Origin of the sequence: Xenorhabdus vietnamensis, from assembly GCF_002127535.1 — a bacterium.
Classification (GTDB): Bacteria; Pseudomonadota; Gammaproteobacteria; order Enterobacterales; family Enterobacteriaceae; genus Xenorhabdus; species Xenorhabdus vietnamensis.
On sequence record NZ_MUBJ01000001.1, the window covers coordinates 1 to 57,671 of the forward strand.

At 41.0% G+C, this 57,671-nt stretch carries 54 protein-coding genes, 3 tRNA genes and 1 pseudogene (1 of these 58 running past the window's edge); 33 read left to right on the forward strand and 25 right to left on the reverse strand.

Annotation, left to right across the window (positions count from 1 at the left end; all coding sequences use genetic code 11):
• Positions 1-217: 217 nt before the first annotated feature.
• A complete protein-coding gene (locus Xvie_RS00005; protein WP_086107367.1) occupies positions 218-592 on the forward strand; it encodes an ssDNA-binding domain-containing protein in 375 nt (124 codons plus the stop codon).
• Here Xvie_RS00005 and Xvie_RS22415 read toward each other — a convergent pair.
• A pseudogene (locus Xvie_RS22415) lies at positions 503-745 on the reverse strand (IS630 family transposase); the annotation flags it as partial. The gene Xvie_RS00005 and the pseudogene Xvie_RS22415 sit on opposite strands and share 90 nt — an antisense overlap.
• A gap of 235 nt (positions 746-980) precedes the next feature.
• Here Xvie_RS22415 and Xvie_RS20630 point away from each other — a divergent pair.
• The 9 genes from Xvie_RS20630 to Xvie_RS00045 all read left to right on the forward strand — a co-directional run bounded on the left by Xvie_RS20630 (position 981) and on the right by Xvie_RS00045 (position 6,709).
• Positions 981-1,172, forward strand: coding sequence for a hypothetical protein (locus Xvie_RS20630; RefSeq protein ID WP_139838780.1), 192 nt, complete (start codon positions 981-983; stop codon positions 1,170-1,172).
• Positions 1,141-1,608 carry an antirestriction protein gene (locus Xvie_RS00015; protein ID WP_086107368.1) on the forward strand — a complete coding sequence of 156 codons (468 nt, stop codon included), beginning with the start codon at positions 1,141-1,143 and terminating at the stop codon, positions 1,606-1,608. The genes Xvie_RS20630 and Xvie_RS00015 overlap by 32 nt, the downstream gene beginning before the upstream one ends.
• 93 nt (positions 1,609-1,701) lie before the next feature.
• A complete protein-coding gene (locus Xvie_RS22420; protein WP_244175389.1) occupies positions 1,702-1,869 on the forward strand; it encodes a hypothetical protein in 168 nt (55 codons plus the stop codon).
• The gene (locus Xvie_RS00020; RefSeq protein ID WP_244175391.1) at positions 1,862-2,272 is read left to right on the forward strand and encodes a hypothetical protein; all 411 of its coding nucleotides are present in this window, start codon (positions 1,862-1,864) and stop codon (positions 2,270-2,272) included. Before Xvie_RS22420 ends, Xvie_RS00020 begins: the two co-directional genes overlap by 8 nt.
• A 15-nt stretch (positions 2,273-2,287) precedes the next feature.
• Positions 2,288-2,584 (forward strand): TA system toxin CbtA family protein, encoded by a 297-nt coding sequence (locus Xvie_RS00025; RefSeq protein ID WP_086107370.1) that lies wholly within the window; start codon positions 2,288-2,290, stop codon positions 2,582-2,584.
• Between the two features lie 93 nt (positions 2,585-2,677).
• Positions 2,678-3,601 (forward strand): DUF1281 domain-containing protein, encoded by a 924-nt coding sequence (locus Xvie_RS00030; RefSeq protein ID WP_086107371.1) that lies wholly within the window; start codon positions 2,678-2,680, stop codon positions 3,599-3,601.
• A gap of 108 nt (positions 3,602-3,709) precedes the next feature.
• Entirely contained in the window at positions 3,710-4,393 is a 684-nt protein-coding gene (locus Xvie_RS00035) for an N-6 DNA methylase (protein ID WP_086107372.1), read from the forward strand.
• Positions 4,394-4,561: 168 nt separating this feature from the next.
• Positions 4,562-5,593 carry a TraI domain-containing protein gene (locus tag Xvie_RS00040; RefSeq protein ID WP_086107373.1) on the forward strand — a complete coding sequence of 344 codons (1,032 nt, stop codon included), beginning with the start codon at positions 4,562-4,564 and terminating at the stop codon, positions 5,591-5,593.
• An 87-nt stretch (positions 5,594-5,680) separates the two neighbouring features.
• Positions 5,681-6,709 (forward strand): tyrosine-type recombinase/integrase, encoded by a 1,029-nt coding sequence (locus Xvie_RS00045; protein ID WP_086107374.1) that lies wholly within the window; start codon positions 5,681-5,683, stop codon positions 6,707-6,709.
• 648 nt (positions 6,710-7,357) lie between these two features.
• Here the strand turns inward: Xvie_RS00045 and Xvie_RS00050 are convergent.
• The 16 genes from Xvie_RS00050 to aspA form a co-directional block, all read right to left on the reverse strand.
• Positions 7,358-7,624 carry a helix-turn-helix domain-containing protein gene (locus tag Xvie_RS00050; RefSeq protein WP_086107375.1) on the reverse strand — a complete coding sequence of 89 codons (267 nt, stop codon included), beginning with the start codon at positions 7,622-7,624 and terminating at the stop codon, positions 7,358-7,360.
• 1,372 nt (positions 7,625-8,996) lie between these two features.
• Entirely contained in the window at positions 8,997-9,593 is a 597-nt protein-coding gene (locus Xvie_RS00055) for an NADPH-dependent FMN reductase (RefSeq protein ID WP_086107376.1), read from the reverse strand.
• A 223-nt stretch (positions 9,594-9,816) separates the two neighbouring features.
• On the reverse strand, positions 9,817-11,028 hold the full coding sequence (gene tyrP, locus Xvie_RS00060; protein WP_086107377.1) for a tyrosine transporter TyrP: 1,212 nt from the start codon (positions 11,026-11,028) through the stop codon (positions 9,817-9,819).
• 10 nt (positions 11,029-11,038) lie between these two features.
• The gene (locus Xvie_RS00065; protein ID WP_086107378.1) at positions 11,039-12,985 is read right to left on the reverse strand and encodes a pyridoxal phosphate-dependent decarboxylase family protein; all 1,947 of its coding nucleotides are present in this window, start codon (positions 12,983-12,985) and stop codon (positions 11,039-11,041) included.
• Between the two features lie 475 nt (positions 12,986-13,460).
• Positions 13,461-13,778 (reverse strand): 4a-hydroxytetrahydrobiopterin dehydratase, encoded by a 318-nt coding sequence (locus Xvie_RS00070; RefSeq protein WP_086107379.1) that lies wholly within the window; start codon positions 13,776-13,778, stop codon positions 13,461-13,463.
• Positions 13,779-13,795: 17 nt separating this feature from the next.
• Positions 13,796-14,428 (reverse strand): LysE family translocator, encoded by a 633-nt coding sequence (locus Xvie_RS00075; RefSeq protein ID WP_086107380.1) that lies wholly within the window; start codon positions 14,426-14,428, stop codon positions 13,796-13,798.
• Between the two features lie 31 nt (positions 14,429-14,459).
• The gene (gene phhA / locus Xvie_RS00080; protein ID WP_086107381.1) at positions 14,460-15,278 is read right to left on the reverse strand and encodes a hypothetical protein; all 819 of its coding nucleotides are present in this window, start codon (positions 15,276-15,278) and stop codon (positions 14,460-14,462) included.
• 943 nt (positions 15,279-16,221) lie between these two features.
• The gene (locus tag Xvie_RS00085; protein WP_086107382.1) at positions 16,222-17,151 is read right to left on the reverse strand and encodes a LysR family transcriptional regulator; all 930 of its coding nucleotides are present in this window, start codon (positions 17,149-17,151) and stop codon (positions 16,222-16,224) included.
• Between the two features lie 991 nt (positions 17,152-18,142).
• Complete coding sequence (locus Xvie_RS00090) at positions 18,143-20,578, reverse strand: primase-like DNA-binding domain-containing protein (protein ID WP_086107383.1); 2,436 nt, start codon at positions 20,576-20,578, stop codon at positions 18,143-18,145.
• Positions 20,579-20,687: 109 nt separating this feature from the next.
• Positions 20,688-20,891, reverse strand: coding sequence for a helix-turn-helix transcriptional regulator (locus Xvie_RS00095; protein WP_086107719.1), 204 nt, complete (start codon positions 20,889-20,891; stop codon positions 20,688-20,690).
• 139 nt (positions 20,892-21,030) lie between these two features.
• Positions 21,031-22,302 carry a tyrosine-type recombinase/integrase gene (locus tag Xvie_RS00100; RefSeq protein ID WP_086107384.1) on the reverse strand — a complete coding sequence of 424 codons (1,272 nt, stop codon included), beginning with the start codon at positions 22,300-22,302 and terminating at the stop codon, positions 21,031-21,033.
• Between the two features lie 165 nt (positions 22,303-22,467).
• Positions 22,468-22,543: transfer RNA gene (locus Xvie_RS00105), tRNA-Phe, on the reverse strand.
• Positions 22,544-22,671: 128 nt separating this feature from the next.
• Positions 22,672-23,244, reverse strand: a complete 573-nt coding sequence (dicD, locus tag Xvie_RS00110; protein WP_086107385.1) for a division control transcriptional repressor DicD — start codon at positions 23,242-23,244, stop codon at positions 22,672-22,674.
• 18 nt (positions 23,245-23,262) lie between these two features.
• The gene (locus Xvie_RS00115) at positions 23,263-25,053 is read right to left on the reverse strand and encodes a protein-disulfide reductase DsbD (RefSeq protein ID WP_086107720.1); all 1,791 of its coding nucleotides are present in this window, start codon (positions 25,051-25,053) and stop codon (positions 23,263-23,265) included.
• Positions 25,054-25,265: 212 nt separating this feature from the next.
• Positions 25,266-26,567: an anaerobic C4-dicarboxylate transporter gene (locus Xvie_RS00120; RefSeq protein WP_086107386.1), complete on the reverse strand. Its 1,302-nt coding sequence runs from the start codon at positions 26,565-26,567 to the stop codon at positions 25,266-25,268.
• Between the two features lie 998 nt (positions 26,568-27,565).
• Positions 27,566-28,990 (reverse strand): aspartate ammonia-lyase, encoded by a 1,425-nt coding sequence (aspA, locus tag Xvie_RS00125; RefSeq protein WP_086107387.1) that lies wholly within the window; start codon positions 28,988-28,990, stop codon positions 27,566-27,568.
• Positions 28,991-29,349: 359 nt separating this feature from the next.
• On the opposite strand from aspA, the gene Xvie_RS00130 reads away from it, so the two are divergent.
• The 4 genes from Xvie_RS00130 (at position 29,350) to Xvie_RS00145 (ending at position 32,586) form a co-directional block, all read left to right on the forward strand.
• Positions 29,350-29,910: an FxsA family protein gene (locus tag Xvie_RS00130; RefSeq protein WP_086107388.1), complete on the forward strand. Its 561-nt coding sequence runs from the start codon at positions 29,350-29,352 to the stop codon at positions 29,908-29,910.
• 175 nt (positions 29,911-30,085) lie between these two features.
• On the forward strand, positions 30,086-30,379 hold the full coding sequence (locus tag Xvie_RS00135; RefSeq protein WP_010846340.1) for a co-chaperone GroES: 294 nt from the start codon (positions 30,086-30,088) through the stop codon (positions 30,377-30,379).
• A gap of 58 nt (positions 30,380-30,437) precedes the next feature.
• A complete protein-coding gene (groL, locus tag Xvie_RS00140) occupies positions 30,438-32,084 on the forward strand; it encodes a chaperonin GroEL (RefSeq protein WP_086107389.1) in 1,647 nt (548 codons plus the stop codon).
• A 160-nt stretch (positions 32,085-32,244) separates the two neighbouring features.
• Positions 32,245-32,586, forward strand: coding sequence for a DUF4156 domain-containing protein (locus Xvie_RS00145; protein ID WP_086107390.1), 342 nt, complete (start codon positions 32,245-32,247; stop codon positions 32,584-32,586).
• A gap of 251 nt (positions 32,587-32,837) precedes the next feature.
• Here the strand turns inward: Xvie_RS00145 and epmB are convergent, their stop codons facing one another.
• Positions 32,838-33,869 (reverse strand): EF-P beta-lysylation protein EpmB, encoded by a 1,032-nt coding sequence (gene epmB / locus Xvie_RS00150; protein WP_086107391.1) that lies wholly within the window; start codon positions 33,867-33,869, stop codon positions 32,838-32,840.
• A 40-nt stretch (positions 33,870-33,909) separates the two neighbouring features.
• Between epmB and efp the strand changes: the two genes are divergently transcribed.
• Both efp and sugE read left to right on the forward strand, forming a co-directional pair.
• The gene (gene efp / locus Xvie_RS00155; protein ID WP_086107392.1) at positions 33,910-34,476 is read left to right on the forward strand and encodes an elongation factor P; all 567 of its coding nucleotides are present in this window, start codon (positions 33,910-33,912) and stop codon (positions 34,474-34,476) included.
• 202 nt (positions 34,477-34,678) lie between these two features.
• A complete protein-coding gene (sugE, locus tag Xvie_RS00160; protein ID WP_086107393.1) occupies positions 34,679-34,993 on the forward strand; it encodes a quaternary ammonium compound efflux SMR transporter SugE in 315 nt (104 codons plus the stop codon).
• Positions 34,994-35,077: 84 nt separating this feature from the next.
• Here the strand turns inward: sugE and Xvie_RS00165 are convergent, their stop codons facing one another.
• A complete protein-coding gene (locus tag Xvie_RS00165; RefSeq protein WP_086107394.1) occupies positions 35,078-35,290 on the reverse strand; it encodes a helix-turn-helix domain-containing protein in 213 nt (70 codons plus the stop codon).
• A 149-nt stretch (positions 35,291-35,439) separates the two neighbouring features.
• Here Xvie_RS00165 and Xvie_RS00170 point away from each other — a divergent pair, with 149 nt between their 5' ends.
• Both Xvie_RS00170 and Xvie_RS00175 read left to right on the forward strand, forming a co-directional pair.
• A complete protein-coding gene (locus tag Xvie_RS00170; protein WP_086107395.1) occupies positions 35,440-35,679 on the forward strand; it encodes a helix-turn-helix domain-containing protein in 240 nt (79 codons plus the stop codon).
• A 354-nt stretch (positions 35,680-36,033) separates the two neighbouring features.
• Entirely contained in the window at positions 36,034-36,819 is a 786-nt protein-coding gene (locus tag Xvie_RS00175) for a sulfite exporter TauE/SafE family protein (RefSeq protein ID WP_086107396.1), read from the forward strand.
• A gap of 73 nt (positions 36,820-36,892) precedes the next feature.
• Here the strand turns inward: Xvie_RS00175 and uriH are convergent, their stop codons facing one another.
• Positions 36,893-37,843: a uridine-preferring nucleoside hydrolase UriH gene (gene uriH, locus Xvie_RS00180; protein ID WP_086107397.1), complete on the reverse strand. Its 951-nt coding sequence runs from the start codon at positions 37,841-37,843 to the stop codon at positions 36,893-36,895.
• A 439-nt stretch (positions 37,844-38,282) separates the two neighbouring features.
• Here uriH and Xvie_RS00185 point away from each other — a divergent pair, with 439 nt between their 5' ends.
• The 5 genes from Xvie_RS00185 (at position 38,283) to Xvie_RS00205 (ending at position 43,791) form a co-directional block, all read left to right on the forward strand.
• The gene (locus Xvie_RS00185) at positions 38,283-39,584 is read left to right on the forward strand and encodes an NAD(P)/FAD-dependent oxidoreductase (protein ID WP_086107721.1); all 1,302 of its coding nucleotides are present in this window, start codon (positions 38,283-38,285) and stop codon (positions 39,582-39,584) included.
• An 80-nt stretch (positions 39,585-39,664) separates the two neighbouring features.
• On the forward strand, positions 39,665-40,033 hold the full coding sequence (locus Xvie_RS00190; protein ID WP_086107398.1) for a cupin domain-containing protein: 369 nt from the start codon (positions 39,665-39,667) through the stop codon (positions 40,031-40,033).
• 27 nt (positions 40,034-40,060) lie between these two features.
• Positions 40,061-41,554, forward strand: coding sequence for an aldehyde dehydrogenase family protein (locus tag Xvie_RS00195; RefSeq protein ID WP_086107399.1), 1,494 nt, complete (start codon positions 40,061-40,063; stop codon positions 41,552-41,554).
• Between the two features lie 245 nt (positions 41,555-41,799).
• On the forward strand, positions 41,800-43,236 hold the full coding sequence (gene phoA / locus Xvie_RS00200; protein WP_086107400.1) for an alkaline phosphatase: 1,437 nt from the start codon (positions 41,800-41,802) through the stop codon (positions 43,234-43,236).
• 12 nt (positions 43,237-43,248) lie between these two features.
• The gene (locus Xvie_RS00205) at positions 43,249-43,791 is read left to right on the forward strand and encodes a GNAT family N-acetyltransferase (protein WP_086107401.1); all 543 of its coding nucleotides are present in this window, start codon (positions 43,249-43,251) and stop codon (positions 43,789-43,791) included.
• A 168-nt stretch (positions 43,792-43,959) separates the two neighbouring features.
• On the opposite strand, the gene Xvie_RS00210 is transcribed toward Xvie_RS00205, so the two are convergent.
• From Xvie_RS00210 to rsmC, 3 genes are all read right to left on the reverse strand, one after another.
• Positions 43,960-44,046 (reverse strand) — tRNA-Leu (locus Xvie_RS00210).
• A gap of 60 nt (positions 44,047-44,106) precedes the next feature.
• Positions 44,107-44,193 (reverse strand) — tRNA-Leu (locus Xvie_RS00215).
• 215 nt (positions 44,194-44,408) lie between these two features.
• On the reverse strand, positions 44,409-45,422 hold the full coding sequence (gene rsmC, locus Xvie_RS00220; RefSeq protein ID WP_086107402.1) for a 16S rRNA (guanine(1207)-N(2))-methyltransferase RsmC: 1,014 nt from the start codon (positions 45,420-45,422) through the stop codon (positions 44,409-44,411).
• 140 nt (positions 45,423-45,562) lie between these two features.
• Here rsmC and Xvie_RS00225 point away from each other — a divergent pair, with 140 nt between their 5' ends.
• From Xvie_RS00225 to Xvie_RS20635, 3 genes are all read left to right on the forward strand, one after another.
• Positions 45,563-45,973, forward strand: coding sequence for a DNA polymerase III subunit psi (locus tag Xvie_RS00225; RefSeq protein WP_086107403.1), 411 nt, complete (start codon positions 45,563-45,565; stop codon positions 45,971-45,973).
• Positions 45,942-46,391, forward strand: coding sequence for a ribosomal protein S18-alanine N-acetyltransferase (gene rimI / locus Xvie_RS00230; RefSeq protein WP_086107404.1), 450 nt, complete (start codon positions 45,942-45,944; stop codon positions 46,389-46,391). The genes Xvie_RS00225 and rimI overlap by 32 nt, the downstream gene beginning before the upstream one ends.
• Positions 46,392-47,260: 869 nt before the next feature.
• Complete coding sequence (locus tag Xvie_RS20635) at positions 47,261-47,506, forward strand: hypothetical protein (protein ID WP_139838781.1); 246 nt, start codon at positions 47,261-47,263, stop codon at positions 47,504-47,506.
• A 100-nt stretch (positions 47,507-47,606) separates the two neighbouring features.
• Here Xvie_RS20635 and Xvie_RS00235 read toward each other — a convergent pair whose 3' ends face one another.
• Both Xvie_RS00235 and Xvie_RS00240 read right to left on the reverse strand, forming a co-directional pair.
• Positions 47,607-49,460, reverse strand: a complete 1,854-nt coding sequence (locus tag Xvie_RS00235; RefSeq protein ID WP_086107405.1) for an acyltransferase family protein — start codon at positions 49,458-49,460, stop codon at positions 47,607-47,609.
• A gap of 27 nt (positions 49,461-49,487) precedes the next feature.
• On the reverse strand, positions 49,488-49,682 hold the full coding sequence (locus tag Xvie_RS00240) for a hypothetical protein (protein WP_086107406.1): 195 nt from the start codon (positions 49,680-49,682) through the stop codon (positions 49,488-49,490).
• A gap of 100 nt (positions 49,683-49,782) precedes the next feature.
• Between Xvie_RS00240 and prfC the strand changes: the two genes are divergently transcribed.
• The 7 genes from prfC to deoA all read left to right on the forward strand — a co-directional run.
• Positions 49,783-51,372, forward strand: a complete 1,590-nt coding sequence (prfC, locus tag Xvie_RS00245; RefSeq protein WP_086107407.1) for a peptide chain release factor 3 — start codon at positions 49,783-49,785, stop codon at positions 51,370-51,372.
• Positions 51,373-51,800: 428 nt separating this feature from the next.
• The gene (locus Xvie_RS00250; protein ID WP_086107408.1) at positions 51,801-52,256 is read left to right on the forward strand and encodes a BON domain-containing protein; all 456 of its coding nucleotides are present in this window, start codon (positions 51,801-51,803) and stop codon (positions 52,254-52,256) included.
• A 349-nt stretch (positions 52,257-52,605) separates the two neighbouring features.
• Positions 52,606-53,733, forward strand: a complete 1,128-nt coding sequence (locus tag Xvie_RS00255) for a patatin-like phospholipase family protein (RefSeq protein WP_086107409.1) — start codon at positions 52,606-52,608, stop codon at positions 53,731-53,733.
• Positions 53,734-54,504 (forward strand): TatD family hydrolase, encoded by a 771-nt coding sequence (locus tag Xvie_RS00260; protein ID WP_086107410.1) that lies wholly within the window; start codon positions 53,734-53,736, stop codon positions 54,502-54,504.
• 410 nt (positions 54,505-54,914) lie between these two features.
• Complete coding sequence (locus Xvie_RS00265; RefSeq protein WP_208612494.1) at positions 54,915-56,180, forward strand: NupC/NupG family nucleoside CNT transporter; 1,266 nt, start codon at positions 54,915-54,917, stop codon at positions 56,178-56,180.
• A gap of 488 nt (positions 56,181-56,668) precedes the next feature.
• Entirely contained in the window at positions 56,669-57,448 is a 780-nt protein-coding gene (gene deoC / locus Xvie_RS00270; protein WP_086107412.1) for a deoxyribose-phosphate aldolase, read from the forward strand.
• An 84-nt stretch (positions 57,449-57,532) separates the two neighbouring features.
• Positions 57,533-57,671, forward strand: partial view of a thymidine phosphorylase gene (gene deoA / locus Xvie_RS00275; RefSeq protein WP_086107413.1) — the start only. It continues 1,247 nt past the right edge of the window; the window shows 139 of its 1,386 coding nt (coding positions 1-139); the start codon lies at positions 57,533-57,535; its stop codon lies off the right edge, out of view.

Consider the following 57,671-nt stretch of genomic DNA (forward strand, 5'->3'; position numbering starts at 1 on the left):
CAATAGAACAGATTTTACATTGGTCAGACTGGAGACGGCGGCATCAATACCGGGCGCAACTATGTCACTATCGCCGCCGGGGAGATCATCGGCTTACAGAGCAATTACGGCTGTAGTACTAGTTTAAGACTAAAAAACAGCCACTTTTCTTCTGCAACTTGGATAAATGAAAATCAATGATACGAGATAAGTAACGGCTCAAAAAAAGGAGTTACTTATGAAAAAGCCAAGATCGAGTGCAGGACGCACTACAGCAAAAACAGACCAGCAAAACGAAATACTAAATCGACTATTTGATTACTTTTCAAAACCAAAGGGTGAAAAAACAACTTCAGACAATGATATTGATGTGAGCTTTTACAGCTCGACACTTAATGCGTTACCCCGAAACTTTCACTACAATAATTACAACGGCGTCAACATTATAATGCGGCTTCAAGCTCAAGAAGAATCAGCAACCAAAGTACCAATTTATTCAACGTTCAAACAAGCCGCAGCCCTAGCTGTCAGAACCACCGTTTTCAGGCGTGAACTTTTCCTGAGCGATAAAGTTCTTCAAATGGCGACTTACTGTGCCTTCATGAATACGTAAGGCTTGGGCTATCATCGGGGCAGCCCAGCCCCCAGGAGCCAATAGAACAGTGTTGATGCGGTCACAGACTCGGCTGTCACGAGTCGTACTATGCATCAATTCGAGGGATTTCTTTTGGTTTTCTGTTAGATGAATTTTTATGGATGTAATCATGATCTGATACGGATATAAAATTAAACATCACACATCTTCAATGATGACGAGTATATTTGCTTGAACCCAGAGTAACAAAAGTATCAGATTGCACCTGAACTAATATAAATTACTGCTTGATCGTCTCATTCTAATTGATTAGCGTAGTCAGACTTATCAATGATCCGGTCGCTTGTCAGGATCGCCCTCGGGCAGCGACACGAACACTCCTGTAGCCTGCAAGGGAGTACACATTGTGTGGTACATCTGCACCCCTTTGGAAGCAGATATCATCGCTATTGATGATGAAGGTTTTTTTCAATTCATCTCTGACCAACAGGTCAGTCACCCGGACGGGGAATGTCTTCCCGTCGGGCAGAGATTCTCCGTCTTTTTTTATCGAGAAGGAGAATTTCATGCCCAACAACGAACTGATTCAGGTGGATAGTCTGTCACTGTCTGCGGCATTTCCTCATTCAACCTCACTGGAGCGGCTGGTACTGAGCTTTTTGCTGGCCGATACGGCGTTCAAATTAGGCGGGGATTACCCACCTGATGACTGGACAAGCCAGTCAACAGATGACCGGCTGGCCTATATGGTGCCGACAGCGAAGAAAACGTATTCGGTTTTCCTGCCAGAAACCGCATTCAGCGTCACGCTCTCAGCGGAGGCGTTTGGTCTGGCTGTGACGTTGGTACTGTTAACCCGTATCGCCGTGCTGGATGAATCCGGGGCGACCGCTTTCCGCTTCAGTGCCCTGCGGGAATATGCGCAACACCATCCGGAAGAGGGGCTGATCAACTCAGCACTCACACTGAAGTTTGAGGAAGACATTGTCTGTCCGTCATTGATTCATACCCAACATAATAACAATCCACAATAACGTTATCAGCCTATGAGGTTGTTAACCCTTTTCTTTAGCGCCTGACCGGGGAGCCGACAACACCTTCCCGTATTGGGTGGGTGTTGTCTTTTATTGACGTCAAATCAAGGAGAGCAACACCATGAACCCGATTTTTTTACCTACGCCGGAGAGCTCGACACCGGCCTCGCAGGAAGACATTTTTACTGTGCAGGTTACTGGCCTAATGCAGCATCCCCAACGGCTTCAATCGCTGCGGGAGGAAACCCTGACCGTGTGTGAGACCACCTCCGTCACCGAAGTGGTACAGCGGCTGAAAGTGATCCATCTTTTGGGTGACTGGCTGATACCGGAAATACCCTCTGCGCAGTGCCGGCGGGCGTTTTTTCCACTGACTGTCATGATTTATGACGCCAAAGATAACAAGGTACTCGGTGGCCGCTTTTATGACGAAATCGTCTGGGCGCAGCCGGTCACAGTGACGTCAGAACGTCTGTCGCTGGAGCAGAAACAATTGCGCTTGTGTCAGTCAGCCACGTTTGAGTTGAGCTGGCAGAATGCAGAGGCGGCCCGTGTCTTGTGGCATGAGGCGAATTTACTGTCGTTGCATGTGGTGTCGCCCGATTATCAACAGCATCATGAAATCCAGGACATTCTCCGACACGGTACAACCGTCAGAGTGTGAAGGAGAGGTATCACTATGGAACCTTTACGTTTAACGATCTGGCAGATGATTGCCGCCGCGCTGCTGAAACGTCATTTTGGCCTGAGCTTGAACGATACGGCACTGTGTGAAACCGATACCGTGACTGAACTCATCGCCCACGGTGTCCTGCCGTCGGAAGCTATTAACGAGTTGGTGGATAAATACGACTTAACCCGACTAAACACGCAGGTTATCCCACGCAGTACGCCTTATCTGGGTATCCACGATGAACTGACGGTCATTTTTGACAGCGGTCTGGCTGAAATGCTGTTCAGGCAAGCCAAACTGTAACCCTTTTTTCAATCTATCCCATCGGGAGGAACTGCGCCCCGAATGGGTCGGCTCCTCCTGTTTATTTTTATCATTCAAGTGAGGAAATTAACTATGGCAGAATGGGTCACCAATCAACTGGAAGTCACCGGCAAATCCGTCTGTATTGATGTGATGCAGCAATGGGTCTGTGGGGAAGAATTCCCCCGTTACCGTCAGGCCGTATTGCAGAGCCTCCGCCTGTTTCTGGCAGGCTGTGCAGGGATACTGAAACCGACCAAACCGCAAACCTACACCCCCTATCCGGAACTGATACGGGGTACGGCAGCGCCGACCGCGCAGAATCTGGCGTTTGAACAGTGGCTGGCGTTGTTGCAGGACAATGTGTTGTTAACCACAGAAAACATGAAGCGGATTGACAGCGCATACCGTCAGTCGGGTTTAAGCCTGCTGCGCTGGGAGAATATACCGACGTCAGCGCGTGACATTATTGCCCGCATTCTGACCCGCCAGTATACCGACTGGTTCGGCGTGGTGGGCTGGTCTGATAATCCCGATATCGGCGCGTGCTGGGAGAAGCTGAGTGTTTATCCGACTTCTGCGCAGCCCTGCGATATGCTGATGATACGACCGACCCAGCTGGGCACGGAGATTAACGGCAACAGTGGCTTGCTGAAAGGCATGACCACCACGGCGCAGTTCTACGATAAGCACTATGGGCTGGAATGGCCGTTCGGTCATCATGTTCGCTGGGAACGGCGCAATGTCAGCAGCTTAACAGTGCGTTTTGACACTCCATGGGTACCGCCTTCGGCGGAACTGATGGGCGGGCTGTCATCGGTGTTTGACTGTGAAATCCGCCACTGGTACAGCGAACCGTCAGGCCAGCTCAAAGGTTATGATTGTTATGACCAGGGTGAGCATGTGGACAGTCATAACGGGCAGGCAGGGCGCGAAAACCGTCCGGCGTTGTATCTGGTTAACGGAGATAAGCCTGAAACGGCATTGGCATTACCTGCAATTGCCGTCGGGCAGTAATTCTTTGTTCAACGCAGCATCAATTTATCTTCACATCAACCGAAGGGGGAAACACATTCTCCTTTCGGGGCGTGTTTTCCTTTTTGAGTCTTATCAGGAAAACACGCTATGGCCTCTCGCTCTGACTACCAAAAAGACTTTATTTCGCTGTTTAAACAAACCGCACGCTACCACAACCGTCATCGGGTTTTTCAGGATTTCTGTAACTGTGCGATGGCAGCTATTCACAATAAATATTGTTTCAGTGAGGAACTGGAGCAGTTCTATCTGAAAACTATCAACAAATACGAACGGGAAGATGTCGAGCGGATTGTGAAACTCTTTTCGTACACCGTGCTGGCACTGGCGGAAGAACCCTGTGATTTTCTCGGCAGTGTGTTTATGCAGCTGGAGCTGGGGAATAAGGGACTCCAGCAGTTCTTTACGCCCTGGGGTGTGGCCAGAATGATGGCCGAGATACAATTGCAGGATGTGTCCGAACAGTTGCAGACCCAGCCGTTTATCACTTTTTTAGAACCCGCCTGTGGTGCGGGTTGTATGACGCTGGCCACAGCTGAAGTGCTGAGAGGGCAGGGGCATGACCCGATGTGCAGTCTGTGGGTGTCTGCGATTGATATTGACCCGCTGGCGGCAGTGATGGCGTATATCCAGTATTCCCTGGCTGGCATTCCGGCCGCTGTGACCATCGGGGATGCCCTACATGTTGGCGGCAGCAAACGAATACGTTACACACCGGCCCATTATCTGGGTAACTGGTCGCAACGTTTGCAGGAATATGACCAAGCGGCCTGATTTCTGTTTTCATCCTCTTTGTTTCACTACTGCGCCTTTCGGGGCGCTTTTTTACGTTTAAGTGTAAGTTATACAAACAATTTTTATTTTCGCAAAAAGAGTTTCTCCTTGTTTCCGATTGGGATTCACCGACACTGAGCCAAATTTGAACCCAAAGAGGAAAAGCCCATGTTGGAACGTTTTAAATCCCATTTTGCCCGCCAGCCTGTGACACAATCAAAATCATCCGGACAACAACCGGAATCCCTTCGCGACAACCGGGGGTATTTCCGGCCACAAACAGTGGATGTATTGCTGGCAACGCCCTTACGCCGTCAGTTCCTGCAGCAATTATGGCAAAACAGTACGCTGCCTGAAGGGTTGTATCAGCGTTTTTATCTCGCCCCCATTAAACAATTATTGGGCAGTGTTCAGCAGGTACCCGCCGCCCCGGAAGGGAAATGGTCAGGCAGTGGCGGATTTGCTGACCTGACATTGCAATTTACCACCTGTGCCGTGCGGTTAGCGAAAGGGCATTTATTACCGCCCGGTGTGGCACCGGAAACTCAGGCAGCACAGGGGGTCTTATGGCAGGCCGTGGTATTCTGGGCGGCGTTGTTTTATCACCTGCCGTTGTTGCGGCAGCTCGAAGGGGAGCAGGAAGACGGGTATGTCTGGCAACCGGGCATCGGTACCCCCGACAAACCGTATCGTTTCCGTTTTCGCACACCGGAAAACATACCGTCGGTTCCTCAGGAAGTGTTGCTGGCTGCCTGTCTGTTACCGGAAAAGGCCATGATGTGGCTGGTGACCGTACCGGAAGTCTGGCATTGTCTGATGCAGCATCTCAATGGGCGTCCCTCTACCGTCCCGCTGATAGATGCATTGCTTCAGGATGCCGCCGGGCAGATTCATTCCCCTTTGTGGGTGAAACAGGTGGTTTCCCCGTCTCCGGTGAAGGAGACGGCGTTCTCTTTTGAATGCAATCCGGTGCCGGAAACGACATCCACGCCTCCTGTCAGTGCAATCACAAGCCCGCTGCCATCCGCGTCTGACGACACCCTGACATTATTGTCATTATTTCAGTCACCTGATGACTCTTCGCGGCAAAACAAGGGAAAAAATCACCACCACGACTCGAAACTGACCAAACGGCCGGTACGGGAGAAAGAAAGTATTGCCACTGACAGTCACCTGCATTCATCATTTAAAGATAAATAATTCAAATGGTTATTTGTATTTTATTGCCGCGAATCGTTTTTGGACAGGAAACGGCAGGATGGCATGATGATCTGAGGAAAAAATAACATGTTGCACACAGCAGAAACCCTCAGTTGGGAAGCGTTATTAGAAGAGTACTTTTTTTCACATATCCTGAGACCGGACACCGAGTGGAGTTATCGTAAGGTCACGCGGGGTTTTACCCGGTTTATGGGGGAAGCGGCATCACCGGCGCAGATCATTTACCGGGATGTGCTGCGGTGGCGGCGTCATCTTCTGGTGGAAAAAAAACAGTCGAGCCATACCTGGAATAATAAGGTGGCCCACCTGCGGGCCATTTTTAATTTCGGCATGGAGCGAAAACTGCTGCCCCATACCGAGAACCCGTTTAACAATGCGGTGGTTAAAAAAGAGAAGAAAAAGAAGAAGATTTTGAGCAAATCACAGATAACCCGCATTAATCTGTTGATGGGGAAGTTTGCTGAAGAAGAAAGAACTGAGGTTACTCCACGGGGAGGGCGTTGTGCCCTGTATCCGACCTGGTATTGGTCAACGGTACTGACGACATTGCGCTTTACGGGCATGCGCCAGAACCAGTTACTGCACTTGAGGCTGCGGGATATTAATCTGGAAAGCAATTATATTGAACTGGGACTGGAAGGCAGTAAAAACCACTGTGAATGGGAGATACCGATTGTTCAGCCACTCAAACCCCGGCTGGCACAACTCGTGGCAAGGGCGATGGCTGCCTGTGCTGAAGGCAACGATCCGATTTTCGATCTCAGCCGGTTAAGTGTGCCACACCCAAGCCGGCTTTCCCGTTACAAATATGATATCAACCGGGAAAAACAACAGCTCCGTTCTTTCTTCCGTCGGTTGTCCAGAGAGTGCGGCTTTGCAGTTTCTCCCCATCGTTTTCGTCATACGGTGGCCACGACACTGATGAAATCGCCGGATCGTAATCTGCCGCTGGTGAAACGATTACTGGGGCATCGTAATGTGGCGACCACGATGGAATACATTGATCTTGATATGGAAGTGACGGGCAAAGTACTGGAGCGGGAACTGGGGTTGTATACTGATTTTGTTGATGAGCATGCCGATGAGAATGAATAAAACGGCGTAAACGTAAAAAAGACAGGGCAGGTCTCAGACAGGATTGAGGTGGAGGTGTGAGTGAACTGCCCTGCATCAATAGGGATATGGTATGAAAAAAATGGCTAATTCCGATGCTCTATCCCGTGATAGTTTTCACCTTACTTGACATCAGAATCAATTACTGAAATCATTATCTTAAACGAGAAAAGGGTAACTGTTAAAACAGCTACCCTGTCATCTTGTCTTAAATGTTCTTCTCAACTAAACAGTACAAATTGAACTGATTAGGCTTTAACATTTAATTAACTATTGATTCTTTTTCGCGCTTTTGTCAGGAAATTTAACAACCTAGGACAAACCCGCATGGAAACTTGGTGCCGGAGGCGGAATCGAAAAACATGATAACTTGTTGAATAATAAAAGCCTATAACCTTGCCTTCCTTTTATGCCCCTTTTAATGCCCCTAAGTTTTTTTGCTTGCTTTTTATTCTATATCTGACTGATTTTTATTATTTATATTACTAATTGTGTGCTTTTAAATCATCTTAAAGCAAAAAAGCCGTGAGGGTTAAAAATGGTCAAATTAGGCTGCCATTTTGATCTCAGGGCTTGATATAAAAAATATTCATTTTTACGAAGTCGATCACAAATTAAAGCGGGTTATTCCTATGGCTTAGTGCGAGCTTTCCTTTCTAATAATTCTCCGGTATGAGAATCGAAATAACGGCTCGGCCAGATTTCTGAGGGATGTATACCAAGATAATTTGCGATAATCCATTCACCTTTCGGCCATGGTCTGCTGAAAGCATTTGCCAGTGTTGATGAACTGAGTCCTGCTTCGCGGGAAACCGCCGCTAAGGTTGTTCCACGTTTACGCAATGCTGCGATGATATCGGCCTGATGCCAGTCATTTTGAACATTGTTGTTATTCATTCCTGCTACCCCTTTCCATTAATTAATATTGATGGTGGCGATTCAGACAGGGTTAGCAGACCGGCGCTTACTCCGGCGAGACGTGAGTCTCCCCTGCCTGAACCGCCATAGAAAAGGCGTATGCAGGCACACTGGTAAAGATTCTTACCAGTGTATAAGCGCACAAGGCTGCTAAACCTTGACCATTAGATTGTGCTAATGGCGGGAATACTTTAACTGATTGTTTTAGCTTACTCAATAACTGAACGGCTAAGTTTAACGGCTATAACTCCTCTCAAGAGTGCACAAACTCAGGGGAGAATACGGACGGCTAAATCAATCTTTATTTTTTATTCTCGTTCGTGATTGCTTCGCTGTCCGTACTTCCCCTGTGATTTTCAGGCTAATTTTACTCATTTAGAAACATTTTCCCTGCGTGTCGGTTAGGTTCACCGTTCCGTGGTGCGTCAGATAATGTGTAGCAGGGCGAGGGTTATGTTGAGTTTTTGCAGGAGTTCGCTGCGTGCTCAGCACGGCGATGGTTTACTCCCCGTTCAGTGCCTGATTCAATCAGGATGAACGCCTCATTATTCGTGACGTGTGATATCTCCTTTCTTTACTGCATCGGCCTGTTGCAAGGCGGTGAGTGAAAAACAAACGAAATAGGTGAATTAAGGCAGAAAAATACCAATGAAAAGTAGTGACACTGAGTAATACGGGGTTCAAATCGGTCGTAAAGCCAGACCGGACGTGCTCTGGACGTTGGCCGCCCGGCGGCGTCACTTGGTAATCGCTACGCTTTAACGCAAGTGACGCCGCGTAGTTTTCTGGACGTTTTTCGTGCGTAAATCAAAGCGTGGGTAAAGATCGTGCAAGGTAAAATGGTTAAGGTGAACGTGGCAGGGTTACTGCCCTATGTGTGTGATAAGCCGGTACATAAAGAAACCGGGAAACTTTCATCGTCAATACATGGTTATTTATCCGACGATATCTGCTTCCAAAAGTGCGCAGATGTACCGCAATGCTTGCTCTCCCTTTCAGGCTACAGGAGTTTTGCTCGCCACCCGAAGGCGATCTTTACAGGCGATAAGATCATTAGGATACAAACAAGATACTAACGGTTTAGTCGGGCAAGGTCAATCTATGACGCTATATTTTAAATGAATTGATAATTTGAATGTATATGTAAGGAAAGAAATTTTCAAAGTGTCGTGACAACCTAGGTTACTGGTTGACTAATAATATATGGTATACCAATTCAACTTCAAGATGCGGGGGAGATATAAGGACTCGCCTCATATTACCCGTTGCAACTTGAAGTTTAACGAGTATATAAATCTCGGTTCATTGAAGTGAACCAAGATATTAAAGTGCATCAATTTTTTATTCGATCTTACATACCGTATTGATATTTATGGCTTTCAGTGCCAATTGCTACGCGTACCTGCTTTAATGCATTAGCATAAGACTCGAGCAATTTAAGAGAATAATGAACTCTACCTTCAAATTTAGTTTCAATACACTCTAAGTTAGGTGAAATGAAAGTGTTACTTTGGCGAAAAATTAAATGATCTGGTAGAAAACAAACATGGTTATTTTTAAATCCTGTCATACGTAATTCCGAAAGAGGATAAACGCCATTTATTCCAGAAGAAACACTGACTAATAATGCTGGTTTATGCCCAAGCTCTGCTAATGAACAATATAGTAGTAAATTTTTCAATGCAGGTGTTGCCATTCCGTGCCACTCAGGAGTCACAAAAATAAATGCATCACTTTCCCTCAAGCGTGAGGAAATAGTCTGCCATGGATGTAATTCCATCGATATATCTGTTGTGTAACCATCATGAAAAGGAAGTTGAACGTTGCATAATTCAATAAGTTGTATATTTTCAAAACCATGTTCACTGCTTAATTTTTCCAAATATCGCGAGATATGCTTACTACTAGAATCTTGACGTTGACTGCCAGAGATCAAAGTTAATATCATAATTATAATTACCTTTTATATTTTTCATCCACCATTCAGCAGATATATCTTTAATACCTTGTTTTTAAATTATTTGCGCAATATTTATACGGATATTGGTTTTTAATTAAAACAAAAAATTACGGATACTGTACAGAATGTCAGTTTATTTATTAATCTTTTAATATTTTATTTAATAGATTTCTACAAGTCTTGATTTTTCATTATATGAAAATATATTTAGTTAACCTACTTCAGGCAATATCCCGAGTACTATAGCCATTTGAATAGCTATGATTGCTATTCCACAAAGAAAAACCAAAACTAATGTAGGTGTTCCACCAAATACTCGATACTGCCTTCTATTTGATTGTTGACGCACTTTAAATACTAAAACACTTGGTAGTAATAATGCAAGAACTGATAATGCAATGGCAGCATATCCTAATGCCATTACGAACCCTTTTGGATAGAATAGTGCAAAAATTAATGGAGGTATGAATGTTAAAAAACTTGTTTGTATGCGCCCTATTATATTATTTTCTCGTTTAAAGAAATCTGCCAAGAAATCAAATAATCCTAGAGCAACACCTAAAAAAGATGTAGCCATTGCGAGGCTTGCGAAAATACGTACCACTAATTCTGTTTTAGGTGATCCTACTACATTACGAATTGCTAATATTAACCCATCCAAACCAGTTTTTTCTGCAAAAATTCCCATAAGTGTAGTTGTATTGAAACTCCCCAGTGTACTTAACTGCCAAAGGATATATGAAATTAATGGGATCGCACTGCCAATGATGAATATCCAGCGTAGTTTTTTAGTATCTCCATTCATATATCGTACAAGGCTGGGTACTATACAGTGAAAGCCGAATGAGGTAAATATAACTGGAATGGAGGAAAAAATTAATCTTTGCTCTATTGGCATAGATAATAGATTGTTTTTCTGGACGTGGAGAAGCATTAGTCCAAACATTAAAATAAGAAAAATAATCTTAGCACTAAACAGGATTCGATTGATGAAATCTACAGAACTAGTACCAATACAGACAATGCTTCCACCAATTAAAGTAAATAAAACACTACCCAATGTAACAGGAAATGAAGTCCCTAACCATTTATTAATATTAGAAATTAGCAAATCCCCGGCACCACTGATATAAGCTGCGGTTAAAGCATACATTAGAAACATCATACTAGAACTTGCAGCAATCTTACCATATTGACCAAGGTATCTAAAAGCCAATGTACCCAATCCCGTATCATATGAGTCATATTGATAAGCTTCAATTAATAATAGTGCGCAATAATTCATTAATATCCATATACCAATCATTATAATTATACTAGCATTAAAACCAATCCCTGCTGTAGCTAGAGGTATTGCTAGCATACCTGCACCAATTGTTGTACCAGCAACAATGAAAATACTTCCAATAGTACGATTTTTCATATTTACCCTTTTATGCTATTTTTTCTTTAATTAAGAAAGAAGTATCAATACTTAATCCATTGATGGATTTTTTTTCTTCTTCATCGACAATTTGAGTTAATTTTTTAACAAAAATAGATTTAAGTTCTTTCCAGTATTCTTCGAAATGTTCTACATTATGAAAACTATGTGTCATTACTGCTGCCCGTAATACATAAATGCAGCGTATTTCTTCCCATTCATGATGGCTAAAACCACACTGTTCAGAATAATATTTAGGAATATCACCATATTCTTTGTAATCCAACATTGTTGATGATGTAAGAAAATCATTAGTATATGCACGGCCAGAAGAATATGAGCATATTTCATAGATCCTCTTATTGAGAGCATTATGATTTAGTAAGCTAGTATCATTAATTTCTTTGAAAGAAAAATTAATCATATGAAAATCGGGTGCTGGCATGATATGCATTTTAAAACAATATTTACCTATTTTTATTAGTGGTATATTTGTTATCTTATCTAATAAGCGATTTGCAGTAACAATGCCAGCAGCAATTACTTTACCATAGCCGTTAAAATTTAAAGGTAGCAACTGGTGAGCAGCCCATAATGCGGCTGCGGCAGCACCTGCTTTCGAACCTTCCATAATGGAAGAACCAAGTAACCCATTATTGTTATTATCATTTTCTTCAAAAACATAGGCTGCATGAGAAGAAATTAAATCAAGAATGCGTCTATCTCTCATACAAATAGCGCCTGCTGCGTATTGAACAAATCCCATTTTATGGGGATCAACCGTTATAGAATCAACAAATTTTAATGATTTAAAACTTTGATAAACTTCGGGTTTTGGCCAGTTAATATTCTCAGGAATAATATTATGTTGACGGTAATAATGGAGTAAATCATCATATTCCATAAACTCATTCTTTTCATTTAAAAAAAGAGAGCAAGCATATCCTGCATAAGCGGCATCTACATGAATATAAAATGACTCTCCATAACGTTCTTCACACTCCTGCCTTAATGCAATTACCTTATCAACTTGATCAATCGCTCCTACTTCAGTTGTTCCCACGACAGCGATCATTGCAAGAATAGATTCACCTTTCTCTATTAAGTTAAGGACAATATCTCGCATTTTGGTGCTATCTGTTTGGTAGTATTTATTGACAGGTAATGGAATAATATTTTCTTGACCTATACCAAAAATATCGGCAGCCTTCAGCCATGAGTAATGTTTAGATTGCGGAACAAGTAATTTTCCTAAAATTTCAGGTTTGACTCCCGTTCCGCGGCAGGTCATATTACGTATTTCGCTAAATATCCCACGTTCTTTTAGTTTGCTAATTAAATCAAGAAGTTCAACTGTTGGCATATTTTTCAATTGCTTTCTTGATTTATGGCTAACTAAATCTTTGGTTGCAGGATGTTGTGATATAGTAAAAGATAACGTTTTTAGATTTCTTGCGACCCATAATCCTTCATAATTAGCTACAGTGCCTCCGGAAGTAATATGCCCCCAAGCATTTTGGGAGTTGTAACCAAACATATGGCAAAGATCTAATCCAGATTCAAGTTCAAGTTCTGTTGTAGTAGGTGATGATTCATAACTACAGTTATTGGGGTTGTACATCATAGCCATAACATAAGCGAGATTAGAAACCATTAATGTGTCACCACTAATATGCCCGAGGTAGCGAGGAGAAAAAAAAGGAATTGAGGTATTTTTTAGTTTTGATGATAGTCGATTTAAAACACCTTCTGTTTTATATAGAGTTTCTCTGTATTCGGGTGAATAACGTTCAATAGAGGTAACTAGCGCAGAATCTTCAGGATGAAAGCCAGAGCGCCAATGCATATGTTCACTGACAGAATAATCTATCATTTCTCTGAAAAAGACAGAGTTTTCTGATTTTGTTCCTAAAAATAATGCATTTATATTTAAATTAGGATTAAATGATTTTGTCATAATTAATAAACCTTATATATATCAATATGGAGTTAATTAAAATAAAATTCTCTTATTTTATACTGAGGTGAAATATATTATTTTTATATAAATTACAAAGTAGCCACTATATTAATATTTTTGATTATAAAATTAGTCATGTGTTTATATATTTCTTACATTAAAATAATAAGTGAAATATCGTTATAAGTTAAAGTGATTCAATTTTATTGTATGTTCTAAAATACAATAAAAAGATTTTATTTTTTTAATGTACTTATTTTATAAAAGATAATTTTCATAGTGTTTGTATCGATGAAAACTTAACTATATATAGTCACCCAAAAAAGGGGAGAATAATATTAACATTCTAAATGCTATTTAGATACAAATATCAATCAAAGCATGCTCACTTCCTGACTACTATCTGTATTGTTAAAAAACCTGTACTTATGCAGCGTGAAGCTGCATAAGTACAATTTTAAATATCACCAAATTAACAACTCACAGCTTGAATTTTTGCCAAATTATCCATTTCATAAGCTAAGGTAAAATCTTTCATGCTAATACCGCCAACATCATGAGTTACTAATTGAACAACTACTTTGTTGTATACATTAGACCATTCCGGATGATGTTTTTGTTTTTTTATAACATCAACACATGCTGACATAAAAGAAAAAGCCTTAGTAAAATTTTTAAATGAGAAATTTTTAGTTAATTTACCATCAGATATAATCCAATTATTTTCGTCTGATTGATTTAGTATATCAAGTTGTTTTTCTAATTCATCAGTGGTTAATTTTAAATTCATTACTTTATATATCCTATCTAAAATTGACTAATAAGTAGATTCAGTGCTAGTGCTATAAATATTAACCCTGTTGTTTTGTTTAAAATAACCTGTACTAATGGTTTTTTAGAAATAACATTATTTAAGAATCCTGATAAATAAGTTATAACGGAGAATGAAATAAAAGCGACAAACACAAACATTAAGCCAAGATATAATAACTGAAGTGATACCGATATAGAATATTCACTATTTATAGTGAATTGAGGAAGAAAAGCCAAAAAGAAAATAATGATTTTTGGATTGGATAAATTCATAATCAATCCTTTTTTTATGAGTTTTTTTGTATCATAAATTTTTTTTTCATTATCTTTTAAAATGACAGGTTTTGCTTTAAAAGCTCCCCAAGCCAAGTAGCTTAAATAAAAAACACCGAGTACCCTGATAATTTCGAAAGCTATAGCATTAGTTCGCAATATTGCTGAAACACCTATTGAAACCAAAAGGGTATGTATCACTAATCCCGTACATAATCCTGTGGTAATTAATATTCCAAATTTACGTCCATTTATTGCAGACTGACTTAGTACTAAGATATTGTCAGGTCCAGGGAGAAAACATAAAAATGTTGATATACTGATAAATGCAAATAATATTTCTATAGATGGCATATTAATTACCTTTATTGACTAAAAAGTTATTTTATGCGATTTTAGCTATATCTCTTGGAGGATACAAGGAGCGAAAATCGCCTAGAACCTTCGCTTTTTCAATGTATTCTATTATTATTTCCTCTGTAATTTCTTGAAGTTGTTCAAAGCTTGATATATTAAAATATACGTTAGGTAAAACATCGACACGATAAGGCGTTCTTAATATGTCAAGTAGATTAAATGGTAGTCTTAGAGGTAATTCACTAGTTGTTGCATAATTATATTCTGAATATGATGATAATATTGAACCACCATAAATCTCTATATTTTTATTCGATTTAATTAAACCCGTTTCAATAGTGAACCAATATATTCTAGCTAAATACTTTTGATCTTCTTTAGACATTTTTACTCCCAGCTTACCTATTTTATAAGATAGGTTGGCATACTCTTTATTTAGCAGTAAGGGGCAATGCCCAAATATTTCATGAAAAATATCAGGTACAGGAACAAAATCAAAGTCTTCAGATCTACGAATAAAAGCCGCAGCTGGAAATTTTTTGTTGGATAATAAATGGAAAAAATAATCAAAAGAAATCGTACAATCAACAGGTTGCAGTTGCCAGCCTGTACTTTTCAATAAAATACTATTTATTTTAGATAGCCTTGGTATTCCATTATCATCAAGATTTAAATGTTTAATTCCTTCTAAATATTGATAAAAAGCATGCTCTTGAATCAAATTAATTTGTCTGGAGTACAATTTATTCCAAATCTCATGCTCTGAGATGGAAAAGTAAATTTCTCCATTTGAGTCAGGCTGTTTGGCTACGTAGCCGAATTTGGATACACTACTACTATTTCCCATTATTTAGCTCCTTTTTTTACTAAAAATATTAATTAATTTCGCTAACTTTTTTAAACAGGGTGAGAGCGTGTAAGGTTGTATTTTAAACAACCTGCTTAAATGGAGAACTATTCAGCACATAAATAAAACCAAATTGATCGTTTTTGGCTCGCAATTGAATTGCGTTATATACAAATTAAGTTCAAAAAACGTTCACGCTCTCGCCCTGCTTTTTTAAATGGTTTTGGTTGATATTTTTTCATTTATCCATACGCTAGTTTGAAATAAATGTTCACAAAATACAATGCCGTGAAAATATAGTTTTCACTCAGAAAAATAATAATAATATAGCACATATCATTAATTTAATTGTTAATTTATGATTTCAGCATACCATTTTAGCTTATCATAAAACTGAAATTCATTGTTAATTAAAATGTTTTTTGTCTTCATAGATATATGATTTGATTATTATTCGGTGTTTATGAATTCCAGTTTTAATTGCATGAAATATTATACTTAGGCTGAGAGTATTTATTTATTACTTTAGTGTTTTATGTATAATTCTTATTCAATCTAAAGCAAAGTGATATTTCAAATGATTAAATGCTTATTATATCAATACTATTTGATCTGAATAAAAATTACACTCTCCCTAGTGCTATACAATTCTTGCTATAATATTAACTTTCAAAGTATTTAGATCAGATTTATGTGGCTGAAAGCCGTATAAAACCTAGATTTATATGACGATGCAAGTTTCCGTCAAACCAATAATGAAATAAAATTTCTGTCATTTTTCCTAATAATATACCCATGTAACTATAGCATTTTAAATTGTTATTAACATTATTGTATAATAATAAAGTTGCATTATCTATTATGGTTGTAAACTATGTTGTTGGATTATTTTAACCATATGATAATACAATTGTTATATATGTGAAAGATTAAAATGCTACTTTTAAGTATGAATTAATTTCATACCTTGTTTTATCTTTTTTTCAAGATGATCACTTATTTTAAGAAAACATAATTCTCTAAACCATTTATGCTCTGGATCTTGGTGATGCCTAGCATGCCATAGCAAATAATATTTTTGTGGATTAATATCAATTGGTAAATATTTCACTTGTAAATCATATCGTTGAGCAAAGTCCGCCGCAATATGAAGTGGTATAGTCAGAATAGCATCAGTTTTTAATAGTAATTCAATAGCGGCTTGGAAAAAAGGAACCTTGGCAGATATTCTTCTACTTAAATTCATTACTGATAATGCGTTATCGATAGAACTATCTTTATCACCACCTCCACTAACTATGATATGTTTGCTATTAATATAATTGTCAATGTTCATTTCATTATAAGATTTTGAATGAGTGCTTCTAAATACTACAGCAAGCTGATCTTCAGCCATTATTTTACCATATAAATTATCAGGAATAGAGTCGGCAATAGTGGTTGCTAAATCAACATTTAGCTCAACAAATTTGTTTATGTTATCTTTATTCCACAGTTTATATTCAATGCTCACACTAGGTGCATCAGCTTCAATGCTACTCCAGATTGATGGCAAAATGTTTTGTGCCACGTAGTCACTGGATGTTAGGATGAAATTTCTTTTGCAAAAATTAGGCTCCATGGATTCTGGTGAATATAAATTATCCAATTGCTGAATCAATATTGGAAGTTGTTCTTTAAGTTTTTCTCCTTTTTTGGTCAAAATAAACTTATTTGCTTCTCTTAATATTATTTTATCGTGAAAATCCTCACGAAGCTGATTTAATGTCTTGCTAATTGCAGATTGCGTTACATTTAGTTGTTTTGCAGATTCAGTAAGATTTAGTGTTTGTAGTATTGATATTAATGTTGGCAATAGTTTATAGTTATTCAATTTATTTTTTCCAATTTAAGAATAAATACTTATTATAATAACAATGATTAATTATATTATTCCATTTATTAACCTATGGTGTTTAGATTGGAGTTTATGTAATTATAATCTGCATGAACACTGAATCTATGACTATGTAAACTAACATTATGATAATAATAAGCACGCTATTTATGTTTATATGATATTTATAATTTATTTGTTGATTCTAAAGTAATTATACAAATTTAACTTCAAGATGAGTCCTTATATTACCCGTTGTAACTTGAAGTTTATCGAGTATAGATATTGACTATTATATATTGACTATAAAAAAAGTAACTTTTATATGTCCATCATCCTTCAATTTAGTTCTTTATTGGCTATGTTCGCTTACTTAGGCTATGGCTATCTGTTCTTCCAAGGATTTACTCCTTTGCTTCGCGATTCAAGAAAGTAAATCTATAGGGTAAAGGAATTTAGCTACTATACTCCATTGTCAACCTACACTTTGGGAAAACCTACTGTAGTGAAGATGTTAGTAGGACTTGTAGAGCACAATTGATTTTCAGCCAGAAAGATTTTTGCTTAATGCTTTGACCTTCTTTGGTGTACTGACGCGCTACGCTTGTCTTCTCGGTTTTGTCCGGCTAATACATTAACCAGACAAAACCGAGAATCTGAAAACACCATGCCAGCCAGAAAAAACTTTTTCCAAAGCCCACCCTATTAAAGAATTAGGGATAAAACTGTTCACCCTGTTCACCTCTGAATATTTTTATTTAAATTCATGTTGTTAAATGGTGATAACTTGAAATCAGACTCATCACCACTCTTCACCAACCGTTCACCTTCAAATCAGGAAAAGGTGAATAGTGATGAAGACTTGTGAACAGTTTAAAAATAACCATTCACCTTATAATACGTTGATATATATGGTTTAAATTACAAGGTGAACAGTGGTGAACACTTTTTTATATTTCTTTGAAAATTATCATAAATAAAGAAAAAATTATTCTTTTGGCAGGTCATTCCTTATCAGTTTTGGCATCCACTCAATGGCAGTGTCAATATTCAGGCTCAGATTGCTACGAATGCCGTATTTGCTTTTCTTGCGCAGGTAATGCTGGCTGTACTCAGACAGTGCGCCCGGCATATCCATACCAAAACGGGTCACGGAAACAGGTTTATTCAGATTGTTACCTTTCATGTAAGCAAGGTAAGCGTGATAAAGGTACTTACGGGGATTGAACGGTATAATCTCCGCATTACCGATTAACAGGCCGTCAGTTTCATTAGACACAATCAGGTAGCCACAGAAATCAACTAATGGATCGGTGCCACGCTTGATATCCAACGCCTCCGCAGATTTTTGCTGTTCTGCCAGTAAACGCCTTGCAGTTTGTGGGTCAGCAAACCGATGAAGCAAATGCCGGATAATCACCGGCAATTCTGCTGCGATTTTATCCCGTAGAAGTGGATCACGTTCATTTTCGGGCACAACTTCGGAAAAATTGAAAATCACCCGACGCCGCGATACACCACCACTGCGATCACTGAAACTCATGGCATTATTGTTTACCGCCAATACCACGGCAGGAATGCGGGTTGAATAAGGTTGTTTATGCTTCGGGTCGATAGCCACTTCATCCCCGCCTGTAATGGCTTTGATACCGGAGCCATCGCCCACATAGCGGATCTGGTCCGGCAGGATAATCAACGAATATCCCACAATCAGTGCCCGTTCCCGTGGATTTTCCAGTGCGGCCATACTCGCAGAAACAGTGTTGCCTTTGCCTGCCAGCATTGAACAGATTTCAGCAAAGATGCTTTTGCCACTGCCTCCGGCACCCGTGATTTCCAGAAACAACTGCCAGTCGTAACGGTTCGCCAACACCATAAACAGGGCTGCCAGTACGCGATCAAATTTGTTCTCACTGTTAGCGGTTGCCCGATTGAGCCATTGCCAGAACCGTGGGGCATGGCCTTGCAGGGTTTCTCCCGAAACAGGGGAATTGAACGCAACATCATTGGCAAGCAACAACCAGTCACTTTTACGATGAGGCCGGAACTGACAGGCTTTCAGGTCAAACACGCCGTTACTGAATCCGATTAAGTGGCGTTCTGGTGGTTGCATCATAGGAAGCTGCAATTTCAGGGCATCTACGGCAGAGCTGATACCATGCGGTGAGTAAGGCAATTTTTCTTCCATAAAGGCCGCGACCATTTCCCGTTTTAAATCGCGATCACTGACCGGACACCAGACAATACCGTCATAGTGATGCACGGTTTCCGAAGCGCCATCCAATGCTAAATCACCGTCATAACGCGCCAGTAATACTTCTCCGCGCTGGCTGGCTCCCATCTGGCATAATGTCAGCTTGGAAGATTCGGTATCATTAGATTGAGCGGCTGCTTTTTTCTTTGTTGGTGCGGGTTGATAAAGCCCCTGAGTAAAGGTCAGCTTTGTCCTTTCCACACCATATTGTTGGCGGTAATCATCCCAGTCGGCTTTGTGCTCTGTCGGTGGTAACGTAATCCAACCGCTAACCGCAATAGCGGCTTTTTCTGCTGAGATCCTGCCGATATTCACTTTTGGTTTGCCGTTTTTATCTAGTTCGTCGGGATGATGCCAGTCGTTATCTGCTGCAAGAATGATTTTGGTGTCCGGCCAGCGTTCCCGAACAGCGTTGGCGACCGAAAATAAATTGCCGGCATCCAGTGCCGCCAGAACGTTGCCTTTATAGAGCTGGTTAACCGTCAGTGCCGTGGCGTAACCTTCGGCAATAATCACTGTGTCGGGAAACTCTTCCATTTCTGACAGAGCAATAAACGCGCCTTTTTTCTGGCTGCCGGACAGTAATTTTTTCTCGCCATTGGGTTTGATAATCTGCGCGCCGGTGATTTTTTTATCCAATGTTGCCAGTGCCAACACCATTGAATTGTCGGGCAACAGCCACTGAGGGCAGTGCAGCCCTTTTGTAGTCAGATAAGGCGACTGCCCGGCGACCGTTTGCTTCATCAGAGTTGCCACGCTTTCGGCAATGGATGGTGTCGGATAAGTGATTTCTCTGGCGGGCTTGGATTCGGGCAAAGGCAATGCCAGTGCATCCGCGACAACTTTAGCTGCTTCTGTAATTGTGATCCGATTGGTTTTTGCCACTAAATCCAGTCCATCGCCATAGTTCGGAGCATCACACTGGCGGCAGTGCCAGTTGCCGTGATGATGGTCGTCGATAAAGTGAAAACGGTCAGTGCCACCGCAGACAGGGCAGGCACCGTGCTTTCCTTTTGCCGGTATCTCAATGCCACAGGCAGGCAGCAGGTTTTGCCATGAGTACATAGCCGATGTTTTGACGGTCTGGATCAGGTCAATCGGTTTTTGGTTGCCTGCTGTTTTTTGAACTGTAAATTCAGGGCGAGTTTGGGTATGCTGTGTATCAGCCATAATTTTTTACCTTACGAATGGTTATTGGTTAAACGCCCTGTCAGTGTTAGCAGCACTTCGGGGCGTTGTGTTTTTATGTTACGTGTCTTATGTCATCGTCTTTTCTGTGTTATGCCGCCCGCGAATCTGCAATCCGTTGGGCGATCCAGTTATCAATTTCTGCTTCAATAAAAGCCACTGAGCGAGGTCCGATTTTGACTTGTTGCGGGAATGCGCCGTCGCTAATCAGTTTGTAAATCCACGCTTTGCTGTAACCCGTTCTGCGCTGCACTTCCGGCAAACGAATAAAGTTTGTCTTTGCTGTCATTGTTATATTTATTTTCCTGTTACCGAGTCCTTGAGCGCTCATCGTGGACGTTATTTGATGACAGGCGGATTATTTAAAAAACAAGACTTAATGAACAGCGTTAATTGTTTTTCTCCCGATGAAAATTAACGGGGTGCAAATCGTACTATCGATTTTTCCTGTCGCGCAGTGGTTTGGCGAAGTCATACGGTGTAATGGATTTTTCCCGATTCGCATCCAGATAATCCGCCCACCACTGCACCATTAGCCGTCGTTCATCCAGATGTTTGGAGGTGTGAATATACGCCGCTCTAACGTTGTTGCGTTCGATATGGCTGAGTTGACGCTCGATGGCATCATCGCTCCACAGGCCGGATTCCCCCATTGCACCACGCGCCATTGTGCGGAAACCATGCCCACAGACTTCGGTTTGGGTATCGTAGCCCATCGCCCGTAATGCCTTATTAACGGTGTTTTCACTCATGACTTTCGCGGAATTATGATCGCTGGGGAACATGACTTCGCAGTTGCCACTCAGTGCCTGTAACGCGTTGATAAGCCGGACAGCCTGACGACTCAACGGCACAATGTGATCGGTTTTCATTTTCATGCCACGTTCAGAAAAGCGAACGCCTTTAATCGGTTGTCTTGTGGCGGGAATTTTCCACACCGCATTTTCAAGGTCGATTTCCTGCCAGCGGGCAAATCTCAGTTCACTGGAACGGACAAACGTCAGCAGTGCCAGTTCTACCGCTATTTTGGTCAGCAGGCGCCCGCGGTAAACAGACAATCGGTTCAGGAAATCCGGTAAATCTTCATGAGGCAGGGCAGGGTGATGGCGTGATTTTACGGTGGAAAGTGCGCCAGCCATATCACTGGCAGGGCTGGATTCGAGAATATCATTCTGGACAGCATAACGCATGATAGCCGTAACACGTTGTTGCAATCGCTGGGCGATGTTGTGTTTACCCGCATCATCAATGGTTTTGACGGGGGCTAAAAGCTGGCTGGTGCGTAATGTGGTAATATCATGTGCGCCGATATGCGGGAAAATATATTGCTCAAGGCTGCGTAGCACTGTTTGGCTATGTCTGTCGCTCCAGCGTTTGTTGCTGGCGTGCCATGCGCGGGCGACTTCTTCAAACGAATTGACTTTGGCGGGCGTTGGGGTGCCTTTCTTTTCGGCTTTGGGATCGATGCCTTGTGCCATCAGCTTTTTGGCTTCATCCCGTCTGGCGCGTGCATCGGCTAACGACACCGTTGGATAAACGCCGAACGCCAGACGATCTTCTTTCTTATCGGTCGGGCGGTAATACTTCATGCGCCAGTATTTTGAGCCGCGTGACGAGACTTCTAAATAAAGACCGCCGCCATCGGCGAGTTTGTAGGTTTTTTCTTTGGGCTTTGCAGTTTCGATTTGTCGTGCGTTTAGTTTCATTATTAAGGGCATCCTTGTAATCGAACGGTAAGTGCCCCGAATTATGCCCTTCGCTGCATCTTGATTGCAACAGACGAAACTAGACCTAAAAATAAGAATGGATGTTGATTTTGCTGGATTTAGCAGGAATTGTTTTACTGGGCTGGACTTCACTGGAAGTTGAAGTGGTGCCCGGAGGCGGAATCGAACCACCGACACGGGGATTTTCAATCCCCTGCTCTACCGACTGAGCTATCCGGGCTAACGGGGCGCATTAAACCGTATTAAGCCTAATCCGTCAAACACTTTCTACGAAAAAACTATGAAAAATGATTGGTTGCTCTATTTTTATACCAATTTAGTGTGGTTATTCAGCTAGGCTGCTTTTTATTAACTTAATGCCCCATTTTTTCGGCATTTTGCGATGGTTAGTATATCTTGTGCCAGGAGTTTCGCTGTGCCCACATCTTCCAGTTCTCTTTTCACTAATAGTTTACTGAGGCACCCTTCAAGAATAAGTTCCATCTGTTTGGCGACTTGCTTACTGTCGTCAATATCAAGTTGTTGCAATAATTCTTCCGTGTAATGGAAAGAATTTTGTTTTTGCAATTCTGCCAATTGGTGAATTGGATGGTCAACGTTAGGAAAAGCACTGCAAGCAGCAATGAACAGACAGCCCGGATAACGATGTTCTTGGACTTTTTCTTTGAGGGCATCATAGCGTGCCAATAATTTTTGCTCAGAGCTTAAGGTTTCATCCAGCAAGGTTTGACGTTGCCAAACCTCAATCTGTTGGCTGTGATAGCGAAGACAGTCATAAAGCAGCGCTTCACGATCGGGCCAAAAATGCTTTATCTGGCTAATATCAATATTCAGGGGAGTTAAAAGTGTCTCCAGTGTTGCTGATAGCCCTTGCTGTTCTAGCGAGTTAAGAACATGTCTAAGCACATATTCACGTTGCACAGTAGCTCTCCTTCCAGATTATTTTTGTTGTAGGTTTTGTTGTAGTCGCTGTAGTTGCCGATTAAAACGCTGTGCGTCCATGAATCCGTTGACTTGCAAATCGGTTAGCTCTTTTCCCTGCGTATCAAAAAATAAGATAGTGGGAAGCCCATACACATTCAGTTTTTGCAACAATTCTTTCTGTTTTGGGCCGTTATCTGTGACATCCGCTTGTAACAAAAGGAATTGGTTCAATTGTGCCTGTATTTGTGGATCACTCAAGGTATATTTTTCAAACTCCTTGCAAGCTATACACCACTCAGCATACAGGTCCAACATAATCGGTTTATGGCGATTCTCAGCTAAAATTTGGTTTAATTCTTGCCAATTATTGATTTGTTGAAATTGCAGGGTGGTTTTTTGCTGTTCTGCCGTAGGGCTTCCCCACACCCAATCTTGCAAAGGGCGTGAAGCGATAAGAGCCAGAGTCAGTAAGATAATCTGTAAGACCCGCAGCCAGCCATTTTTGCTGCCTAGTGTTAATGCAAGTGCCCAACCAAAGAAAGATACAGCTAATAGGCTCCACAATCTTATGCCCCATGTGTCGCCAAGCACCCGCTCAAGCAGGAAGACTGGCAGAGCCAATATAATGAATCCGAAGGCTTCCTTGACGTACTGCATCCACGGGCCACTGCGTGGCAGAAGTTTGTGGCCAAATAGTGTGACTGCGATAAGCGGCAGGCCCATTCCCAATGCGTAGAGATACAGAGTCAACCCTCCGACCAATGTATTACCGCTTTGGGCGATATAAAGCAAAATAGCACTGAGCGGTGCGGTAGTGCAGGGAGAGGCTATTAACCCCGCTAAAGCTCCCATAACGAATACGCCAATGTAAGAGCCGCTTTGCTGTTGATTGCTCCAATTCACTAAACGAGTTTGGACAGAAGAAGGAAGCTGTAATGTATATAGCCCAAACATTGATAAGGAGAGCAAGATAAACAGCACTGACAGCCCTACAAGAATGTAAGGGCTTTGCAGAGCCGCCTGAAATTGCAAGCCGGCAGCTGCAATAACTAAACCAAGTACAGTATAAGTAAGTGCCATCCCCTGAACGTAACTTATGGCGAGCCAAAAGATCCGTTTCAGGCTTTCAGGGCGTTTTTTCCCCAAAATAATGCTGGAAATCAGCGGATACATGGGCAGTATGCAGGGAGTAAAAGCAATTCCAATGCCAATTAACAGCGCCCAAAGTGGCGAAAATGGGGCACCATGGGGTTTGGGGGAGCTATCTCCCTGTTGCACAGATTCTTGTGAGGAGACATTTTCTTTATTTGTATTCGCCGTGGTGTTAGCTGAGATCGCGGTTTCATTACTGAGCTGGTTGGAGGCAACAACGGCTTGCAGTGGTACGTTTAGGGTTTCAGGTGGATAACAATAACCCGCTTCTGCACATCCTTGATAAGTAACCTGAAGAGAGCCATTGTTGGTGGCGGATAGGATAGGGATATTAATACGCGCTGATTTAAAATAGACCTCTGTCTTACCAAAAAACTCATCTTTATGATCGATGCCTTTGGCATGTGTAATTTTACCCAATGATGTTTCTTGATTGGGAGTGATACTGAATTGTTTTCGATAGAGGTAATAACCGGGCTTGATATTCCAGTTCAGTATGAGTTTATTTCCTTGTTGCTGAAAATCAAACATGAATGCCTGATCAGCAGGAAGGTAGAGACTTTTCTCGGATTGTTCAAACAGTGCGCTAGCTTTGTTAGGAGACAGAGCGATACCGCTGAATAGGAGAAACAACATGAGAATACGTTTCATCATAAGGTAATCTTTAACCTGCCTGTATCGTGGGTTTGATTCGTAAACTTTATCAAAACCTGAACTATAACCGATGATGTTTATAGCCGAAAGCCAATTGTATAATATTAAGGCAATCCTATGTTTTTTTGAAAGGGAAGAAAGTGCAAGGACGGGGAAGTTCAGGGGCATATCAGCCCCTGAAATAACGTTTCAAAATATTCGATATTATGAAGTTACAAAATCATGCCACCAAACAGGAAACCAAATGTGACAGCCAATACAACGGCAATAGTGCCCGGAATAAAGAATGGGTGATTGAAAACAAAACGCCCGATACGGGTGGTTCCGGTATCATCCATCTGCACGGCTGCGACTAATGTCGGATAAGTTGGCAGGATAAACAGGCCAGATACGGCAGAGAAAGATGCGATCGCTGTTAATGGCGTGACATGCAGTGCCAGAGCCATTGGCATCAAGGCTTTCGCTGTTGCGGCTTGAGAGTAGAGCAAAGCTGAACAGAAGAAGAATATAATTGCCAGCAACCACGGTTGGGCATGAATTAAACTCCCCGCAGTTTCTTTGATCCAACCCATGTTAGCTTGAACAAATGTATCTCCCAGCCATGCAACACCCAAAATACAGATACATGCGCTCATGCCAGCTTTAAAAGTGCTTGAGTTCAGGATGGCATCGGTATCGACGGAGCAAATAATAGTCGTAAGGGTAGCAATACTGAGCATGATGATCAAAATCGCATTTGTAGTGTTCATCAGGGGTTTCTCAACAAGGCCGACACCCGGGCTGTTGATAATGGCATAAATGACGACACTAACGACTCCTAGGAGGAACAACAGAACAGATCGTTTTGCTTTGGGCCTGATTTGGATCTGGCTGGCTCCACGCATTTCCACTAAGTTATCTGCAAGGCGCTTTTGGTAAACAGGGTCATTTGACAGCTTAGAATCAAAAAGCCATGAAATAATGAATGACATGAGAATGATGGCACAAAATGTTGAGGGCAATAATACCATTAACAGATGAATATAACTGATGCCTTGTCCTTCCATGATGGATGCCATGTAAACAACAGCCGCAGAAATAGGGGAAGCAGTGATCCCGATCTGAGCAGCGACAACAGCGGTAGAGAGTGGGCGACATGGTTTTATGCCTTGCTCTTTGGCAACTTCTGCAATAACTGGCAGTGTTGCCAGTGAGATGTTTCCCGTACCTGCAAACAGCGTCAGAAAATAAGTGACGATAGGGGCAAGAATTGTGATGTATTTGGGATTCTTGCGTAGTAATTTCTCAGTTTGCTGAACTAGATAATCTAGCCCCCCAGCCACCTGCATGGCTGATATCGCAGCAATGACAGCCATGATTATAGAAATAACATCAAATGGAATACTGCCTGGTTTGACACCGATTGCAGACAAAATTAAAACACCAAGTCCTCCCGCAAAGCCAATACCGATTCCCCCTAGTCGTGCTCCCAAAAAAATGGCCAGCAGAACGATAATTAATTCTACGGCTAGCATATTGCGTACTCCTTTGTTTTTTAATTTTGTGAAAATTTTTTGTTAAATTTTGGTGTTGTTTTTAAATTAAAAGCGATATTATCTAAATAATTATTCCAAATAGCAGCGTGTTTTTAACTAATTTAGATACAAAGCTTTTATCCAGTTATGGGTAAGAATCAGAGCGACCTATGGTTACTCTGTCGGAGTATAATTGTGGTCAAACCTCCTGGTCATGACGGTGTTGTTTTTTAATATATTGATTTAATGATATTTTTTTAGTCATCATAAAAACGTTTTACTTTATATATCGGATGCTTTTATATATTCTCTAATTTAATAGAGATTACTTCATTATATATTGTTTTAACACAAACTTTTTGTGTTTTTATAAGTGTAAATTACATGTTTTTTTGATGTAAAAGTTAGAAAATAGAATTTGGCATTAAACTATTATAAGTAATTCTAATGTAAACTTTATGTTGCAGTTACTATGCGGAAACGAAAAATATTTAATATTATAGACGTCGTTATAATATGAGTTATATTATAGCCCATATTATATTTTGACTTCTGTTAGATAGATTGGTTATTTATTTTAACTGATAATCTTGCTAAGCATAATTATTGAAGTTGGTACCGTAATAACAGCAAATATTGTACTTAATATTACTGAAAAGCGGATTTTTCAGGATGAAAATTAAGATTGTTTGAAATTATAATTACATTACCAGCCATAGGTATTGCTAACATTAATGTAATTACAATTAGTTTAGGGATATCGATTATATAATAAAAGAATAGTCTTTTACCCACAGATTATATTATATTTTTCCCATAAAAATGAAAATAAAGAAAATTCCTAATCAATATCTAACTTATAAAATAGAGGGTTTTTAGATAGTTTAATAATTAAATTTTAAAAATAAAATGATTTATATAATGACTAAAAAGGCACGCTTCCAGTTGGAATTACGTGCCTTAATAATTAAGACTAGCTCATTATTATGAGAATTAACTTAGTCATCAAAACGTTTTGCTTTATAAGTTGGATGTTTTAGGTTCTCAACGGAGAAAATATCATCTAATTCGGCTTCGGTCAGTAAACCGCGCTCAAGTACGACTTCACGGACACTCTTGCCAGTTTCAGCACAGATCTTGCCCACAATATCGCCATTGTGGTGGCCAATGAATGGGTTCAGATAGGTGACGATACCGATGGAGTTGAACACGAAGCTTTCACAGACTTCTTTATTGGCAGTGATGCCATTAACACATTTTTCAACCAGATTACGACAGGCGTTGCCCAAGATAGACATAGATTCAAACATAGCCTGACCAATCGCAGGTTCCATTACGTTAAGCTGTAATTGACCCGCTTCTGCTGCCATTGTGATACAAATATCGTTACCAATGACTTTAAAGCAAACTTGGTTAACGACTTCTGGCACAACTGGGTTAACTTTAGCTGGCATGATGGAAGAACCGGCCTGCAATTCTGGCAGGTTGATTTCGTTCAGGCCAGCACGAGGGCCGGAAGAAAGCAGGCGCAAGTCGTTACAAATCTTGGACATCTTAACAGCCAGACGCTTTAATGCACCGTGAACCATGACGTAAGCCCCGCAGTCAGAAGTGGCTTCAATCAAATCTTCTGCTGGTTGGCAAGGCAGGCCTGTAACTTCAGCCAATTTTTCAACGACCAGCTGTTGGTAACCTGGTGCAGTATTCAAACCAGTACCTATAGCGGTGGCGCCAAGGTTTACTTCCAGCAGCAGTTCTGCCGTGCGAGTGATGTTTTTGATCTCTTCTTTCAACAGTACGGAAAAAGCACGGAATTCTTGACCCAGAGTCATGGGGACAGCATCTTGCAACTGGGTACGGCCCATTTTCAGGATGTCATCGAACTCAACACCTTTTTTGTCGAAGCCTGCTTTCAGCAACTCAATAGAATCAACCAATTGCATCAGGGAATTATAGACAGCAATACGGAAACCTGTAGGGTAAGCATCATTAGTTGACTGGCTTCTGTTCAGGTGATCATTTGGGTTCAGATATTCATATTCACCTTTTTGATGCCCCATCAACTCCAGGCCAATATTTGCCAGCACCTCATTGGTATTCATGTTCAGTGAGGTACCTGCGCCACCTTGAAAGACATCAACAGGGAATTGATCCATGCATTTGCCTGTATTGAGGACTTCATCACATGCTTTGACAATAATATCTGCCACTTTTCCCGGTATAGTATGAAGTTCTTTGTTTGCCAGTGCCGCAGCTTTCTTTACCATCACCATGCCTCGAATAAATTCAGGCACATTGTTGATGGTTTGGTCACTAATATAAAAGTTTTCAATCGCACGTAGAGTGTGAATACCGTAGTAGGCTTCAGCAGGAACTTCTCGTTTACCTAACAGGTCTTCTTCGATACGAATGTTGTTTGACATGAGAACCTTCTTAAATTAGATATGTTTTTTTACTGTTCTATTACGTGTTTGTTGAAAAATAATGTTGCCGACAACAATTTCCCTGATATTAGTCACTTATCATGAAACTGCTGGCGCGATCATATGTGGATTTGTGAGAAATGCCTTGAACCTGGATCACTTTATAGTGCTATTTTAGTAATGAAATAGCATATGTGTGACTAAAGTCACAATTGCAGGGGGAAAAAGTTAAGTGCCCGAAGTATTGAAAACGGCCGAAAATATCCCCACATATGTTATCTAACCCCATATTATGTGATCTGATATAGCGTGAATGATCAAATAGTGTGAACTTTCAATAGTAATAAAAGGAGATCCACGTGCGCTGGCTCCCACTTATTCTTATATGCCTTCTGGTTTACATCGAGTCTGTCCTGTTTGTTCGGATTGCCTCTGAAGTTGGAGTCTTGTTGACTCTGTTGTTAGTGATTCTTACTTCTTGTCTTGGTGTGTCCCTTGTACGTAATCAAGGCATCAAGAATTTTATGTCTATGCAGCAAAAACTCGCAGCAGGTGAGAGTCCAGCGGAAGAAGCTGTCAAAAGTGTTTCTCTGGTAATGGCTGGATTTTTGCTGATACTGCCCGGTTTTTTCACCGATTTTCTCGGATTATTGTTGTTACTGACTCCCGTGCAGAAACTCCTGACAATGAAGTTATTACCCCATATCAAGTTTTATCGCCCGAATACTTTTGGTTCCAGTAACTATGGCTCCAGTAATTATGGTTCCGGTAATCATGCTGGCGGCTATAGCCAGAATGGGCAGACTTTTGAGGGAGAATATGAGCGCAGGAAAGATGGCGCTTCTTATACATTGGATGAACAAAAGCCGGGTGATCAAAGAAACCACGGCGAACATGGTAGCGAACACAATAAAAAATAGTGGTCCTTGTTTTGACTGAAATTTCGGTGGGTAAGAAAAAAGTAAAATATTTTTGTTGCCCACCCTTGAAGTAGTGACCTTAAGCCCCAACTTGTAGCTTCATGGTACTGGTTCTGTTGGGGTCTGGTATCAATCCTCTTACCTGATATGGACTTTATTTATAGGAGATCTATCAATGAAAATTCGTCCATTACATGACCGTGTTATCGTCAAGCGTACAGAAGTTGAATCAAAATCCGCTGGCGGAATTGTTCTGACTGGCTCTGCTGCGGGCAAATCTACCCGTGGGGAAATTTTGGCAGTCGGCAATGGTCGTATCCTTGAAAATGGAGAAGTTAAGGCGCTGGATGTCAAAGTGGGTGATACCGTCATTTTTAATGAAGGTTACGGCGTTAAAACAGAAAAGATCGATAATGAAGAAGTATTGATCATGTCTGAAAGCGACATTCTGGCAATTGTTGAAGCGTAATTGAGTATCTTATTACATTCAGATCTTCTTAATTGAACGAATTTAAAGGAAAGACATAATGGCAGCAAAAGACGTTAAATTTGGTAATGATGCTCGCAGCAAAATGCTACGTGGTGTGAATGTACTGGCTGATGCAGTTAAAGTGACCTTGGGTCCTAAAGGCCGTAACGTAATTTTGGATAAATCTTTCGGTGCGCCTGTTATCACGAAAGATGGTGTATCTGTAGCACGTGAAATCGAATTGGAAGACAAATTCGAGAATATGGGCGCTCAGATGGTTAAAGAAGTCGCTTCTAAAGCCAATGACGCAGCAGGTGATGGTACTACCACAGCAACCGTATTGGCTCAAGCTATTGTCACTGAAGGTCTGAAGGCTGTTGCTGCTGGCATGAACCCAATGGACCTGAAGCGCGGTATCGATAAAGCAGTTATTTCTGCTGTTGAAGAGCTGAAAAAACTGTCCGTACCTTGCTCTGATTCCACTGCTATTGCACAGGTTGGTACTATCTCTGCAAACTCCGACGAAACCGTGGGTAAACTGATCGCAGAAGCGATGGACAAAGTCGGCAAAGAAGGTGTAATCACCGTTGAAGAAGGTACTGGTTTGGAAGACGAGCTGGATGTTGTTGAAGGCATGCAGTTCGACCGTGGCTACTTGTCTCCTTATTTCATCAATAAACCAGAGTCTGGTTCTGTTGAACTGGAAAACCCATACATCCTGCTGGTTGACAAGAAAATCTCCAACATCCGTGAACTGCTGCCAGTTCTGGAAGGCGTAGCTAAAGCAAGCAAGCCTTTGGTAATTATTGCTGAAGATGTTGAAGGCGAAGCGCTGGCAACTCTGGTTGTTAACAACATGCGTGGTATCGTGAAAGCGGCTGCGGTTAAAGCACCTGGTTTCGGTGATCGCCGTAAAGCAATGCTGCAGGATATCGCTACTCTGACCAACGGTACTGTTATCTCTGAAGAGATCGGTCTGGAGCTGGAAAAAGCGACTCTGGAAGATCTGGGTCAGGCAAAACGTATTGTTATCAACAAAGACACCACAATTATCATTGATGGCGTAGGTGAAGAAGGCGCAATTGCTGCACGTGTTACTCAAATCCGTCAGCAAATTGAAGAATCTACTTCTGACTATGACCGTGAAAAACTGCAAGAGCGTGTAGCTAAACTGGCAGGCGGCGTTGCTGTAATTAAAGTTGGTGCAGCAACTGAAATTGAAATGAAAGAAAAACGCGCTCGCGTTGACGATGCACTGCACGCAACTCGTGCAGCTGTAGAGGAAGGTGTTGTTGCTGGTGGTGGTGTTGCTCTGGTTCGCGTAGCTGCTACTATCTCTGAGCTGACTGGTGACAACGAAGATCAAAACGTGGGTATCCGTGTTGCACTGCGTGCAATGGAAGCGCCAATGCGTCAGATCGTAGACAACGCAGGTGAAGAACCATCTGTTGTTGTAAACAATGTGAAAGCGGGTAAAGGCAACTACGGTTATAACGCTGCAACGGAACAGTACGGCGATATGATCGACATGGGTATCCTTGATCCAACTAAAGTAACCCGTTCTGCACTGCAATTCGCAGCTTCTATCGCAGGCCTGATGATCACTACTGAAGCAATGGTGACTGAACTGCCTAAAGATGACAAAGCTGACTTAGGTGCTGCTGGTGGCATGGGCGGTATGGGTGGTATGGGCGGCATGATGTAATGCTGTTCACCCCTAAATGATGGAACTCTCCATCCACTAGGATAAAACTTTGAAGGCGAGCAGAAAAAACTGCTCGCCTTTTTACTCTTTTGTCTTAATTGGATACAAAAGGATATGTTTATCATCATGGTAGGTATTCCTATAATTAATGAGGAAAGTTATGCGAATTAAAATGTTGCTTGGTGCGTCAGTATTGTTGTTGGCAGGCTGTACAACAACTAATCAATTAACTTCTGCTGGTGCTAATGTACGTTTTGTTGATACTCAACCAGGCAGCGAATGCCAGCGGTTAGGGGAAGTTGCTGGCACGCAAAGCAACTGGCTCAATGGCGTCAGCAATGAAAGTAGTTCTATGCGTAGTGCCGCCAATGACTTACGCAATAAAGCGTCTGAAATGGGTGGCAATGTTATTTATGGTGTAAACAGCCCGTCAGAGGGATTGTTGGCTAGTTTTGTCCCTCTGGATAGCAAAATGGTTGGTCAGGTCTATAAGTGCCCTTAGTCACCAATGACATATAATCAATGATATAAAAAAGCAAAAAGATGTAGCCCTATAGATGAGATGGTGTTGTTTACCCGCATGTGGATGTAAAAAATCAATGGGGTTGGTGAGAAAGTGGTTTGGGCAATGCTCAGAAGGAATATTTCGAAACGTCAAGAATTGCGTATACATTTGGTTTCTGTGCGTTGCCCATCCAGCAGTTCTTCAATGATGGCGTGGAGTTAATCAGTGATTGACTGGTATAAGGAATATCACTGGCTCTGGATTAGCCCTAAATCCAGTGGTGTTTTGCTTGGCTCTCCACCTATTTCTCTTGTTAGTCTTGGAACCAAATAACCAGACACTTTAGTCAATAATTCTCGCATAATAGCTTTTGCTTCTTCATCACCCACAAGAAAATGTGCGGCACCTTGAACTTTGTCCAGAACGTGAATGTAGTAAGGCAATATACCTGCATCAAACAGTGCATTACTTAAATCAGCCAGCGTATCTGCATTATCATTGATATCACGTAGCATCACGCTTTGATTCAGAAGTGCCACACCCGCTTGTTTTAGCCGCATCATGCTTTTGCGTACTGCATCATCAATTTCATTTGCATGGTTGATATGGGTCACCATGATCACTTGCAAATTGGTTTGTGCTAAACGATTACACAGTGAAAGTGTGATTCGGTCAGGGATCACAATTGGCAAGCGTGTATGGATCCTCAATCGCTTAATGTGTGGAATGGACTCAACTCGGCTGATTAACCAATCCAGTTCATGATCCTTAGCCATGAGTGGATCGCCACCGGAGAAAATAATTTCGTCAAGCTCAGGGTGTTGTTCAATATAATCCAGAGCAAGCTGCCAGTTGTTTTTGTTACCTTTATTCTCTCCATAAGGGAAATGACGACGGAAACAATAACGGCAATTGACTGCACAGCCGCCTTTGACCAGCAGCAAAGCCCTATTGCGATATTTATGCAACAGGCCAGGAACAATATTGTGTTGTTCATCTAACGGATCAGTGGAGAAACCAGGCGATGTAGTAAATTCTTCCCGTGAGGTCAGGACTTGCAACAGAAGAGGATCATGGGGATCACCTTTTTTCATGCGTGTTACAAACGCTCTTGGCACACGCAGAGGAAACAAATGCTTTGCTGCATTGCCTTCTTGCAGCATCGCATGTGTGTTTAAGGATAATAGTTGTAACAACTCATTGGGATCAGTAATAACATCCGCAAGTTGTTTTAGCCAGACTTCTCTGACGGGGTGAATATGGGTTATAATGTGTGCCATTTTTTGGCTAAGCCATTTTGTTAAAAATTAGAGGATCTCCATGGCTACTTATAGTACCAATGAATTCCGTTCAGGTCTTAAAATCATGTTAGATGGCGAGCCGTGCGCTATTCTTGACAGCGAATTTGTTAAACCAGGTAAAGGGCAGGCATTTGCCCGTGTTCGTATTCGTAAACTGATTTCTGGTAAACTACTAGAAAAAACTTTTAAATCAACAGATTCTGTTGAAAGTGCAGATGTCATGGATGCCAACCTGACTTATTTGTACAACGACGGTGAATTCTGGCATTTCATGAATAATGAAACTTTCGAGCAGCTGGCTGCGGATGCGAAAGCCATTGGTGACAATGCAAAATGGCTGATCGATCAGGCCGAATGTATTCTGACTCTGTGGGATGGCCGTCCTATCGCTGTAACTCCACCAAACTTCGTTGAGCTGGAAGTGGTTGAGACTGATCCAGGTCTGAAAGGCGATACTGCTGGTACCGGTGGTAAACCTGCAACTTTGAGCACCGGTGCTGTGGTAAAAGTACCTCTGTTTGTACAGATCGGTGAAGTTATCAAAGTTGATACCCGTTCTAACGAATACGTATCCCGCGTGAAATAACCGCGTTTGTTATTTTAGAAAAACCGCAACCTCTTTGTCCAGAGGTTGCGGTTTTTTGTTGTAGCTTATCGGCAGTTATCATTGCGGCAGTCAGACTGGATAGTTATAATTCAGTTTCATTTCTTATCGTTATCCTGGACGACCCGGATAAGCGTCATTTCATTGGGGACGACCCCACTAGTCATCATATAAAGGGAAAGGCATGTCTTGGTTGATCCTTTTTATTGCTGGTTTGTTGGAAGTGGTGTGGGCGGTAGGCCTGAAATATACTCAGGGTTTTTCACGTTTGATACCAAGTGTAATTACGATTAGCGCGATGACTGTCAGTGTGGGGTTATTGGCCTATGCGATGAAGAACCTGCCAGCAGGAACTGCGTATGCCATTTGGACAGGTATTGGTGCCGTAGGTACGGCGGTTTTCGGCATCATCGTGTTGGGAGAATCTGCGAATTTAGCTCGGATATTAAGCCTCGGTTTGATTGTGGTTGGTATTATTGGCTTAAAATTAGCAAGCTGATCTTTTAATTTATTGTTTATAAAAGATTACTCCCAAGCTATTGTTTATAAATAAACCCAGCACTGGGCTGGGTTCTATTTTTGACTATTTTTTTTCATAACGCGAAGGCCATATTTCTTCTGGCGTGCGTTCCAGCGCGGTTGCGATAAGACGCTCGCCTTTTGGCCAGTGTCGTTGTAATGCATTGGCAAGAGTTGATGATGCCAGCCCTGCTGCTCGCGATACTTCTGACAAAGTGGTTCCGCGCTTCTTTAATTCAGCAATGATATCAGCAGAATGCCAGTCTTTTTTTTCCATCCTTAAGATCTCCAATTATCTGTCATTTTTCCAATTAAAAAGTAAGTAACTATTAAGTAGACTATAAGTCACACATCATAGCATAACTCAAATTGAAACGTGACTCATAGTCCGTGGTCGGATAAGTAACACGAATCGATACTTATCGGATGAAAACATCGAACAACATCAGATCCCTTTTTGGACAAAGAATTAGGTATCTCAGGAGAGAAGCTGGGATGTCTCAGGAAGCTTTTGCTGATAAATGTGGGCTGGATCGAACTTATGTCAGTGGCATTGAACGCGGTGTCAGGAATCCTACTTTGGAAATTATTTATGTAATAGCAAATGGATTACAGATTGAACTTAATGAATTGTTCAATTTTGAGACAGTATATCCTCCTCATTAAAACCTGTTATCAAAAGAACGATTCAGATATCCAAGCATAAATATAAATAAATTTTGTATTTATTCCTTGATGAATTTAAATAATCAAACAATTAGACGTAAAAAAAAGTATTGTCAGTAATAAAGATTATCAATTAATCCTCTATCCATCACCTTTCAAGTTGCAGCTAATAAAGCTGCGACTGAAAACAGCATTTTTCTGTTGTTATTTCTCTTTAATACGAAGATGAGATGCATATTCTTTTTTTGAATATGATATTTCTTTTTGTCATATTATAAGCAATGATGGTTGAGATTCGGTGAGAGAATGTACGTTGATTAATGTACGTTGATTAGATATAAGCAGGAAAGAGAGATGGTGCCATTGATCCCTGAGCTTGCGATAGGAGCAATTGTTGGTTTAATTATCAGTACTACCGGTGTTGGTGGTGGCGTGGTAGTGTTGCCAATACTAAGCTATTTTTTTGGATTGGATGTGTTGGCTTCTGTTGCGACAGCTAATCTTCTTTCAATGCTGATGAAAATATCATCATCTTATATGCATTTTCGCATGGGCAATATTCCCTTACGCCAATCTTTGATTATTCTGCTGATCATGATACCCAGTACGGTGTTGGCCAGTTATGGAGTAACGATGCTGAGCCATGTAAGTCATAATCAAGTACAACTTGAATGGGGAATTAATTTATTGGTTTTATTGGCTATTTTATTTTCCCTGTATCTTTTTTATCGTCGAATATGTCAGCCGCAGTTACAAATGAATCAAATGCAACCACAACCCAGGCTGATTAAGACTCTTTTATTGCCCGGTACGGGGGCTGGGTTGGTGCTTGGAGCGACGGGAGTTGGTGGTGGAGTAGTGGTATTGCCATTACTGCTACGCTATGCGCAGATGAGTATCAAACAAGCAATTGGTGTTTCCCTGTTTGTCACAATGATGTTATCCGGTTCATCTGCTTTTGCTTATGCACATGGAGGATATACGGATTGGAAACTGGCGTTGGTGCTGTTTGTTGGTTCTTTGTTGGCGATACCTTTTGCCAACTATTTGATGAAGCATTTGCCTGACAAGGTATTACAATATGTCACATTGTTCTTGATTTTATGTAGTGCTGTATTGATGGGATTCCGGTTAGTTTGACAGAACTTTTTTGACCATTGAGACGATAAGTAATCTCAATGGTCAAAGAGGATATTGAGCATAATTAATAATATTAATAAGTGGTTTCACCGATATTTTTCAGTGCATCAATCACTAATTGCCAGAATTTGGTGTGATCTAATTTGACGGCAACTTGCGTATGGCAATTTTCAGGTGGTGGAAAACGGAAATCTGCCACTGTCATTCCGGTTGTCAAGGCTCCTGCTAGCTCAATATTAATGGGGACTTTTTGGGTTGTCATAACATCAGGATCAATGACATAGGCTACAGCACAGGGATCATGTACAGGAGGAGATTCAAACCCTTGATGCTCACGATACCTGTCTCCATAAAATTTCAGCGTATCCAACACGAATTGAGAAGAATGTGTCTTAATCTGAGCAATTGCCTCAATAATTTCAGGTGTTGCTTGAGCTTGATGGGTGAGATCTAAACCAACCATCGTCAGCGGCCATTTTTCATTAAAAACAATGTGCGCAGCTTCTGGATCGATAATAATATTGAATTCCGCAACTGCACTTCTGTTTCCTTTATGATAGCCCCCGCCCATCAATACGACTTCCTTCACGCGCTCAACAATTTGTGGTGCCTTGCGTGCGGCCATAGCGATATTTGTCAAACCTGCGGTTGGAACTAAAGTCACGCTTTTGGGTGGATTTTCCATAATCACATCAATGATTAAATCAACGGCATGGCGGGTATCCAGCGTCATGGTTGGTTCAGGAAGAATGGGGCCATCCAGACCCGTTTCACCATGAATGTCTGGAGCTGTTTTAATTTCTCGAACAAGTGGGCGGTCGCATCCTGCTGCGATAGGAACGTTGTGAATATTGGCGATGCGTGCAATGCAAAGGGCATTACGGGTTACTTTATTCAGGGTTTGGTTACCAACAACGGTCGTGACAGCCAACAGTTCAATATTGGGATTCCCGTAGGCAAGCAGCAGAGCAATGGCATCATCATGCCCGGGATCGCAGTCAAGGATGATTTTCTTAGGTAGCATATTTATTATTCCTTTCAGTAACTATACCTATCATTTTTCAAGTTCTTGTTTTGTCGGCAATAACTCGAAACTTATTTATTAGGTACATTTGCAAATGTCTTATCCTAGAATAATTCACTAACAGAAAAAATTCCTCCTAATTTATCACAAAGTGAAAATATAAAAATTACATTTTATTAATTAAATACCTTAATAATTGTGATTTGATTAACATGAAAGCAACAAATGATTTGAGCATTCCAAGTACATATGATTCATATATATACCAGACATGAAATGCATGGATGGTCATCTCTAGTAATTTATTAATATTTTAAGTCTTTATTGCTTTGTTAATACACCTGAATAACCAATGTTCAATAAATGTGATAAACCCCCTGATAAATGGAGTTGCAAGCTGACTGGCTATACACCACCAGGGGATAACATGGGGTATAACATGAATAATAAACTTGATTCATTAACATACTATGCAGCAACAAAAAAATACGATCTTCACTTTCCAATGCTGACAGAAGATTTGGATGTTGATGTAGTTATCATTGGCGGCGGTTTTTCTGGTATCAATACAGCATTAGAGCTGGCAGAAAAAGGCATCACTAATATTGCAATTTTGGAAGGCCGGACTTTGGGATATGGCGGTACAGGCCGCAATGGTGGTCAGGTGATGACAGGAATTGGTCATGACTTGGATAAGATCAAACGCCATACAGGCAAAAAAGGTTTGGAAACCATATTTAATATCAGCAGCTTGGGAGCAGGGATTATTCGTGATCGAATTGCCAAATATGATATTCAGGCTGATTTTTGCCATGGTTATGCCTATCTTGGTTGGAATTCGCGGCATGACAAAACCTTGCATAGTTGGTTGCAGGAGTTTCGCTCGGCTTCCCCTGATAAAGAAATTGAGCTTTATACTGGTGCGGATGTCAAAAAAGTCATTGGTTCAGACCGCTATACCAGCGCATTAAAACATATGGGGGGCGGACATGTACATTCGCTCAATTTGTTGCTGGGAGAAGCCAAGGCTGTTACTGAATATGGCGTCAAAATTTTCGAAAACAGTCAGGTCTTGAACGTAGAGTATGGCCCCAGAGTCACGGTACGCACCGCAACAGGATCAGTTCGTGCCAGTAAAATGTTGTGGGCATGTAATGGATTTTTGGACGGACTCGAACCGACCATTTATAGAAAAACGATCAATACCTATGCCTTCCAATTGATGACAGAAGAATTGCCAGACGATTTGATTGAAAGAATTAGCCCGATTCGTGGGGCATACAGTGATATTAGCCCTGTCATCGATTACTACCGTGTCACCAAAGAAAATCGCCTGTTATATGGTAGTGCGACACATTTCATTGAATATATACCTTCTGATTTAAAAGCATGGAACCGCAATCTCATGCTCAAGACTTTCCCTTACTTAAAAAACGTGAAGATAGAACTGGCATGGGGCGGGCCACTATGTTGCAGCGCCAATCTGTTCCCGCAAATTGGTTCTCTGCCCAATCATAAAAATGTGTTCTATGTTCAAGGCTATTCGGGTTTTGGTGTAACGCCCAGCCACATTATCTGCAAAATTCTGGCTGAGGGAATGAGTGAAGGCTCAGATCGTTATTCGCTACTGAGTTCGATTCCACATATCAATATTATCGGAAAAGACAGTCTGAGAAATGTACTGCTCTCTGCCGGTAAGATTTGGCACCAAACTTCAGGTTATTGGAAAGGACGTCGTTAGTTTTATCGTTGTTTAATTTTTTTCTTATCACTATTTCTTTTTATTATTTTTTGAACGGTAACTATTAAAAGGTAAAAGTCATGATAAAGCCATTATTGTTAGATAAAGCACTTCCTGAATTACTGTCAATTGGCAGCGTCACCAATCTTGGTTCTATTGTAGTAGAAGGTGATCCACAGGCGAGTGTAGCCATGATCCACGGGGAGCCATCGGATAATCTGACATGTGGTATTTTCGCCTGCACTAAGGGCACATTTAAAATGACCTACCCCTTTGATGAAATGGCGACGGTACATGAAGGCTCAATGAAACTGACCGATGTCAAAACAGGGGTTGTAATTGAATACCATAAAGGCGACTCGTGGTTTGCGGCAAAAGGGACTGAAGTATTGTGGGAAATCATCAGTGAACGTTTCGTCAAACATTACATGGCTTGTATAAACGGGTAACTATCTGGCTAGGTAGAGGAAAAGATGATGAGTGAAATTAATTTGCTGGAGTCCGTTACTGCTTTTTTACAGCGTTCTCATGGTCATTATATTAATGGAGTCTCTATTCTTGGTCAGGAAAATGAAACTTTTTCTATCATTAATCCAGCTTCTGGAGAAATGATAGCGACGGTCAATCAGGGAGGAGAGGCCGAAGTTGATCAGGCAATGCAGGCGGCATCGGCTGCTTTTCACGGTGCATGGGCACAAACCTCCCCTATAGAGCGGGGAAATTGTCTGAACCGGCTGGCTGATTTATTGCTAAAAAATAGTGAGGAACTGGCGCAACTGGAAAGTTTATGCTCTGGTAAACCGATTCAATTATCCCGCATGCTGGAGGTGGGAGCATCAGCCGACTATTTACGCTATTTTTCGGGATGGTCGAGTAAAATTACTGGCGAAACATTCAATGTTTCATTGCCATCACTTAAAGGAGAAAAATATAGCGCGTTCACTCGCCGTGAGCCTATTGGCGTTGTGGTCGGCATTATTCCGTGGAATTTCTCCATCATGATAGCGATTTGGAAATTGGGAGCAGCATTGGCCAGTGGTTGTACAATTGTACTTAAACCCAGTGAATATACTCCCTTGACCATACTTCGTGTAGCAGAGCTGGCAAAAGAAGCGGGCATTCCAGATGGTGTGATCAATATTGTCAATGGCTCAGGTGCTCGCATTGGATCTTCTCTGATTAGTCATCCTCAATGCGCCAAAGTCACTTTTACAGGCTCAGTTGCAACGGGAATGATTGTGGGCAAGTCGGCTCTGGAGCAGGGGTTGAAGCGTACAACACTAGAGCTCGGTGGCAAAAATGCAGCGGCTTTTCTGCCGGATATGCCCGTTGAGAAAATCGTTGATGGCATATTGGAAGCAGGATACGTGTATCAAGGGCAAATCTGTGCGGCAGCGGAGCGTTTTTATATTCCCTCTGTTCACATGGATGCTGTTTTAACGTTACTTTCTGAACGTTTATCTGCAATGAAAATCGGCTCTCCCCTTGATGAATCAACAGAAATGGGGCCTCTGGCAAACAAAGCGCATTATGACAAAATTCTGTCTATGTTTGAAAAAGCACGTAAGGAAGGTTGCGAAATTGTCTACGGAGGTTATGCACTGGAAGGGCCGGGATTTTTTGTCGCACCAACGATTGTGAAAGCTAATAGTGCAGAAGACACATTAATGAATGAAGAGACATTCGGGCCAATCGGTACGTTCCTCAGTTATGAAGATGAGGAAGAGTTAATCAGCATGATGAATGCGACACCATTTGGGTTGTCTGCCAGTTTATGGACGAACGATATGAGTAAAGCAATGCGTATGACTTCACGCATTGAAGCAGGGTTTGTTTGGATCAACATGCATACATTTCTAGATCCTGCGGTTCCGTTTGGTGGCTGGAAATCTTCAGGGATTGGCCGTGAGTTTGGCAGCGCATTTATTGAACATTACACGGAACTGAAATCTGTCATGGTGCGTTATTGATGGAATAGTAAGTTTATATTTGAGTTTATACTGATAGAGCGCGGCTCGGTCTTTGGCTGTTGAAGCGCTCAATTTCTCTTCCTGCTTTGCAGAAAACGTGTCTTATTGAAAAACTTGCCTTGCAAAAAAGCGATGTCATAAGAATGTCGTCATAGATTCAAATAAGTGTCATGTGGCATATCTATTATCCAAGCAACTTAACATGATGATTTTCATCTTATTCATCTGACTGCAAGGAAAACTCTATGTCGCGTAATTATGAAAAAAATCTGCTTGCTGTAGTGGTTGCTGTATTGATGTCAGGAGCTACTGCGCCGGTATGGGCGGCCAGCGGTTCAAATCACATTATGGCGCAACAGCGTGCAGCACAAGGCAATATCACTGAATTTGGCGGAGCACGTCGTTTTACTCAAGATCAAATAGAAGCACTTAAGGCTGCTTTGAGCAACAACAAAGCCAAGAATGTGATCTTGTTTATCGGCGATGGCATGGGGGATTCTGAAATTACCATTGCTCGCAATTATGCAGAAGGTGCAGGTGGGTTCTTTAAGGGAATAGATGCCTTGCCATTTACAGGGCAATATACACACTATTCGTTGGATAAGAAAACTCAGAAACCCAACTATGTAACAGATTCAGCCGCTTCTGCCACGGCGTGGGCAACGGGAGTCAAAACCTATAATGGGGCATTGGGAATTGATGTTTTTGGCAAATCTCATCAATCTCTTTTGGAGCTGGCCAAAAAGAACGGCAAAGCAACCGGAAATGTCACCACGGCTGAAATTCAGGATGCAACACCAGCGGCTTTATATGCTCATGTTACGGGTCGCAAATGTTATGGCCCGGAAGAAACTACGAAGAAATGTGCTACTGATGCTTTAGAAAATGGCGGTCAAGGTTCTATTACCGAACAATTGCTGGCTGTACGTGCTGATGTGACCTTGGGAGGTGGGGCAAAATCATTTACCCAACAATCGGTATGCGGAGCCAATAAAGGCAAAACATTGCAACAGCAGGCATTGGAACAGGGATACCAATGGGTAACAGATGCGAAGTCATTAGCCGCCGTCAAGGATGCCAATCAACAAAAGCCAGTGTTAGGTTTGTTTCACGACGGAAATATGGAAGTCGCCTGGGAAGGGCCAAAAGCGGTTTATTACGGTAATATTGATGAAAAGCCGGTGAAATGCGCAGTGAATTCTAAATTAGAGCCTAACGCACCAACGTTGGAGCAAATGACAGAAAAAGCCATTGATTTACTGAAAGAGAACAAAAGTGGCTTTTTCCTGCAAGTTGAAAGTGCTTCGATTGATAAACAGGATCATAATGCCAACCCTTGTGCTCAGATTGGTGAAACAGTCGCCTTGGATAAGGCTGTACAAGTTGGCCTTAAATTTGCCAAAGAACATGGCGATACTCTTGTGATTGTTACTGCTGATCATGCGCATGCCAGTCAGATCATTGAGCCAGATGTCAAATCACCCGGTTTGACTCGTTCGCTGATTACAAAAGATGGTGCAATCATGACTGTAAATTATGGTAATTCGGAAGGGAATAGTCAGGAGCACACGGGTACACAGCTGCGTGTTGCCGCTTATGGCCCCCATGCCGCTAATGTTGTCGGTTTGACTGATCAAACGAATCTGTTCTTTACCATGCGTGATGCAATGGATCTGAAATAATAATGGTGATAAATGAGGAAAATACGTCAGTTGTCCCGTCAGGAAATCCCAGCAGTCTGGAATATTGATCGCACTGAGCTAATAGAAAACTTATATGTTCAGAAACGGGGTAAATTAATACTTACGCCACAATGCTTTGATATGAAAGGTTGGCCGGAAGGTGAAGCGGAAACTTATACGCCAATTCTTCTCGATAGCTATGATAGTGGGGCGCTCTTTCTGGGCGCTTTTGCAGAGAACGAAAATGACCGATTGATCGCTGCCGCCAGTGTTGATCCCCAATGGCGCGGAGAAAATAGTGACCTGCTTCAATTGTCTTTTTTGCATATCAGCAAGGAATATCGTGGTTCAGGGTTGGGAAAAAAGCTATTTCATAGCTGCATTGATTTTGCTTTAGCAAAAGGAGCGAGAGGGTTATATGTCTCATCAATACCGTCAGAAAATGCCGTGAATTTCTATTGGCATATGGGATGTGTGCTGATTGAGCAGCCTGATACTGAACTTTATCAGCGAGAACCTGACGATATTCACCTGATTTATACCATCAATCCTTGATTAATAGCGCGGGAGACTTTTATCCCGCGTTCTTCTTCTGGATTTCGAAAAGGGGTTAAGGCTTTGAGTAAGCAATAAAATCAGCCACTAAATTATAAGAAGAATCAAAGAAGGTTGAGGAAACAATTAAGAGGAGAAAGCATAAGAAAGGAAAGAAAAATGAAACAGTGGTGCGAAGGGGGGGACTTGAACCCCCACGTCCGTAAGGACACTAACACCTGAAGCTAGCGCGTCTACCAATTCCGCCACCCTCGCAGGTACTGCCATTTATCTCATTTGCTTAACTGATTTTGTTTAACCAATAGTCATCTGATTTGGTGCGAAGGGGGGGACTTGAACCCCCACGTCCGTAAGAACACTAACACCTGAAGCTAGCGCGTCTACCAATTCCGCCACCCTCGCATACTCAGACACTATCACTTAAACAGATAGCATGGAGGCGCATTCTAGAGATTTTATGGCTGGCGTCAATCATTATTTAGTGAGAAAACGAATGATTGGCGTAAAAATCGGCGTGTTGAAGTGCATGGAAAAAACGGAAATAAAATTCTGAAAAATAGAAATTGCCTGCCCGTTTAACTGGGCAGGCAAAACAGGAACTGTGTTTAATACCTGAATTATTTCTTCGTCGCTTGATATACTTTGAATTTACCTGTTTGCGCAATGACTTGATGGTTACCAAAGGTATTATCCAGCAGATCAGGGTAAGGTAAGAAAGCATTTGCGACGATCCGCAATTTACCACCGGATTTAAGATAATTTGGTGCCATGCGGATCATATCATCGGCCGCAGCCAAGTTAGTTTTCAAGCCATCATGGAATGGTGGATTAGAAATGATCCAGTCAAATTTTTCTTCAATGGCAGAATATACATTGCTGGTGATTACATTGCCCTCCAGCTTATTGGCTTTTAGTGTCGCCTTGCTGGATGTGATGGCGGCAGCATTGACATCACTTAGTGTCAGGGACAGATCAGGGTTCTTTTTACCCAATACCGTTGCCAATACCCCTGCACCACAAGCAACATCCAACAGGCTGCCAGAAATAGGAGTATTAAAAGTAGAAAGCAGTAGACGACTGCCGACATCCAAATCATCTTGGCTGAATACGCCGGGCAGCGTATTGACGATAACGTCTTCCACTTGATAGCTGTTCCACCAATTGTTTTGATCAAACTGAACCTGATTTTTCAACTGACCATAAAATAGGCTGCAACGGCGTGCTGTATCAATTTTACGGAAAGTGGCGATGCCTTCCATTAATTTATCAACACTGCGCACGCCACTCCGGTTTTCACCCACGATAAAAATATCCGTGCCAGGCGGTAGTATGGAGAACAGATTGCGTAGCTGGAAGCGCGCTTCTTGCTTGCTTTTTGGCCAATAATAAATCAGTGTATCGCACTCTTTGATAAATGTGCTGTCCGCTAAAAGGCCAAACCAGGCATTATCACCAAGCTGACGGATCAGGGATTGCCAATGATGATATTGGCTAGTATGCACCCGCACACTTGCAGCTTCAATTTCCGTTGCCAGATTGTCCTGAAGATCACCGGCAAAGAGTAGATGGTGAGAGCGGAATTGCTCATGATGGCGCAGGATAACTTCGCTGGCCGGGGTTAATGCTGACATCTATGAATAGCTCCTTATAAATCTTTATCCAAGTATAATTATCAGTGGGGAAAACTGAATGCCATGTTGGTTGGCGCAGAGATAAGCCCTCTGATAATATATTACCTGTTATTTTTTTATGGCAGATGGAATAAAACACGATGACGAAGCGTGACAGATTACTCTCCCAACTGGGGATTACCCAATGGGTTTTGCGTAGCCCAATGGCTTTGCAAGGTGAATTATCTGTCCTCATCCCTGATGCAACCCGTCTATTGATCATTAGCCATGATCAAATTGACTTAAGTCATTCATTGTTTGCTGATATTTTTACAGCCATGGGAATTGGTGCCTCATCGGTATACTGCATCACTACAAAAGATGTTGAATTACTTTCGGAATCAATCCATTGCCCCTGCTGGCTGTTGGGGGTTGATATTACCTTATCAATACAAGGGATTTCTTTGAGAAGCCCGGCATTAAATGACTTATCTCTTGATGGGAATGCAAAACGCGCTCTTTGGCAACAAATTTACCATTATGAAGAATATTTCTCTATTAGCTCCTGTTGATCTTCCTGCTGCATTTCAAATAGAACAGGTCAGCCATGCGTTTCCGTGGAGTGAAAAAACCTTCTACTCCAATCAGGGTGAACGTTATATCAACTATAAGATAACGCAGAATGATCAGATTATCGGTTTTGCGATAACGCAATATGTCATGGATGAAGCCACGCTATTTAATATTGCTATTCATCCTGAACACCAATCGCGTGGACACGGCAGGGCATTGCTGACACATCTCATCGAGATATTGCCTGAAAAACAGATAAATACGTTGTGGCTTGAGGTACGGCACTCTAATCAAGCTGCCATTCGTTTATATGAAGATATGGGCTTCAATGAAGTTTCTATCCGCAAGAATTATTATCCGACAGCAGAGGGAAAGGAAGATGCCATTATTATGGCATTGCCATTGTTTAGCGGGTGAAGGCTGTTTATGAAAATTTTTGCGGAGTAGTACGCAACATTATCAAATTCCAACTGAATTCATTGGTGGTGGGTTTATGCACTATCTTGAATATCATTGGTTGTTTATAAGTCCAAGTTCAGCGAAAATAACCGCTAATCACGATTAACATGACGGATTGATACCATTCAGAAGCTCCAACAAGGAGCTTCTGAATGGTATCAATCCGTGCACAGACTAGAAGATTCCAATTAATAATGTCAAATTTCCCATTTCTGCAAGAAGTTGCGAAACGGCGCACTTTTGCAATAATTTCTCACCCCAATCATTGATCTGGTTTTATCTATTTTTAACTATTTGCATCTGTATTTAATTACCTTCGTAGACTCCTCTTAAATTCAAGTGAAATAGCTATTATTGTTTCATTTTTGCTCTAATAACTTTCAAGTTAATCTAACTCATTTCGAGTGTTGTACATAATTTCATGTACAGACTTTTGTACATAATGCTATAACAAGTCATTAGCACATGAAATTATGTACAAGGTGGGTTATGGCGCTGTCAGATACGTGGCTTAGATCGATTGTTGGGAAGGAACAAGATAAGCAAATAGATCCATTTTTGATATTAGAACTATAAATTTATTAGGGGATTTTTCTAATATTATCCCGATAACATCTGGATTTCAGTATGCTGCAAAAGGAAAAGGGTATATACAAATCGATAATAGAATTGATTTTATATCTAGCATCATTAACCAAGATGTACTGAAATCGATTGTAAATAATTCTGACAGAATCATACTAAAAGGCAAAACAGTTTATTATGTAGAAATTTATTCTCTTCTTGATTTCTTTTTCAATAAAAAAAAGGCAAATCAAATTGGGAATATGAATAACTTAACGTATGATGATTTCTTATATGGAGAGGGGGGGGCATTTTTTGTTACCTCATCCAGAAAGGATGCCAATCCAACATTATCATTATTATATTTAAGATACATTACATCTGATAAAAAAGTAAATTTTGTTGATATAGGCTCACCTAGTCACATAATGGTTGATTTTAACTCTGATAATAAAACGCTTGTCATTAATTCACCAAGAGAAGATTTAATAATAAGCATTTCCATTTGATTTAAATTTAAGCCAGATGATTCTGGCTTAAATTTGTTTTTTATTCTTTCCCATGAAAGGATAAGACCATCGACTAAAATTGGTGGTTATTTATTTTTTATTATCTATTTTTATTTATAGACTTGAATATATAATTCCCCACAATGCTAGAGCCAATTTTTGATAAATGAGTTTTATCTGTATAGATAGGCATGTCATTATAGACAACTAAGCATTTGCCACTATCGCACAATGCACCATCTGGATCTATATAGTAAACATTTTTCATACCTTCTGAAAATTCTTTGAGTTTTATATTGTAAATTCTATTTCTTTGCATCTGATATGAATCACAATCATTTAGTTTAAAGAGTTTATTTATAGGTAGACTGGATTTTGCTAAACATTCAAACATGACTCTATTACTTCCTTGTGTATCTCCAATAATAAAATATTGATGATTACTATTACTGGTTTCATTAATGAACGACCTTAATTCATCTATCATTATGTTTTCATAGTCATTGTTGTTTATTTTTTCATTAGCATCTCTTTTTATAGTGGAATTATTTATTCCTGGCCATAATTTTGAAATAATAATTGGTTTTTCTGGATGGCTATTAATAAAGTCAATTTCTTTTTTATATCTAATTTTACACATTTCTTTATTGAAGCTGGAATAATAATTTTTTGTTGAATTACAGCCATCTAAAGCTAGACTTGCAACTTTAATTTTTTCATCTTTGATGAAGCTAAAATAGTGTCTAGCATGGCTATCACCTATCAATATATAATCAAAATCACTCTCAGTAGAATTCATATATTGAATAGTATCACTATTCCTAATCCCTAAATGCCCCTCAAATTTACTTCTATAATCACTCATTTTTAGTTGAAAATCTTCTCTTACCCTGTATTTGGCACCGTCTATCATTACAAGATATAAAGATAAAATTGCTATTACATAAGCAACAAATAATTTGAAATTTAAACTCCTTTTTTTCTCTATTGTCTCATATATCAAGATGCTTATAGATATCACAATTAATAGATATACATATACATTAATTGTGATATTTAATTTATTAGAAAAAACCAATATAGGCCAGTGAACCAAATAAATTGAATATGACCACAATCCCAGTCTTTGGAATATTGCATTAGACAGTAGTGTTTTCTCACTATTAGCTAATATACATAAATAAGCGCCAAACACAGGAAGTAAGGCATTGTAGCTAGGCCATAAATTATTATTTGAGAAAATAATGAAAGACAGGATGATGAGAGATATCCCTAAAATTTCCACTATTCTTTTTTTATTACTTTCAAAATTCACTGGGAACAAGAAAGCAAGACCACCAAAGAGAATCTCCCACGCCCTTGTGTAGAGCATGAAGTAAGAGATTGCTAAATCTTTAGAAGAAATGTATATACATAGCAATAAACTCAATATTGTAAGAACTAAGATTATTTTTTTTATATTATTTATTGATAAAAACTTAGATAGAGCTACTAAAACTATTGGATATATAATATAAAATTGCCATTCAACAGAAAGCGACCATGTGTGTAAAAATAACTTACTAAACGAATCCAAATCAAAATATCCAGACTCATTTGCATATATAATATTAGATATGAAGAGCAAACTTGATAGGCCATGCTTCCCCACCAGTTGATATGTTAATGGTTCAAAAAACAGATATCCCAAAAATAATACAGTGACAATTACTGCTATTAATGCGGGAACTACTCTTCTAGCTCTAGCTTGAAAAAATTTTAAGGTAGAAAAATTATTTCCCTCCAATCCCTTAAATATGATCGATGTCATTAAGTATCCAGAAATGACGAAAAAAATATCAACGCCAGCAAATCCTCCAGGGAGATAATTGCTATTAAAATGAAACAATATAACAGACATAACAGCTAGGGCTCTTAGCCCATTGATATCTTTTCTAAATATACGTTTTTGCATAATTTTGTTTGTTTTCTCTTGTTAAAATCAATCGATTCTATCATTGAAAAAAATACAAATCATCCCTCCAGTCAGCAAGCTATTGGTATTGTGGATTAGCAGTTTGCTTCCCCTTGCCCTATAATTTCCAGCTTTTCCCTCACCATTTTGTGCCGGATATTCTATTGATGTGGTTGGTGGGTGGGGCGGTAGCAACTCCGCTCCGTTTCGATGACTTTTCATTTTTTCCTTGCTTCCAATTTGCAAAGATGCACTATCAGTGTAAAATTTTTGCAAATTTATTTTCTGTACATTTTTTTGTACACAATTGGAAAAATTAACAATGCAACAGTCAATTTTTGCCAGTGAAGTAGCCAAGCGAAGAACATTTGCAATAATTTCTCACCCTGATGCGGGTAAAACAACGATTACTGAAAAAGTATTGCTGTTCGGACAGGCTATCCAGAAAGCGGGTACGGTAAAAGGCCGGGGTTCTAACCAGCACGCCAAATCAGACTGGATGGAAATGGAAAAACAGCGTGGTATCTCCATTACTACTTCCGTAATGCAGTTTCCTTATGGTGATTGCCTGGTTAACTTACTGGATACTCCTGGGCATGAAGATTTCTCTGAAGATACCTACCGTACTTTGACGGCTGTTGACTGTTGTTTGATGGTCATTGATGCTGCCAAAGGGGTTGAAGATCGTACCCGTAAATTGATGGAAGTTACCCGTCTGCGTGATACGCCGATCCTGACATTCATGAACAAGCTCGATCGTGATATTCGTGATCCGATGGAGGTGATGGATGAAGTGGAAAATGAACTGAAAATTGCCTGTAGCCCGATTACATGGCCAATCGGCTGTGGCAAATCTTTCAAAGGTGTCTATCATCTCTATTTTGATGAAATTTACCTGTATCAGTCTGGTCAAGGGCATACTATTCAGGAAGTTCGTGCTATTAAGGGGTTGGATAATCCTGAACTAGATGCAGCAGTGGGTGAAGAACTGGCGAATCAATTGCGTGAAGAACTGGAACTCGTCAAAGGTGCATCTCATGAATTTGATCAGGAAGCTTTTTTACAGGGCAAGCTGACGCCGGTCTTTTTCGGTACTGCATTGGGTAACTTTGGTGTTGATCATATGCTGGATGGCCTTGTTAAATGGGCTCCAACGCCAATGCCTCGTCAGGCCGACGCGCGTGAAGTGACTTCCAGTGAAGAAAAATTCACCGGTTTTGTTTTCAAAATTCAGGCCAATATGGATCCGAAACACCGTGACCGTGTAGCATTTTTACGGGTTGTTTCCGGTAAATATGAAAAGGGCATGAAGTTGCGCCAAGTCCGCATTAAGAAAGATGTCGTTATTTCTGACGCACTGACCTTTATGGCGGGAGATCGTTCCCATGTTGAGCACGCTTACCCAGGGGACATTATCGGTCTGCATAATCATGGCACCATTCAGATTGGGGATACGTTTACCCAAGGTGAAGAGTTGAAGTTTACCGGTATTCCTAACTTTGCACCTGAATTATTCCGTCGTATTCGTCTGCGTGATCCGTTGAAACAGAAGCAATTGCTGAAAGGTCTGGTGCAATTGTCAGAAGAAGGTGCTGTACAGGTATTCCGCCCTCTTTCCAATAACGATCTGATCGTAGGGGCAGTAGGTGTGCTTCAGTTTGATGTTGTTGTTGCTCGTTTGAAGAGTGAATACAACGTTGAAGCGTTGTATGAGCCAGTTAACGTTTCCACGGCTCGCTGGGTAGAGTGCAGCGATGCGAAGAAACTGGAAGAGTTCAAGCGTAAAAATGAGCAAAACTTGGCTCTTGATGGTGGTGATAACTTAACTTACATTGCACCAACAATGGTCAATTTAAACTTGACCAGTGAACGTTATCCTGATGTTGCTTTCCGTAAGACACGGGAACACTGATATTCTTTTCAGAGCCAATAATCCTGTTGGCTCAGCTCGCTGACAAACCCCGTTATTATTTTAAACAGGGTTTGTTTTTCAGCATGAAAAATGTTGTGATCATTTTCCCCCGATTAGGCCAATTTGTTTGATTGCCTACCAAACTCTCCATTTTTATCCCCGTTGCCTTGAATACTACTCAACTAAAACAACACCTTGTCAGTAAGACAGATCAATGATTTTATTTATTTTTTGTATTTTTGTTATTTAATTCTGGTTTTTTGTGAATTTTAAGAATAAAACTTTTGTTTAATGAGTGTTTATGTTCCTTTCTGTAATATCAAGTCGGTATCAGCTGTTTAGTTGATAGGCCAATATGCTGTGATTGTACTAAACAATGTACTGTTTATTGAAAGTTTTAGCTCATATTAAATAAGGTGGTAGTTAGGATGAATAAATCTCAATTTGCACATTCACTAGTAGCTGTCGTTTTAGGTTCAGTACTGGTAAGTGGTAGTGCTTTTGCAAATAATATCTTTTCAGGCAAAACACAATCATCGCAAGGAGCGGAGCAGAAAGCAGCGCAAGGAGCGGGGCAGAAAGCAGCGCAAGGAACGGAGCAGAAAGTTGATTGGTTGCTAAAAAAATCAGAAAAAAAAGTTACTAAACCTTCGCAGAATGCAGGTAGCTCGATCAAAGACATTAAGATTACTACCGAAGTAAAAGGAAAATTGCAATTACAAAAGAATATAAACACTGATGATATTTTAGTGAAAACAGAAAAAGGCATTGTCTATATTGCAGGCTTTGTTAAAAATAGTTCTCAGAAAATGAAAATAGTTGCTCTGGCTAAGAGTGTGAAAGGCGTTAAGTCTGTGCGGCACGCTCTAGTTATTAAAAAATAACTGGCGTCATTGAAAGAGTGGCTTGCTAGCCACTCTTTTACCTCTTTCTCCCCCAATAAAATCTAGTTTAATTATTTGATTATCTAATAGGCACTACTATTCTTAGGGTGTTTGAACCGCAGTTATATTCGAATAATTTGTTGCTATGTTGATAATCATACTCTTCATCTCAGGGCTTTTCCCTTCTTCCATCGCTCTGTAACTTGAAATTTATTGAGTTCATCAGCATTCTATTTTTTTATTATGTAAGGGAAGTTTTACAAATATGTTGTTTGAATAGGAATATACTGATAGATATTCAGCGTGTGGGTTAGCCTTGATGCTGCCATTCACTTTTAGAGGGGGAAGTGTGGGTAAACATATTCCAATAACGTTGGGTAATATAGAACCCTTAGCTTATAAGTCACAGATAAAGCCAGGGAAAATTGCACTTGTTTGTGAAGGTGGAGGGCAAAGGGGGATTTTTACCGCAGGTGTTTTGGATGAATTCCTCCGTCTTGGTTTTAACCCGTTTGAATTGTTTCTTGGAACATCGGCGGGAGCCCAGAATCTTTCTGCCTATATTTGTGGTCAGCGCGGTTATGCACGTAAAATTATCAGCCGCTATACAACAAATTCAGCCTTCTTTAATCCATTGCGTTTTGTTCGTGGGGGGCATCTGATCGATCTGGATTGGTATATTGATACTATCTCCGAGCAGTTACCACTCAATATTTCTGTTGCAATGAACCAGTTTGATTCTGGGCGTGAATTCTATATGTGCGCTTGTCGCGCTGATAATTTTGAGCCGGATTACCTGCATCCTGATGACCGGAATTGGATGGATATTGTTAAAGCCTCAAGTGCCATTCCGGGGTTTTATCGTAATGGTGTTACCCTTAGTGATGTGGTTTATCAAGATGGTGGAATTTGTGATGCTATTCCGGTGCAAGAAGCCTATCGCCGGGGAGCGGATACTATAGTCGTGATTCGGACTGTCCCTTCACAACTTTATTATACGCCTCAGTGGTTCAAACGTATGGAACGTTGGTTAGAGGTCAGTAGCTTGCAGAAAATGGTCAAGATGATCAATCTCCATGCACAGAGTTATCGCCGAACACAGAAATTTATCGAAAATCCACCGAATGGTGTACAGATTTTCGAAATTTATCCGCCAGCACCACTGGCTGCAATGGCATTGGGGAGCAGACTCAGTGCACTAAATCAGGATTATCATTTGGGACGGCGTTGTGGGCGATATTTTTTGACGACTATTGGACATACGTTTGTCGGAGGAAAATTTGGACATGCTGAACGTAAGAGTTATGGGGTATCCCGTATGAAATTAAATTCTGATAATGCCAATCGTAATTGTTTTCGGAGAAACCATTTCATCAATAGCGTCGATAATTGCCCGATAGTGGAATCCCCTGAGACTGATATGATGGAAAATGAGCAAATGACTGAGACAATCATGAGGGATAACTTGGACAAGTAGATGTTTATTGATACACATTGCCATTTTGATTTCAGCCCTTTTGCTGGTGATGAAACAGCGAGCTTGAAACAGGCCAGACAAGCGGGGGTGGAAAAAATTATCGTTCCTACTATAAGTCAAATGAATTTTCAGAGAGTTTCTGCGTTGGCTAAGGATTATTCTCCAATCTATGCAGCATTTGGCTTACATCCACTCTATATTGCGGAGCACCAAGATATTCATCTGGATGAATTGGATCAGAAACTACAGGAAAAAGACACCAAATTTGTTGCGGTAGGCGAAATTGGTCTTGACCTTTATATGCCAGAACCACAGTTTGAAAAGCAGAAAAGGACATTAGAAGCGCAGTTAAAACTTGCTAAACAACATGACTTACCCGTGATACTCCATTCCAGAAAAAGCCATGATCAATTGGCAGCAATCCTAAGAAAGCACAAGTTACTACGAACCGGGGTTATTCACGGTTTTGCGGGGAGTTTGTCTCAGGCCCAAGTTTTTATTCGTATGGGTTTTTACATTGGTGTAGGAGGAACAATTACTTACGATAGGGCACAAAAGACACGCAGCACCATTTCACAATTGCCTCTGTCATCTTTGGTATTAGAAACAGATGCGCCTGATATGCCGTTATCGGGGTTTCAGGGACAACCAAATCGGCCAGAAAGAGTTGCACAGGTTTTCTCAGTACTGTGTGAATTGCGCCAAGAATCGCCAGAGGAAATTGCCAAGCAAATTTATCAAAATAGTATGGCGTTATTTGCGTTGAGTTGATCTACATTTAAAATTTCAGTGCAGCGGCAAAGAAACAAATTTTCAGGAAAATAGCTGGCTATGTGATGAGTGATGAGAACGTAGACAATAAAGCAAAAACTTGAAAGATGAAGGGTATAGTAAATATTAATAATGCTTAACTGATATTCTCCAATTATTTATTCTTTTTTTTACCTTTTTCCCCGTAAGATTATCTAATCCCTCCGAAACTAGGTGGTTTTATGTGATCTATATCTCATTTTTGGTTTTTATATTACTTTTTGCTGTATCAATTTGTGATGTTAGTTGCTTGTTCCTTTTTAGTACTAGGTATAATCGGCGCACACACAATGTCAGTAGGACTTTTCAAAATAACTGACATATTTTTATTATTTATTCAGTGAACAGGGATTCTTCCAATGCAACTCCTTATGAGCCTGATCGGAATGGCAGTACTGATTTTTATCGCAGTACTCTTCTCCAGTAACTATCGAGCCATTAAAATCCGTACTGTCCTGGGCGCCTTTCTAATTCAGGTTGCTATTGGGGCATTTGTACTTTATGTACCAGCAGGCAAAGATATTCTGGGGGGAATATCAAAAGGCGTTTCCAACGTAATTGGATATGGCCAAAAAGGAACAGAGTTTATTTTTGGCGGACTGGTTTCCGACAAAATGTTTGAATTGTTCGGCGGTGGCGGCTTTATCTTTGCCCTGCGTGTTCTGCCTGTGATTGTTTTCTTCTCATCACTCATTGCAGTGTTGTATTACATGGGCGTTATGCAGCTCATCATCAAAATATTGGGTGGTGGATTGCAGAAAATATTGGGGACATCACGGACTGAATCTCTGTCTGCGACTGCGAATATTTTCGTGGGTCAAACCGAAGCCCCTCTGGTTGTGCGTCCTTATATTGCGACCATGACCCAATCTGAATTGTTTGCGGTTATGTGTGGTGGTCTGGCTTCCGTCGCAGGGTCAGTATTAGCGGGCTACGCATCTATGGGTGTTCCATTGGAATACCTGATCGCTGCTTCATTCATGGCAGCACCAGGTGGTTTGTTGTTTGCGAAGCTGATGGTGCCGGAAACAGAAAAAACGCTTGATACTGCTGATGCGATGTCATTGGTTGCAGCGGAAGATCGTCCTGCAAATATTATTGATGCGGCAGCATCAGGTGCCGCATCCGGTATGCAATTGGCTCTGAACGTTGGTGCAATGTTGTTGGCATTCACCGCATTGATTGCTTTGTTGAATGGTATTTTAGGTGGTGTCGGCGGTTGGTTCGATTATCCACAATTATCCATGGAACTGGTTTTGGGCTGGGTTTTTGCTCCAATTGCTTACTTAATTGGTATTCCATGGCATGAAGCAACAATCGCAGGTTCTTTCATCGGCCAGAAAGTGGTGGTCAATGAGTTTGTGGCATTCATGAACTTTGGTGAATATCTGAAAGCTGATGATGTGGTTAAGGCTGCGGGTCTGCAAGTGCTTTCCGAACATACCAAAGCAATTATCGCCTTTGCTTTGTGTGGCTTCGCTAACTTGTCTTCTGTTGCGATTCTTCTGGGGGGCTTGGGTGGTATGGCTCCAAGCCGTCGTGGTGACATTGCCCGTTTGGGTTTGAAAGCTGTGTTGGCAGGCTCACTCTCTAACTTGATGAGTGCAACAATTGCAGGATTCTTCCTCGCATTGTAAAACGCAGAGAGCGTATATTAAATTGAATGCAGGTGAGATTTCTCACCTGCATTTGTTTTTCCTGAAAACATTTTACGTGATTTAGTTCACATTAAAATGTTTGTAGTTGCAAAAGTTATATAGTTAGTGTGATTTTAAGCACAAATTATTGTTTATTTACATGTTAATAATGATGTGCAAAAAACCTTATGGAGAAGGTTCAGCCCGATAATATCGGGCAATAAAAACAGAAAAATAGCGCGGAGAGAGGGAACTCTGTTGTTGCAGTGGCATATTGCCGTAGCAACATCTTCAAGGAACCAAGTCCGCTCGCCAACAAACGAACGAGATTATTTATAAAAAATAAACGATTAAAACTAATTTTTATAAACAATTGTCACAACTAATTGTCATAAATAGTCGTCAAAACTAATCGTTCGTTCAAAATAATCGTACAAAAGAATGTGTGAACTGGTTCAGTCACGATAATAATACCGTTGGAGAGTTCTATGACCGATTTAACCGCCGCCGCTCAGCGTGCGCTGAGTTTGATGGATTTAACTACACTTAATGATGATGATACAGATGAGAAAGTGACAGCACTTTGTCGTCAGGCAAACAGCCCCGCCGGACATACAGCAGCTATCTGCATCTACCCACGTTTTATTCCAGTGGCACGCAAGGTACTGCGCGAACAGGGAACTCCTGATGTTCGCATTGCTACGGTGACCAACTTCCCGCATGGCAATGATGATATCGACATTGCACTGGCTGAAACCCGTGCAGCCATAGCTTATGGCGCTGATGAAGTGGATGTTGTTTTCCCTTATCGTGCATTGATGGCAGGCAATGAGCAGATTGGCTTTGATTTGGTAAAAGCCTGCAAAACGGCCTGTACTGAATCAGGCGTATGGCTAAAAGTCATTATTGAAACGGGTGAATTAAAAGACCCGGCTTTGATTCGCAGAGCATCCGAAATTTCAATTACGGCTGGTGCTGATTTCATTAAAACCTCAACCGGTAAAGTTTCTGTGAATGCGACACTAGAAAGTGCCGAAATTATGCTGAGCGTAATCCGTGATATGGGCGTAGGCGACAGTGTTGGTTTTAAACCAGCGGGTGGCGTGCGTACCGCGGAAGAAGCGGCACAATATTTGGCACTGGCGGAACGTATCATGGGAGACAAATGGGTTGATTCCCGTCATTTCCGTTTTGGTGCATCCAGTTTGTTGAGCAGTTTGCTGACTACACTTGGATATCAAGGCCAAAAGCAAAGCAGTGGCTATTGAGATCAATAATAATTAATTGAATGCACGCTAAGATAGTGTGCATTACTGCCATTCTTTTCAGATAATAATGATTGGGAGGTAGCTTTGTTTCTGGCACAGGAAATTATCCGCAAAAAACGTGATGGCTATCCATTGCATGAAGAAGAGATACGCTTCTTTATTAACGGAGTCCGCGATAATACGGTTTCTGAAGGACAGATTGCCGCTCTGGCAATGACTATTT

Excerpts from the sequence above, each read along its gene's own strand:
- Xvie_RS00005 (WP_086107367.1), top strand. The coding sequence starts at position 218 with ATGAAAAAGCCAAGATCGAGTGCAGGACGCACTACAGCAAAAACAGAC.
- Xvie_RS00015 (WP_086107368.1), top strand. The coding sequence starts at position 1,141 with ATGCCCAACAACGAACTGATTCAGGTGGATAGTCTGTCACTGTCTGCG.
- Xvie_RS00025 (WP_086107370.1), top strand. The coding sequence starts at position 2,288 with ATGGAACCTTTACGTTTAACGATCTGGCAGATGATTGCCGCCGCGCTG.
- Xvie_RS00030 (WP_086107371.1), top strand. The coding sequence starts at position 2,678 with ATGGCAGAATGGGTCACCAATCAACTGGAAGTCACCGGCAAATCCGTC.
- Xvie_RS00035 (WP_086107372.1), top strand. The coding sequence starts at position 3,710 with ATGGCCTCTCGCTCTGACTACCAAAAAGACTTTATTTCGCTGTTTAAA.
- Xvie_RS00040 (WP_086107373.1), top strand. The coding sequence starts at position 4,562 with ATGTTGGAACGTTTTAAATCCCATTTTGCCCGCCAGCCTGTGACACAA.
- Xvie_RS00045 (WP_086107374.1), top strand. The coding sequence starts at position 5,681 with ATGTTGCACACAGCAGAAACCCTCAGTTGGGAAGCGTTATTAGAAGAG.
- Xvie_RS00050 (WP_086107375.1), bottom strand. The coding sequence starts at position 7,624 with ATGAATAACAACAATGTTCAAAATGACTGGCATCAGGCCGATATCATC.
- Xvie_RS00055 (WP_086107376.1), bottom strand. The coding sequence starts at position 9,593 with ATGATATTAACTTTGATCTCTGGCAGTCAACGTCAAGATTCTAGTAGT.
- tyrP (WP_086107377.1), bottom strand. The coding sequence starts at position 11,028 with ATGAAAAATCGTACTATTGGAAGTATTTTCATTGTTGCTGGTACAACA.
- Xvie_RS00065 (WP_086107378.1), bottom strand. The coding sequence starts at position 12,985 with ATGACAAAATCATTTAATCCTAATTTAAATATAAATGCATTATTTTTA.
- Xvie_RS00070 (WP_086107379.1), bottom strand. The coding sequence starts at position 13,778 with ATGAATTTAAAATTAACCACTGATGAATTAGAAAAACAACTTGATATA.
- Xvie_RS00075 (WP_086107380.1), bottom strand. The coding sequence starts at position 14,428 with ATGCCATCTATAGAAATATTATTTGCATTTATCAGTATATCAACATTT.
- phhA (WP_086107381.1), bottom strand. The coding sequence starts at position 15,278 with ATGGGAAATAGTAGTAGTGTATCCAAATTCGGCTACGTAGCCAAACAG.
- Xvie_RS00090 (WP_086107383.1), bottom strand. The coding sequence starts at position 20,578 with ATGGCTGATACACAGCATACCCAAACTCGCCCTGAATTTACAGTTCAA.
- Xvie_RS00100 (WP_086107384.1), bottom strand. The coding sequence starts at position 22,302 with ATGAAACTAAACGCACGACAAATCGAAACTGCAAAGCCCAAAGAAAAA.
- Xvie_RS00115 (WP_086107720.1), bottom strand. The coding sequence starts at position 25,053 with ATGATGAAACGTATTCTCATGTTGTTTCTCCTATTCAGCGGTATCGCT.
- Xvie_RS00120 (WP_086107386.1), bottom strand. The coding sequence starts at position 26,567 with ATGCTAGCCGTAGAATTAATTATCGTTCTGCTGGCCATTTTTTTGGGA.
- aspA (WP_086107387.1), bottom strand. The coding sequence starts at position 28,990 with ATGTCAAACAACATTCGTATCGAAGAAGACCTGTTAGGTAAACGAGAA.
- Xvie_RS00135 (WP_010846340.1), top strand. The coding sequence starts at position 30,086 with ATGAAAATTCGTCCATTACATGACCGTGTTATCGTCAAGCGTACAGAA.
- groL (WP_086107389.1), top strand. The coding sequence starts at position 30,438 with ATGGCAGCAAAAGACGTTAAATTTGGTAATGATGCTCGCAGCAAAATG.
- Xvie_RS00145 (WP_086107390.1), top strand. The coding sequence starts at position 32,245 with ATGCGAATTAAAATGTTGCTTGGTGCGTCAGTATTGTTGTTGGCAGGC.
- epmB (WP_086107391.1), bottom strand. The coding sequence starts at position 33,869 with ATGGCACACATTATAACCCATATTCACCCCGTCAGAGAAGTCTGGCTA.
- efp (WP_086107392.1), top strand. The coding sequence starts at position 33,910 with ATGGCTACTTATAGTACCAATGAATTCCGTTCAGGTCTTAAAATCATG.
- sugE (WP_086107393.1), top strand. The coding sequence starts at position 34,679 with ATGTCTTGGTTGATCCTTTTTATTGCTGGTTTGTTGGAAGTGGTGTGG.
- Xvie_RS00165 (WP_086107394.1), bottom strand. The coding sequence starts at position 35,290 with ATGGAAAAAAAAGACTGGCATTCTGCTGATATCATTGCTGAATTAAAG.
- Xvie_RS00170 (WP_086107395.1), top strand. The coding sequence starts at position 35,440 with ATGAAAACATCGAACAACATCAGATCCCTTTTTGGACAAAGAATTAGG.
- Xvie_RS00175 (WP_086107396.1), top strand. The coding sequence starts at position 36,034 with ATGGTGCCATTGATCCCTGAGCTTGCGATAGGAGCAATTGTTGGTTTA.
- uriH (WP_086107397.1), bottom strand. The coding sequence starts at position 37,843 with ATGCTACCTAAGAAAATCATCCTTGACTGCGATCCCGGGCATGATGAT.
- Xvie_RS00185 (WP_086107721.1), top strand. The coding sequence starts at position 38,283 with ATGAATAATAAACTTGATTCATTAACATACTATGCAGCAACAAAAAAA.
- Xvie_RS00190 (WP_086107398.1), top strand. The coding sequence starts at position 39,665 with ATGATAAAGCCATTATTGTTAGATAAAGCACTTCCTGAATTACTGTCA.
- Xvie_RS00195 (WP_086107399.1), top strand. The coding sequence starts at position 40,061 with ATGAGTGAAATTAATTTGCTGGAGTCCGTTACTGCTTTTTTACAGCGT.
- phoA (WP_086107400.1), top strand. The coding sequence starts at position 41,800 with ATGTCGCGTAATTATGAAAAAAATCTGCTTGCTGTAGTGGTTGCTGTA.
- Xvie_RS00205 (WP_086107401.1), top strand. The coding sequence starts at position 43,249 with ATGAGGAAAATACGTCAGTTGTCCCGTCAGGAAATCCCAGCAGTCTGG.
- rsmC (WP_086107402.1), bottom strand. The coding sequence starts at position 45,422 with ATGTCAGCATTAACCCCGGCCAGCGAAGTTATCCTGCGCCATCATGAG.
- Xvie_RS00225 (WP_086107403.1), top strand. The coding sequence starts at position 45,563 with ATGACGAAGCGTGACAGATTACTCTCCCAACTGGGGATTACCCAATGG.
- rimI (WP_086107404.1), top strand. The coding sequence starts at position 45,942 with ATGAAGAATATTTCTCTATTAGCTCCTGTTGATCTTCCTGCTGCATTT.
- Xvie_RS20635 (WP_139838781.1), top strand. The coding sequence starts at position 47,261 with ATGAATAACTTAACGTATGATGATTTCTTATATGGAGAGGGGGGGGCA.
- Xvie_RS00235 (WP_086107405.1), bottom strand. The coding sequence starts at position 49,460 with ATGCAAAAACGTATATTTAGAAAAGATATCAATGGGCTAAGAGCCCTA.
- Xvie_RS00240 (WP_086107406.1), bottom strand. The coding sequence starts at position 49,682 with ATGAAAAGTCATCGAAACGGAGCGGAGTTGCTACCGCCCCACCCACCA.
- prfC (WP_086107407.1), top strand. The coding sequence starts at position 49,783 with ATGCAACAGTCAATTTTTGCCAGTGAAGTAGCCAAGCGAAGAACATTT.
- Xvie_RS00250 (WP_086107408.1), top strand. The coding sequence starts at position 51,801 with ATGAATAAATCTCAATTTGCACATTCACTAGTAGCTGTCGTTTTAGGT.
- Xvie_RS00260 (WP_086107410.1), top strand. The coding sequence starts at position 53,734 with ATGTTTATTGATACACATTGCCATTTTGATTTCAGCCCTTTTGCTGGT.
- Xvie_RS00265 (WP_208612494.1), top strand. The coding sequence starts at position 54,915 with ATGAGCCTGATCGGAATGGCAGTACTGATTTTTATCGCAGTACTCTTC.
- deoC (WP_086107412.1), top strand. The coding sequence starts at position 56,669 with ATGACCGATTTAACCGCCGCCGCTCAGCGTGCGCTGAGTTTGATGGAT.